10 protein-coding genes (1 of these 10 cut by a window edge) are annotated in these 57,671 nt (G+C 70.5%); 2 read left to right on the top strand and 8 right to left on the bottom strand.

Annotated features, from left to right (window positions below; translation table 11 throughout):
- Window positions 1-361 precede the first annotated feature (361 nt).
- A complete protein-coding gene (locus OHS70_RS08885; RefSeq protein WP_328395455.1) occupies window positions 362-1,117 on the top strand; it encodes a thioesterase II family protein in 756 nt (251 codons plus the stop codon).
- Between the two features lie 194 nt (window positions 1,118-1,311).
- Here OHS70_RS08885 and OHS70_RS08880 read toward each other — a convergent pair whose 3' ends face one another.
- From OHS70_RS08880 to OHS70_RS08845, 8 genes are all read right to left on the bottom strand, one after another.
- Window positions 1,312-9,549, bottom strand: coding sequence for a type I polyketide synthase (locus OHS70_RS08880; protein ID WP_443062582.1), 8,238 nt, complete (start codon window positions 9,547-9,549; stop codon window positions 1,312-1,314).
- 249 nt (window positions 9,550-9,798) lie between these two features.
- Window positions 9,799-21,420, bottom strand: coding sequence for an SDR family NAD(P)-dependent oxidoreductase (locus tag OHS70_RS08875; RefSeq protein ID WP_443062581.1), 11,622 nt, complete (start codon window positions 21,418-21,420; stop codon window positions 9,799-9,801).
- Entirely contained in the window at window positions 21,417-32,075 is a 10,659-nt protein-coding gene (locus OHS70_RS08870; protein WP_328395451.1) for an SDR family NAD(P)-dependent oxidoreductase, read from the bottom strand. Before OHS70_RS08870 ends, OHS70_RS08875 begins: the two co-directional genes overlap by 4 nt.
- A complete protein-coding gene (locus OHS70_RS08865) occupies window positions 32,072-38,554 on the bottom strand; it encodes an SDR family NAD(P)-dependent oxidoreductase (RefSeq protein WP_328395449.1) in 6,483 nt (2,160 codons plus the stop codon). Before OHS70_RS08865 ends, OHS70_RS08870 begins: the two co-directional genes overlap by 4 nt.
- A gap of 55 nt (window positions 38,555-38,609) precedes the next feature.
- On the bottom strand, window positions 38,610-44,114 hold the full coding sequence (locus OHS70_RS08860; RefSeq protein WP_443062580.1) for a type I polyketide synthase: 5,505 nt from the start codon (window positions 44,112-44,114) through the stop codon (window positions 38,610-38,612).
- 777 nt (window positions 44,115-44,891) lie between these two features.
- A complete protein-coding gene (locus OHS70_RS08855) occupies window positions 44,892-46,106 on the bottom strand; it encodes an aminotransferase class I/II-fold pyridoxal phosphate-dependent enzyme (protein WP_328395445.1) in 1,215 nt (404 codons plus the stop codon).
- A 143-nt stretch (window positions 46,107-46,249) separates the two neighbouring features.
- Entirely contained in the window at window positions 46,250-52,612 is a 6,363-nt protein-coding gene (locus tag OHS70_RS08850) for a type I polyketide synthase (protein ID WP_328395443.1), read from the bottom strand.
- A 75-nt stretch (window positions 52,613-52,687) separates the two neighbouring features.
- Window positions 52,688-54,913, bottom strand: coding sequence for an MMPL family transporter (locus OHS70_RS08845; RefSeq protein ID WP_328395441.1), 2,226 nt, complete (start codon window positions 54,911-54,913; stop codon window positions 52,688-52,690).
- 2,360 nt (window positions 54,914-57,273) lie between these two features.
- On the opposite strand from OHS70_RS08845, the gene OHS70_RS08840 reads away from it, so the two are divergent.
- Window positions 57,274-57,671 carry the 5' end (the start) of a cytochrome P450 gene (locus OHS70_RS08840; protein ID WP_328395439.1) on the top strand. It continues 904 nt past the right edge of the window, so only the first 398 of its 1,302 coding nucleotides appear in the window; it begins with the start codon at window positions 57,274-57,276; the stop codon falls past the right edge of the window.

The following is a 57,671-nucleotide window of genomic DNA, read 5'->3' as shown; positions in this document are numbered from 1 at the left end:
GTTGGACACTTGGTCACTTTGTTTCGCGGTGGCGCGTCTTGTCGGTCTTGTTGACTTCAGGCCGCTGAGCAGGTCGCTGAGCAGGTCGGTGATGGCGGCGGCGGACGAGCGTCCTCGCGGGTCGCTCTTCGGGCCCAACCCGGTCTGCCGCAGGCTCCTTCTCGCGTCGCCGGGCCGCAGCTCCTGCGCGAGCTGCGGTCGGGGAGTCGGCGGACGGCCGCCTCGTACGCGCGCAGAGCTGGGCGCCGTTCCGGGCCGGTGGAGTCGGGGCGGTCGGACTTTGATGATCGTCGATCGTCAAAGTCCGTTTACTGTGTGGTTTTTCATAATTTGTCAGCAATCTATGGGGGAGAAGGAGAACATGAGCGAATCGATCACGAAGACCGGCGACTGGCTGCGGCGTTACCACCCGGCTGACGCGGCCCCGACGCGGCTGGTGTGCTTTCCGCACGCGGGCGGGTCGGCCACGTACTACTTTCCGGTGGCCCAGGCGCTGTCGCCCGCCGTCGACGTACTGGCCGTGCAGTACCCGGGACGGCAGGACCGGCGTACCGAGGCGCCGATTGACGACCTCTTCAAGCTCGCCGACATCCTGGCCGATGAGCTGCAGCCCTGGACGGACCGTCCGCTCGCGCTCTTCGGACACAGCCTCGGCGCGACCCTTGCCTATGAGGTCGCGCTGCGGCTCGAGGCGGGGGGCTTCGATCCGATGATGCTGTTCGCCTCCGGCCGGCGGGCGCCGTCCTGCCACCGTGAGAACAGCACGGTGTATCTGAGTGACGACGAAACGCTGCTCGGTACCATCAAGGCGCTCAGCGGCACCAGCCCCGAGTTGCTGGAGGACGACGAGCTGCTGCGCAGTCTGCTGCCGGCGATCCGGGCCGACTACAAGGCTGCCGAGACCTATCGCAGGCATCCCGGTACGCCGCTGCTGCGCTGCCCGGTGGTCACGCTGACGGGCGACGTCGACCCGGAGGTCACCCGCGCCGAGGCCGAGGCGTGGGAAGGCCACACGGCGGGCGACTTCACGCTGCACGAGTACGCCGGTGGCCACTTCTACCTCAACGAGCACGCGCCGTCCGTGATCGCCCGCATCCGTGAGGTGCTCGTCCGCTGATGCGTCGCCCGGCAGGGGGCGACCAGGGTTCCGGAGACTCCCGGGCCCTGGTCGCCCCCTTCGTCGTTGTTACTTCCTGCCGGGTACGCGGATCACGGAGCGGCTGAAGACCGGCTCACGCCTGGCCTCCCCGCCGCCCCCGACGACGGGGAACAGCGTGAACGCCACACCCTGCCTGGTCATCGTCCCGTCCTTCACTCGGAGAAGGCTCGCTGCACGAGCTCGGCGATGTCCATGGCGTCGATCTCCTCGTCCAACTCGTCCAGCTCGTCCATTGCCTCGGCCTCGTCGTCCTGCAGCTCCGGGGCGGGGCCGTCATCGGGGAACATCCGGTCCCGCAGGTGGACCGCCAGCGCCGCCGGGGTCGGGTAGTTGAAGATCACCGTCGCCGGGATCTCCACGCCCGTGTCCTTCCTGACGTGGTTGCGGAACTCCACCCCGCTCAGGGAGTCGAACCCGATCTCCTTGAACGACATCTCTGCGTCGATGTCTTCGGTGGACGCATAGCCCAGTACCAGGGCCGAGGTGGACAACAGCAGTGCCATCAGTTCGTCGGACCGCTCCTCGGGTGTCAGGTCCACCAGCCGCCCCACGACCGGCGGTTCGCTCGGCGCACCGCTCGCCGGCGTCTGCCCGCGCCGCGGTGTGACCATGCCGCGGAACAGGGCGGGCAGGTTCGTGTGCTGTCGCAGTGCCGCCTTGTCGAGTACGGCGGGTACGACCAGTGCCGTGTCGAGCGCGAGCGCGGTGTCGAACAGCACGGTTCCCTCCGCGGCCTCCAGGGGCACCATCCCGTTGCGCCGGAACCGCGCCAGGTCGACCTCGCTGAGCGTGCCCGCCATACCGAGCGCCCAAGGACCCCAAGCCAGGGAGACCGCGGGCAGGCCCGCCGCCCTGCGGTAGGCCGCCAGGGCGTCCAGGAAGGTGTTGGCCGCGGCGTAGTTCGCCTGTCCGGGAGTACCGACCGCACCAGCGACGGACGAGTACAGCACGAACGCCGAGAGCGGGTGGTCCTTCGTCAGTTCGTGCAGGTGCCACGCGGCGTCGGCCTTCGGCCGGAACACCCGGTCGACCTGCTCCGGTGTCATGGACTCCACACTGGCGTCATCCAGCACACCCGCCATGTGAACGACCGCGGTCAGCGGCGAGTCCGCCGGGAGCTGGGCGATCTGCTCGGCCAGCATGTCCCGGTCGGACACGTCGCAGGCGGACAGCGTGACCTCCGCGCCGAGCGCGGTCAGCTCCTCGGCCAGCTCTGCGGCGCCCGGGGCCGCCGGTCCGCGGCTGCTGAGCATCAGCAGCCGCCGTGCCCCGCGCTCGGCCACCAAGTGCCGGGCGAACAGCGCGCCGAGCCCGCCTGTCGCGCCGGTGAGCAGCACCGTGCCCTGGTCCCAGGCCGGGCCGCCGTCCGCCGGGGCCGGGGGCTGAGCCTGAGCCAGCCGTGGCACGTGAACCACGCCGCGGCGCACCGCCATCTGGGGTTCGCCGGACAGTTCCAGCGACTGCAGGGCACGCAGCGAATCCTCGTGTCCGTCGGTGTCGACGAGGACGAACCGGTCCGGGTGCTCCGCCTGGACCGATCGCACCAGGCCCCAGACCGGGGCGCAGGCGAGATCGGGGGTGTCGTCCGCGGTGACCGCGACCGCGTTGCGCGTCACGATCACCCGCCGGTTCTCGTCGGAGCTGTCGTGCAACCAGCTCTGCACCAGGGCGAGTACGTCCTGTGCGGTCGCCCGTGCCGATTCGGGTACGTCCCCGTCCCCGCTCGCGGCCACGTGCGTGAACTCCCCGTGGGCAACCGGGCGGCCGGATTCGGTCGCGCCGGGCAGCGGCGTCCACTCGACGGTGGACAGGGACTCGGCCGTCGCCTGGCGGGCCAGCTGTTCCATGGAGGCGGGCATGAACGTCAGAGACTCGACGGACAGCACCGGTGCCCCGTCCGTGCCCGTGAGCATCAGCGACACCTCGTGGGCGCTGACCCGTACTGCCCGGACGCGCAGGTCCGCTTCCCCGGTCGCGTGGATCGACACACCGGCGAAGGAGTAGGGCAGGAGCACCTGGCCGGGGTCCGCGCCGAGCAGCGACAGCACCGGGTGCAGCGCCGCGTCCAGCAGGGCCGGGTGTACGGCGAAACCCGCCGAAGCGTGCGGCACGCCGTCGGGAAGCCGGATCTCTCCGTACACCTCGTCGCCCGCGTGCCACAGGCCGCGCAGGCCCTGGAAGGCCGGGCCGTAGACGTAACCGCGGTCGACGAGGGCGGGGTAGAGGTCGGCCGGCTCGACCGGCTTCGCCCCGGGCGGCGGCCACGCCTCCGGCGTGGGCTCCGGTGCGGGCGCCGGGGTCGTGGACAGCACACCGGTGGCATGCTGGGTCCATGACCTCGCCCCTGCCGCCCGGGAGTGGAAGGCGATCTCGCTGCGGCCCCTGTCGTCGACAGCGCCGACGGTGACCTGGAACCGGACCTCGTCGTCGCCGAGGGCCAGTGGTGCCTGCAGCGTCAGTTCCTCGATACGGCGGCACGCGGCCACGTCCAGGGCCTGGAGCGCCATCTCCACGTAGGCCGCCCCCGGGAGTACGGCACCGCGGACGATGCCGTGGTCGGCCAGCCAGGGGTCGTCGGCGGGCGAGATCCGGCCGCTGAGGACCGTCTGGTCGCCGATCGCGAGGTCGGTGGCCGCGGCCAGGAACGGGTGGTCGATCATGTCGAGCCCCGAGCCCGCGAGGTCACCCTTCGGCGCTTCGGCGGGCACCCAGTAGCGCTGCCGGTCGAAGGCGTAGGTGGGCAGGTCGGCCCGCCGGCCCGCTGCACCGGCGACAGCGAGATAGGCCTCCCAGTCCACCGGCACCCCGATGACGTGCAGCCGGGCCAGCGCCTCGGTGGCCGAGCGGGACTCGGACCGCGCCTTGCGCGCCACCGGGATCGCGGGCGTGTCCGGCGCGGCCTGGGCCAGGGTCTCCTGGGCCATGGCGGACAGCACCCCGTCCGGGCCGACCTCGACGAAGACCTCGGCCCCTGCGGCCACCGCCGCCCGTACGCCGTCGGCGAACCGTACGGCCTCGCGCACATGGCTCACCCAGTACTCGGGCCGCTCGAGCCGGCCGCTCTCAGCCGGTCCACCGGTCACGTTCGAGATCACCGCGACGCGCGGCGCCGCGTACGACACCGAGCGTGCCACCTGCTCGAACTCCGCCAGCATGGGTTCCATCAGCGGCGAGTGGAAGGCGTGCGAGACGCGGAGCCGCTGTGTCTTGTACCCCGCGCCGGAGAGCATCGACCCGATGCCGAGGACCACGTCCTCCGTACCGGAGATGACGGTGGAGGTCGGACCGTTCACCGCGGCGACGGAGACGGAACCCTCCTGACCGTCCAGCACCTCGCGGATCTCGTCCTCGCCTGCTTGGACTGCCACCATGGCGCCGCCCCTGGGCAGGGCCTGCATCAGCCGGCCGCGCGCGGCGACCAGGCGCGCCGCGTCGGCGAGCGAGAACACGCCCGCCACGTGCGCGGCGGCGAGCTCCCCTATCGAGTGGCCGACCAGGACCGACGGCTCGACGCCGAACGATTCCAGCAGCCGGTACGCCGCCACCTCGAAGGCGAACAGCGCGGGCTGCGTCATGGCCGTCTCGTCGAGCAGCGCGGCCTGTTCGGAGCCGGGCTCGGCGGCCACCACGTCGTCGATCGCGTGGTCGAGCAGCGGGGCGAACGCCTCGCCGACAGCGTTCCACGCCTCGGCGAACACCGGGAAGTCCCGCACCAGTTCCCGGCTCATGCCGAGCCGCTGGCTGCCCTGCCCGGAGAACAGGACCGCGACGCTCGGCGCGGCACCCGCGGCGCCGACGGTCAGGCCCGGTGCGCGTTCACCCCTGGCCAGCGCGTCCAGTCCGGACAGCAGTTCCGTGCGCCCGGAGCCGAGCACCACCGCGCGGTGGTCGAGCGCGGCCCGGCCCTTCGCGAGGGTGCACGCCACATCGGCGGCCGTGGGCGCCGATGTGGCGGACACCGCCGCGGACAGACGTTCGGCCTGTGCGGTCAGCGCCGACGCGGTTCGCGCGGACACCAGCCACGGGACCAGGACGGTCCGCGCTTCGGTGCCGGCCGGCTCATCGGCATCGGGCACCTCGTCCGGATCGCCCTGTTCGATGACCACGTGCGCGTTGGTCCCGCTGATGCCGAACGAGGAGACACCTGCGCGGCGCGGCCGGCCGGCATCCGGCCAGGCCTGCTGCTCGGTCAGCAACTCCACGCCGCCCGCCGACCAGTCGACGTGCGCGGTCGGCTCATCGGCGTGCAGTGTCCTCGGCAGGACACCGTGGCGCATGGCCATGACCATCTTGATCACGCCCGCGACCCCCGCGGCAGCCTGCGTGTGTCCGATGTTCGACTTGAGCGACCCCAGCCACAGCGGCTCGGTCCGGTCCTCGCCGTACGTGGCCAGCAGCGCCTGTGCCTCGATCGGGTCACCGAGCTGGGTGCCCGTGCCATGGGCCTCGACCGCGTCGACGTCCGCCGCCGACAGGCCCGCTCCGGCCAGGGCCTGGCGGATCACCCGCTCCTGGGACGGGCCGTTCGGGGCGGTCAGTCCGTTGCTCTCGCCGTCCTGGTTGATTGCGCTCCCGCGCAACACCCCCAGTACGCGACGGCCATTGCGCCGGGCGTCGGACAGGCGCTCCAGCACCAGTACGCCGACGCCCTCGGACCATCCGGTGCCGTCGGCCGAGCTGGAGAACGCCTTGCACCGGCCGTCGGCGGCGAGCCCGCCCTGTCGGGAGAACTCGACGAACATGCCGGGCGTGGACATGACCGTCACACCGCCGGCGAGCGCCATCGAGCACTCACCCGAGCGCAGGGACTGCGCCGCCATGTGCAGCGCCACCAGGGACGACGAGCAGGCGGTGTCGACGGTCACCGCCGGGCCCTCGAAGCCGAGGGCGTAGGCGATCCGGCCGGACACCACGCTGGACGCGCCCCCGGTCAGGGCGTGGCCGGCCAGGTTCTCCGGCACCTCGGACAGGCGGGGCAGATAGTCCTGGCTCATAGCCCCCATGAACACCGCGGTCGGGGTCCGGCGCAGCGCCTCGGGGTCCTGGCCGGCACGCTCCAGTGCCTCCCAGGCCACTTCCAGCACCAAGCGCTGCTGCGGGTCCATCGACGTCGCCTCGCGCGGGCTGATCCGGAAGAAGCCCGCGTCGAAGTCCCCCGCGTCAGGCAGGAATCCGCCCATGCGGGCGTAGTCCCCGCCGGTCGCCGCGGGCCACCCGCGGTCCTGCGGGAACGGCGTGATCGCGTCGGTGCCGTCGGCGACCAGCCGCCACAGGTCCTCCGGCGAGGACACACCGCCGGGGTACCGGCAGCCCATGCCGACGATCGCGATCGGGTCGTCGTGGGAGAAGGCGGTGCCGCCCGTGTCCGGCCGTGCTTGCGGCAGTTCGTGTCCGGACAGCTCGCCGCGCATGTGCCGCACCACCGCCTTGGGTGTCGGGTGGTCGTACAGCAGTGAGGTCGGCATGCGCAGACCGGCCGCTTCGTTGAGGCGGTCGCGCAGTTCCACCGCGGTCACCGAGTCGAAGCCGAGTTCCTTGAACGTGCTCTCCGACTCGACGAGCGCCGCGTCGGTGTGCCCGAGCACGGCGGCCGCATGGGACCGGACCAGCCGCCACAGCTCCTGGTCGGTCAGCCGGGCGGCCGACCGGGCGGCGTCGGCCGTTACCGGCTGCTCGGCCTCAGCGGCGAGCGCCGGCGCGGCCCCGGCCGGCCTGACCGGTTCGGCGTACCCGCCGGTGACCCAGTAGCGCTCGCGCTGGAACGCGTAGGTGGGCAACTCGATCCGCTGTGCGCCGCTGCCGGCGAAGTATGCGGACCAGTTCACGTTGACGCCGGCGAGGTGGGCCTGTCCCAGGAAGGCGGCGAACGTGGTCGTCTCGGACTGCTTGGCCCGCAGTGCCGGTACGAGGACGGTGTCCTGCGTTCCGGTCTCGTCCAGCTCCTCCAGGGTTTGGCGTGCCATCGCGGTGAGTACGCCGTCGGGGCCGAGTTCGAGGAAGCGGCGTACTCCTGCTTGGTGCAGGGTGCGCACGCCGTCGGCGAACCGGACTGCCTGGCGCACATGCCGTACCCAGTACGAGGGGTCTGTGAGCTCGTCGGAGACCGGAGCGCCGGTCACGTTCGATACGACGGCGATGCGGGGGTTGGAGTACGACAGGCCTTGGGCGATCTGTTCGAAGTCGGCCAGCATGGGTTCCATGCGCGGTGAGTGGAAGGCGTGGCTGACCCGCAGCCGTGTGGTCTTGCGTCCGTGCCAGGCGGGGAGCCATTCGTCCACCGCGTCGGCGTCGCCGGAGACGACGACCGCGCGCGGTCCGTTGACCGCGGCGATCTCCAGCCGGCCCACAAAGCCCGTCAGTGACTGGGCGACTTCGGTCTCGTCGGCCTGTACGGCGACCATCGCACCACCGGCCGGCAGGGCACCCATCAGCCGTCCACGCGCCGCCACCAGGGTGCACGCGTCCGCCAGCGACATCACACCTGCCACGTGGGCGGCCGCGATCTCCCCGACCGAGTGCCCGATCAGGTAGTCCGCACGCATGCCCAGTGACTCGACCAGGCGGAACAGTGCCACCTCGACGGCGAACAACGCCGCCTGCGTGTACTGGGTCGCATCCAGCAACCCAGCCTCATCCGAACCGGACTCCGCCTCCAGCAGGTCGCGCAGCGACCGGCCCAGCAGCGGATCCAGCCCGGCACACACCTCGTCCAGAGCGGCGGCAAACACCGGGAACTCCCCGGCCAGCTCCACACCCATACGAGCCCGCTGCGAACCCTGACCCGTGAACAAGAACGCCGTCCTACCACCCACCGGACAACCCTCGACCACACCAGCCACCGGATCACCCGCAACCAGACCGGCCAACCGGGTCAGCAGTTCATCCCGACCCGCCGCAACCACCACACCCCGGTGCTTCAGCGCCGACCGGGTCGTGACGGTGGACCAGCCGACGTCCAGCGGCCGCAGGCCCGGCTCGGACTCGACCCGCTGCCGCAGTCGCTCGGCCTGGGCGCGCAGTGCCGCAGGGGAGGCGGCGGACACCAGGACGGGCACCGGGGGTGCGCTGTAGGGCGGCTCCGTCGGGGTGGGGAGGCCGGATGCCGGTGCGTCGGACGCTGGGGCGTCGGACATCGTGTGGTCGGCCACCACGAGGTGGCAGTTCGTTCCCCCGATGCCGAACGAGCTGACCCCGGCGATCCGTTCGCCGTCCGGCCACGGCACGGCGGCCGTGTTCACCCGGAGCTTCCACGCATCCATGGGTATCGCCGGGTGCGGCTGGGAGAAGTTGAGGCTCGCCGGGAGAGCGCCGTGCCTCATCGACAGCGCCACCTTGATCAGGCCGACGACCCCCGCGGCCGCGTCGAGGTGCCCGATGTTGGTCTTCACCGACCCGACGAGCAGCGGCTGCCCGGGGTCGCGGCCGTCACCGAACACCGCGCCGAGCGCGCCCGCCTCGACCGGGTCGCCCGCCCTCGTGCCGGTGCCGTGCAGCTCGACGTACCGCGCCCGCGCGGGCGCCACACCCGCTGCGGCGTACGCCTCCCGCAGGAGGGCTTGCTGCGCCTCACCGTCCGGAACGGTCAGCGCCTGGCCGGCGCCGTCGTGGTTCACCGCGCCGCCGAGCAGGACGCAGTGGATCGGGTCGCCGTCGGCGACCGCGTCCGCCAGCCGTTTGAGGACGACCACGCCCGCGCCCTCGCCCCGGACGAATCCGTTGGCGCGGGCGTCGAAGGTAAAGCTGCGGCCGTCCGGGGAGAGCGCGCCCGCGCGGGCGAAGGCAAGCGTGCCCTCCGGCACCATGTTCAGGTGGACGCCGCCGGCCAGCGCCAGCCGGGCCTGCCCCGATCGCAGGCTCTCGGCGGCCAGGTGCACGGCGACGAGGGAAGAGGACTGCGCAGTGTCCACGGCGAGGCTCGGCCCGTGAAAGCCGAACCAGTGGGAGATCCGGTTGGCGATCAGCCCACGGCTCAGCCCGGCCAGCGAGTGGTGGGACACCGCGTCCGGACCGTGCCGGTGCACCAGCGACATGTAGTCGTCGCCGGTGGCGCCGAGGAACACCGCCGTGGCGCTGCCCCGCAGACTGTCCGGCGTCGTACCGGCGTCCTCCAGCGCCACCCAACTCAGTTCGAGAGCCAGACGCTGGCGCGGATCCATCGCCTCGGCCTCACGCGGTGAGATCCCGAAGAACCCGGCGTCGAAGTCGGCGACACCGTCCACGAATCCGCCCCGCCGATAGCCGGCCAGCTCCGGCAGCTCGTACCAGCGCTCCGCCGGCGCCTCCGCGATCGCGTCGACGCCGCCCTGCAGCATCCGCCAGAAGGCGGGGATGTCGTCGGCTCCCGGGACCCGGCACGACATCCCTACCACGGCAACGGCTTGCTGATTCAATTCAGTCCTCTTCCCCGATTTGCTTGAGCTGACGCCACTTGGCGGCGAGCCGACGTCACTTGGCGGTGCAGGTCCTCCACCGGCTGCCGATCGACCGCAGCGGTGACGAGTGCAGGAGCGTGCACCGCAAGGGCACGATCCCCTTTACGCGGACCTTCCCCGTGCCGCCGTGCGGCGTTGAGCCTGCGGACCACGGTCGGTTTCCTCGAGTGACGTTCGGAGGAACGTTCATGAGGTCGCTTCCTTCGGTCATGCGATGTCCTCCTGAGCCATCCGGATCAGGGCTGCGGCGTCCATGTCGTCGATCGATGCGGGCGCGGCGTCCTCAGGCGCACCGCCGGTCAGATCCGTCGGGTCGTTGCTTGCCAGTTCCCGCAGGGTGTCGATCAGGCCGGCCTTGCGGAGACGGCCGATCGGGATCGACGCCAGCACGGCGCGGATCTCGTCGTCTTCGGACCGGGGCGCGGTGGTCGCGCCGTCCAGCGCGGCCTCCGAGAGGAGGAACCGCGCGATCGCCACGGGTGTCGGGTGGTCGAAGACCAGTGTCGCGGGCAGCCGCACACCGGTGTCCTGCGTCAGCCGGTTGCGCAGTTCGACCGCGCTCAGCGAATCGAAGCCGAGCTCCTTGAACGCCCGATTCGGGGTGATCGCCGCAGCAGACGCATGCCCCAGTACGGCGGCGACCTGCGACTGCACCAGGTCCAGCACCACCTGCTCGCGGTCGGCCTCCGCCACACCGGCGAGCCGCTGCGCCAGCGAGCCACCCGCTCCGGCGCGGCGGGCCGGCATCCGGACCAGTCCGCGCAGCAGGGCCGGCAGCAGGCCCGCCCGGGCCTGCACCCGGAGCGCGGCCGTGTCGAGCTTCATCGGCACGAGCAGCGCCGTGTCCAGGGCGAGTGCCTGGTCGAACAGCGCAAGCCCGAGCTCGGCGGATATGACGCCGATGCCCGTACGCGCCAGTCGGGTTCGGTCGGCCTCCGCCAGCTGTCCGGTCATGCCGCCGGCGTCGGACCAGAGGCCCCAGGCCAGCGAGGTCGCGGGCAGACCTTCGGCGCGGCGCTTCGCGGCGAGTGCGTCCAAAGAGGCGTTGGCCGCGGCGTAGTTGGCCTGGCCGGGGCTGCCGATCAGGGCCGCGGCGGAGGAGAAGAGGACGAACGCCGACAGGTCCATGTCCGCAGTGAGTTCGTGCAGGTGGCAGGCTGCGTCGAGCTTCGGGCGCATGACCCGCTGGACCTGTTCCGGTGTCATCGCGTCGATGACACCGTCGTCCAGGACGCCCGCCGCATGCACGACCGCCGACAGCGGCTGCTCCAACGTACCGAGCAGACGGGCCAGTTGTTCCCGGTCGGTTACGTCACACGCCTCGACGCGTGCCGTGGCGCCGAGCCCGTCCAGTTCGGCGACGAGCTCCGCGACACCCTCGGCCGCCGCACCGCGACGACTCACCAACAGCAGCTGCGTAATACCGTGACGCTCCGCCAAGTGCCTGGCGAACAGCGCACCCAGACCACTGGTACCACCAGTGATCAGCACCGTCCCGTCCAGCGCCGGCGCAGCGCTCGGCACGGCAGATGCCCGTGCCAGGCGCGGCGCGAGCAGCCGATCGCCGCGTACGGCGAGCTGCGGCTCGTCGGAGCTGAGCACCGCATTCCAATCCGGAGCGGCGTCGTCCTCGAGGTCCACGAGCCCGAACCGGTCCGGGTGTTCGGCCTGGGCACTGTGCACCAGGCCCCACACCGAGGCCTGTGCCACATCCGGCGTTCCGCCGTCGGCGGCGGCACCGTTGCGGGTGGCCACGACCAGCCGCGCCTCACTCAGCCGCTCACTCTCCAGCCACCGCTGCACCAGCGCCAAGGCGTCGGCCACGGCTGTCCGCGTTACCTCGGCCACGTCAGTGGCAACGGCCGGGGACTCAACGGTGGTGACGACGGCCTGCGGGGCCTCGGCGCCGTCGGCGAGCGCCTTCTCCAGCGCGTCCAGGTCCGCGTAGTCCTCACCGAGGACAGCCACCCGCGCCGACGCCGGCGACAAGGCCGTGACCTCGCTCCAGTCGAGCTGGAAAAGGGAGTTCCGCTTGGCGCGCTGTCCGCTCTCCAGCTGTGCCTGTTCCACCGGCCGCATGTCGAGACGCGCCATGCTGAGTACCGGCTCGCCTTGTTCGCCGGCGATGTCGACCCTCAGCGCACTGCCGTCCGCCGGGCTGATCCGCGCCCGGACTCGGGACTGCCCGAGCTTGCCGAGCTGTACGCCCGACCAGGAGAACGGCAGCACGGCGGACACGCCCTCGCCCTGCTTCAGCAGGCCGCCGTGCATGGCGGCGTCGAAGAGGGCCGGATGGATGCCGAAGCCTTCACCACCGGTGTCACCGGGCAGCGCGACCTCGGCATACACCTCGTCTCCGGAGCGCCACACCGCGCGAACGCCCTGGAACATCGGTCCGTAGTCGTAGCCGAGGTCGGTCATGCCTGCGTAGAGCGCGTCGACCGATGCCTCCTCGGCCTGTGCGGGTGGCCATTCGGTGGGCCAGTCCGCGAGGGGTTCGGCCTCGGGGGCGAGCAGGCCGCGGGCGTGGCAGGTGGTCTCTGCCTGCTCGTCGTCCTCGCCGTTCTCGGGACGGGTGTAGATCGCCACCTCACGGCGCCCGTCCTCACCCGCCCGGCCGACGGTCACCTGAACCTGCCGTGTGACGCCCTCGTCCAGGAGCAGTGGCGCCTCCAGGACGAGTTCGTCGACGACGGGAGTGTCGGCCTGGCGGCCGGCGGTGAGAGCGAGTTCGACCAGTGCGGTCCCGGGCACGATCACCGTGCCCAGTACGACGTGGTCGCGGGTCCAGGGCTGGGTGTCGGTGGACAGTCGTCCGGTCAGGACCCATTCGTCACGGTCGCCGACCTGGACCGCGGCCGACAGGATCGGGTGCCCGATCCGGCTCTGCCCGGCTGCCGCCACGTCACCGTTGCCGGTACTCGGGGCCAGCCAGTACCGCTCACGCTGGAACGCATACGTCGGAAGCTTGACCTGCTGCGCACCAGTACCCGCGAAGTACGCGGACCAGTTCACGTCGACGCCGGCGAGGTGGGCCTGTCCCAGGAAGGCGGCGAACGTGGTCGCCTCGGACTGCTTGGCCCGCAGTGCGGGCACGAGGACCGCGTCAGCGGTCTTGTCCAGCTCCTCCAGGGTCTGGCGTGCCATCGCGGTGAGTACGCCGTCGGGGCCGAGTTCGAGGAAGCGGCGTACTCCTGCTTGGTGCAGGGTGCGCACGCCGTCGGCGAACCGGACTGCCTGGCGCACATGCCGTACCCAGTACGAGGGGTCTGTGAGCTCGTCGGAGACCGGAGCGCCGGTCACGTTCGATACGACGGCGATGCGGGGGTTGGAGTACGACAGGCCTTGGGCGATCTGTTCGAAGTCGGCCAGCATGGGTTCCATGCGCGGTGAGTGGAAGGCGTGGCTGACCCGCAGCCGTGTGGTCTTGCGTCCGTGCCAGGCGGGGAGCCATTCGTCCACCGCGTCGGCGTCGCCGGAGACGACGACCGCGCGCGGTCCGTTGACCGCGGCGATCTCCAGCCGGCCCACAAAGCCCGTGAGCGACTGGGCGACTTCGGTCTCGTCGGCCTGTACGGCGACCATGGCGCCGCCTTCGGGCAGGGCACCCATCAGCCGGCCACGCGCCGCCACCAGGGTGCACGCGTCCGCGAGCGACATCACACCTGCCACGTGGGCGGCCGCGATTTCTCCGACCGAGTGCCCGATCAGGTAGTCCGCACGCATGCCCAGTGACTCGACCAGGCGGAACAGTGCCACCTCGACGGCGAACAACGCGGCCTGCGTGTACTGGGTCGCATCCAGCAACCCAGCCTCCGTCGAACCGGACTCCGCCTCCAGCAGGTCGCGCAGCGACCGGCCCAGCAGCGGATCCAGCCCGGCACACACCTCGTCCAGAGCGGCGGCAAACACCGGGAACTCCCCGGCCAGCTCCACACCCATACGAGCCCGCTGCGAACCCTGACCCGTGAACAAGAACGCCGTCCTGCCACCCACCACACGGCCCTCGACCACACCAGCCACCGGATCACCCGCAACCAGCGCACCGAGACCGGCCAGCAGCTCGTCACGGTCAGCCGCAACCACCACACCCCGGTACTCGTGCTGCGCACGCGACACCACCGACGAGAACGCCGTGTCCGCGAGTGACACCTCCGGCTCGGCGATGAGATGGGCGCGCAGGCGGTCCGCCTGCTCCCGCAGCGCCACCGCAGACTTCGCGGACACCACGACCGGCACCACCGGCAACTCGCGGCCCTCGACCGGCTCCGATTCCTCCGTCGGGGCTTCTTCGAGAATCACGTGGGCGTTGGTGCCGCTCACACCGAACGACGAGATGCCCGCGCGGCGGGGGCGGTCCGACTCAGGCCACTCCCGCGCCTCCGTCAGCAGTTCGACCGCTCCGGACTCCCAGTCCACGTGTGGGGAGGGCTCGTCCACGTGCAGGGTCCGGGGGAGCACTCCGTGCTGCATCGCCATGACCATCTTGATGACGCCGGCGACACCCGCGGCCGTGGAGCTGTGTCCGATGTTGGACTTGATCGATCCCAGCCACAGTGGATCGGCGGTCCGCTCACGGCCGTAGGTCGCCAGCAGTGCCTGGGCCTCGATCGGGTCGCCCAGCTTGGTGCCCGTGCCATGACCCTCGACCGCGTCGATCTCGGAAGGCTGCAGTCCGGCGTTGGCCAGCGCCTGACGGATGACCCGCTCCTGCGAGGGGCCGTTCGGCGCGGTCAGACCGTTGCTCGCACCGTCCTGATTCACCGCGCTGCCCCGCAGCACCGCGAGCACGTTGTGGCCCTTGCGGCGCGCGTCCGAGAGCCGCTCCACCACCACGAGGCCCAGACCGTCCGAGAAGCCGGTCCCGTCCGCCGCGCCCGCGTACGCCTTGCAACGCCCATCCGGCGCAAGCCCGCGTTGCCGGCTGAAGTCGATCAGCAGGTGAGGTCCGGTCATCACGGAGACACCGCCGACGAGTGCCATCGAGCACTCGCCCGAGCGCAGGGACTGCGCCGCCATGTGCAGCGCCACCAGCGACGACGAGCACGCCGTGTCCACCGTGACGGCCGGGCCCTCCAGGCCGAGGCTGTAGGAGACGCGACCGGACACCACGCTCGTGGTCGTGCCGGTCAGGCGGTAGCCCTCCATCTCCGGTGGCATCGAGCCGCCGTAGTCCGAGGTGACCGCGCCGCAGAAGACGCCGGTGTCACTGCCGCGCAGCGAGGTCGGGTCGATGCCCGCGTCCTCGAACGCCTCCCACGCTCCCTCCAGCAGCAGTCGCTGCTGCGGGTCCATGGACAGCGCCTCACGCGGACTGATCCCGAAGAACCCCGCGTCGAAGTCGGCGATACCGTCGACGAAGCCGCCACTGCGCGTGTACGAGGTGCCCAGGTGATCCGGGTCGGGGTCGTAGAGCCGCTCCAGGTCCCAGCCACGGTCGGTCGGCAGGCCCGATATCGCGTCCCGGCCGGACGCCACCAGCTCCCACAGCTCCTCGGGCGATGTCGCCCCGCCCGGGTAACGGCAGCTCATACCGACGATCGCCAACGGCTCGTCGGTCTCCGTCTGCTGCGCCCGCGCCGGCACCACCGGACGGGACACCTCCACGGTCCCGATCGAGGCGAGCAGCATGCGTGCGGCGGCAATCGGGGTCGGGTGGTCGAAGACCAGTGTCGCGGGCAGTCGCAGGCCGGTGGCCTGGGCCAGCCGGTTGCGCAGTTCGACCGCGCTCAGCGAGTCGAAGCCGAGCTCCTTGAACGCCCGATCGGGGTCGATCGCCGCGCCGGAGTCGTGCCCCAGAACCGACGCGACCTGCGTCTGGACCAGCTCCAGCACCACCTGTTCGCGGTCGGCCTCCGCCACACCGGCGAGCCGCTGCGTCAGCGAGCCGCCCGTCCCGGCTGCTCGGCGGGCCGGCATCCGGACCAGGCCGCGCAGCAGCGGCGGCAGCATTCCTGCACGCGCGCGGGACCGGAGCACGGCCGTGTCGAGCTTCACCGGCGCAAGCAGCGCCGCGTCGGCCGTGAGGCTCTGGTCGAACAGGTCAAGTCCCAGCTCCGCGGAGAGGGCGCTGACGCCCATCCGCTCCAGCCTTGCGACCTCGTCTTCGCCGAGCTGTCCGGTCATGCCGCCGGCGTCGGACCAGAGGCCCCAGGCCAGCGAGGTCGCGGGCAGACCTTCGGCGCGGCGCTTCGCGGCGAGTGCGTCCAAAGAGGCGTTGGCCGCGGCGTAGTTGGCCTGCCCCGGGCTGCCGATCAGGGCCGCGACCGAGGAGAAGAGGACGAACGCCGACAGGTCCATGTCCGCGGTGAGTTCGTGCAGGTGCCAGGCCGCATCGAGCTTCGGGCGCATGACGCGCTCGATCTGCTCAGGTGTCATCGCGTCGATGACACCGTCGTCCAGGACACCCGCCGCATGCACGACCGCCGACAGCGGCTGCTCCAACGTACCGAGCAGACGGGCCAGTTGTTCCCGGTCCGATACGTCACACGCCTCGACGCGTGCCGTGGCGCCGAGCCCGTCCAGTTCGGCGACGAGCTCCGCGACACCCTCGGCCGCCGCACCACGACGACTCACCAGCAACAGCTGCGTAATACCGTGACGCTCCGCCAAGTGCCTGGCGAACAGCGCACCCAGACCACTGGTACCACCAGTGATCAGCACCGTCCCGGACGGGTCGAGCGCCTGTGGAACGGTGAGTACGACCTTGCCGATGTTGCGGCCCTCGCGCAGGAACCGGAACGCCTCAGGTCCTCGGCGCACATCCCACGCACGGACCGGTGCGTGCAACAGCGCACCCTGCTCGAACAGTGCGGAGATCTCGACCAGCATCTCCTGAAGGCGGTCGATCCCCGCCCCGTCGAACATGTCGAACGACTCGTACCGCACACCGGGATGCGTACCGGCCACGGCCTGGGGCTCACGGACATCGGTCTTGCCCATCTCGATGAACCGGCCGCCACGAGGCAGCAGATCCAGGGAGGCGTCGACGAACTCGCCCGCGAGCGCGTTCAGGACCACATCCACGCCCGCGCCGCCGGTCGCCTCCAGGAACGTCTCCCGGAAGGTGAGGGCGCGCGACGAGGCGATCCGCCCGTCCGCGACACCCAGCGCCCGCACCGCATCCCACTTGTGCGCACTCGCGGTGGCGAACACCTCCGCACCCAGGTGGTGGGCCAGCTGCACCGCGGCCATGCCCACACCACCCGCCGCGGCGTGCACCAGCACCCGATCACCCGGACGCACACCCGCCAGTTCCACCAGACCGTAGTACGCCGTCAGATGCACCACCGGCACCGCCGCCGCCTGCACAAACGACCAGCCCGGCGGCATCGGCACAACCATCCGCCGGTCCGCCACCGCCATCGGCCCGAACCCCTCGGGCACGAACCCGAACACCCTGTCGCCCGGCTTCAGGTCCGTGACGGCCTCACCGACTTCCCGCACCACACCGGCGGCCTCGCTGCCGAGCGGTGCCTCGCCCGGGTACATCCCCAGCGCGATCAGCACGTCCCGGAAGTTCACGCCCGCCGCCCGGACGTCGACCCGGATCTCACCGGCACCCAGCGGACGTCCGCCGTCGGACGGGACGAGTGCCAGGCCCTCCAGCGAACCGGCCCGGCCGACCGCCAGCCGCCACGCCTCACCCGCCGGCAGCGACGCACCCGCACGGCCCAGCCGGGGCGCCAGCAGCCGGCCACCACGCACCGTCAGCTGCGGCTCGTCCAGGTCGAGGAACGAACCCCACTCCGGAGTCTCGTCGCTGTCCAAGTCGATCAGCAGGAACCGGCCAGGGTGTTCCGACTGGGCACTGCGCACCAGGCCCCATACGGGAGCCAGTGCCACATCCGGCACCTCGTCACCAACGCCTATGCCGTTACGGGTCGCCAGGACCAGCCGCGTCTCACCCAGCCACTTGCTCGCCAGCCAACGCTGCACCAGGGCCATGGCGTTCACCGCCACTGCTGACGCCGCCTCGGCCACGTCAGTGGCACCGGCCGGGGACTCGACGGTGGTGACGACGGCCTGCGGGGCCTCGGCGCCGTCGGCGAGCGCCTGCTCCAGCGCGTCGAGGTCCGCGTAGTCCTCACCGAGGACGGCCACCCGCACCGCTGCGGACGAACCGGCCACAACCTCGGCCCAGTCCACCTGGAACAACGAGTTCTTCGTGCCCTGCGCACGCTCGAGCTGCGAGGCATCCACCGGACGGAAGAAGAGCTTGTCCACGTGCAGCACGGGCTCGCCCAGCTCGCCGACCACATCGACACGGAGTGCGGAGTCGCCCGCCGGGGCGATCCGCACCCGGGCCCGGGTCGGGCCGCCCTCGCCGAGGCGGACCCCGGACCAGGAGAACGGCAGGACGACCCCGTCGTCCGACTTCTTCCCCAGCAGACCACCGTGCATGGCGGCGTCGAGCAGTCCAGGGTGCACGTCGAACCCGCCGTTGTCGGCCCCGTCGGGCAGCGCAATCTCGGCGAAGACCTCCGCGCCCCGGCGCCACGCGGCGCGGACGCACGCAAACATCGGTCCGTAGTCGTAGCCGAGGTCCGCCATGCCCGCGTAGAGAGCGTCCACCGACGCGGTCTCGGCACCCTCCGGCGGCCACACCTCACGCCACTCGGCGGGCTCGGTCTCGGGGGCGAGCCAGCCGCGCCCGTGGCAGGTCACTTCCCGCGGCTCGTCTTCGGTGAGGCCCTCGGGGCGGGTGTAGATCGCCACTTCGCGGCGGCCGTCCTCGCCTGCCTGGCCGACGGTGACCTGGACCTGGAGCGCGGCGTCGTCCTCCAGGACGAGCGGCGCCTCCAGCACCAACTCGTCCGCCACCGCGCAACCCGCCAGGCGGCCGGCGGCGATCGCCATCTCCACCACCGCAATGCCCGGCACGATCACAGTGCCCAGCACCATGTGGTCGCGGGTCCAGGGCTGGGTTTCCTGGGATATCCGACCGGCAAACACCCACTCATCCCGGTCACCGACCCGAAGCGCAGCACCCAGGACCGGGTGTTCCACCCTGGTCAGGCCGGCTGCGGTGACGTCACCTGAGCCTGTGCCCGGGGTCAGCCAGTAGCGCTCGCGCTGGAAGGCGTAGGTCGGCAGTTCGACCCGTTTGGTGGCGCTGCCTTGGAACAGGGCGGTCCAGCCGATGTGAACACCGGCCACGTGCGCCTGTGACAGCGACAGGAGGAAGCGTCGCAGGCCGCCCTCGTCGCGGCGCAGCGAACCGACGACGGACACGCGGTCCTGCGCGTCGTGGGCGCTGAGGGTTTCCTCGACGGCCATGGCCAGTACGGGGTGGGGTGACATTTCCAGGAAGCAGCCGGTGCCGTTGTCGGCGAGGGCGCGTACGGCGGGTTCGAAGCCGACGCGGCCGCGCAGGTTTCCGTACCAGTACGTGGCGTCGAGCGTCTTGGTGTCGATGAACTCGCCCAGGACGGTGGAGTAGAAGGGGACACGTCCCGATACCGGAGTGATGGGTGCCAGGACCTGTGCCAGCTCCGTCTCGATGGCCTGGACCTGGGCGGAGTGTGAGGCGTAGTCCACTGCGACGCGGCGGGCGCGGATGCCGTCGCGGTCGCAGCCGGCCACGATGTCGTCCAGGGCCTGGGGTTCGCCCGCGATCACGACCGAGGCGGGGCCGTTCACGGCGGCGACGGAGACGCGTCCGTCGAACGGGGCCAGGAGTTCCTCGACCTGCTCGACCGGCAGGGCGATCGACACCATGCCGCCCCGGCCCGCGAGACGTTCACGTACCAATCGGCTGCGCAGTGCCACGACGCGGGCGCCGTCGTCGAGTGACAGACCACCCGCAACACAAGCGGCGGCGATCTCGCCCTGGGAGTGACCCACCACCGCCGAGGGCTCCACGCCGTATGCACGCCAGAGGCCGGCGAGGGAGACCATGACCGCCCACAGCACCGGCTGGACCACGTCCACCCGCTCGAGCGACGGCGCTCCGTCGATCTCGCGCAGGACGTCGACCACGCGCCAGTCCACGAACGCGGACAGTGCCTGGTCACATGCCGCGATCTGGTCGGCGAACACCGGCGAAGAGTCCAGCAGTTCCACCGCCATCCCGGCCCACTGCGCTCCCTGGCCCGGGAACACGAACACCGCACTGCCACTGCCGGCCGCACGACCCTCGACCACATGATCAGCCGGATCACCGGCAGCCAGCGCACCGAGACCGGCCAGCAGCTCGTCACGGTCAGCCGCAACCACCGCACCCCGGTGCTCCAACTGGGCCCGCGTGGTCATCGAGGAGAACGCCGTGTCCGCGAGTGACACCTCCGGCTCGGCGATGAGATGGGCGCGCAGGCGGTCCGCCTGCTCCCGCAGCGCCACCGCAGACTTCGCGGACACCACGACCGGCACCACCGGCAACTCGCGGCCCTCGACCGGCTCCGATTCCTCCGTCGGGGCTTCTTCGAGAATCACGTGGGCGTTGGTGCCGCTCACACCGAACGACGAGATGCCTGCGCGGCGGGGGCGGTCCGACTCAGGCCACTCCCGCGCCTCCGTCAGCAGTTCGACCGCTCCGGACTCCCAGTCCACGTGTGGGGAGGGCTCGTCCACGTGCAGGGTCCGGGGGAGCACTCCGTGCTGCATCGCCATGACCATCTTGATGACGCCGGCGACACCCGCGGCCGTGGAGCTGTGTCCGATGTTGGACTTGATCGATCCCAGCCACAGTGGATCGGCGGTCCGCTCACGGCCGTAGGTCGCCAGCAGTGCCTGGGCCTCGATCGGGTCGCCCAGCTTGGTGCCCGTGCCATGACCCTCGACCGCGTCGATCTCGGAAGGCTGCAGGCCGGCGTTGGCCAGCGCCTGACGGATGACCCGCTCCTGCGAGGGGCCGTTCGGCGCGGTCAGGCCGTTGCTCGCACCGTCCTGATTGATCGCGCTGCCGCGCAGCACCGCGAGCACGTTGTGGCCCTTGCGGCGCGCGTCGGAGAGCCGCTCCACCACCACGAGGCCCAGACCGTCCGAGAAGCCGGTCCCGTCCGCCGCGCCCGCGTACGCCTTGCAACGCCCGTCCGGCGACAGCGCCCGCTGACGGCTGAACTCCACGAACAGGAACGGGCCGGACAGCACGGTGACGCCGCCGACGAGTGCCATCGAGCACTCGCCCGAGCGCAGGGACTGTGCCGCCATGTGCAGCGCGACCAGCGACGACGAGCACGCCGTGTCCACCGACACCGACGGCCCCTCCAGGCCCAGGATGTAGGAGACGCGACCGGACACCACGCTCGTCGTGGACCCGGTCAGGCGGAGCCCCTCGACCTGGGGCAGGCTGCCCGCCGGGCCGACGGCGTAGTCCGACGCGCCGACACCGCAGAAGACACCCGTGTCGCTGCCGCGCAGCGAGGTCGGGTCGATGCCCGCGTTCTCGAACGCCTCCCACGCGGCCTCCAGCAGCAGTCGCTGCTGCGGGTCCATGGACAGCGCCTCACGCGGACTGATTCCGAAGAACTCCGCGTCGAAGTCGCTGACTCCGTCTATGAAGCCACCCACGCGCGAGTAGGAAGTGCCAGGCTGGTCGGGGTCCGGGTCGTAGAGGCGCTCCAGGTCCCAACCGCGGTCGGACGGCATCGGCGACATGCCGTCGCGACCGGAGGCCACCAGTTCCCACAGTTCCTCGGGCGAGGTCACCCCGCCCGGGTAACGGCAGCTCATACCGACGATCGCCAACGGCTCGTTGGCCCGATCCTCGTACTCGCGCAGCCGGGCCTTGGCTTCGTTGAGGTCGACGGCCGTCCGCTTGAGGTACCGGAGAAGCTTCTCTTGCTCGGATTCGGTGCTGCCAGCGCTCATGTCCATAGTCCTTGTCATGCCTCGCCGAACTCGGCGTCGATCAGCTTGAAGACCTCGTCCGCGGTTGCGGCGGCCTCGATCTGCCCGCTGGTGTTCTGTCCGCTGTCGGAGATGTCGGCCAGCAGGGCGCGAAGGCGACCCGCCACGCGCTGCTTCTCGGAGTCCTCGACCCCGGCGAGCATGTCCTCGAGCTTCTTCAGTTCCACGTCGATCGGCGGTTCCGCGGCGACGCCGCCGATCTCGGAGAGGAGCAGGTGGGCGACCGCCCTCGATGTCGGGTGGTCGAAGACCAGCGTCGCGGGTAGCCGTACGCCGGCAGCCTGCGTCAGACGGTTACGGAGTCCGACCGCGCCCAGCGAGTCGAAGCCGAGCTCCTGGAACGCACGGTCCGGGTCGATCGCCGCTCCAGATGCGTAGCCGATGACCGCCGCCGCCTGTGCCCGTACGACGTCGAGTACGACCTGCTCCCGGTCGGCCTCCGCCACATCGGCGAGCCGCTGCGCCAGCGAGCCCCCCGAGGGTTCGACCGATCGCTCCGGCATCCGGACCAGGCCGCGCAGCAGCGCGGGCAGCATCCCGTCCCGTGCCTGGACCCGCAGTGCGGCCAGGTCGAGCCGCACCGGCGCCACTAGGGCTGCGTCGGCCGTGAGGCTCTGGTCGAACAGGTCAAGTCCCACCTCGGCCGACAGAGCGATGGTGCCCATCTGCTCAAGCCGCGCGATCTCGTCTTCGCCGAGCTGTCCGGTCATGCCGCCGGCGTCGGACCAGAGGCCCCAGGCCAGCGAGGTCGCGGGCAGACCTTCGGCGCGGCGCTTCGCGGCGAGTGCGTCCAAAGAGGCGTTGGCTGCGGCGTAGTTGGCCTGCCCCGGGCTGCCGATCAGGGCCGCGACCGAGGAGAAGAGGACGAACGCCGACAGGTCCATGTCCGCGGTGAGTTCGTGCAGGTGCCACGCCGCGTCGACCTTCGGGCGCATGACGCGCTCGATCTGCTCAGGTGTCATCGCGTCGATGACACCGTCGTCCAGGACACCCGCCGCATGCACGACCGCCGACAGCGGCTGCTCCAACGTACCGAGCAGACGGGCCAGTTGTTCCCGGTCCGATACGTCACACGCCTCGACGCGTGCCGTGGCGCCGAGCCCGTCCAGTTCGGCGACGAGCTCCGCGACACCCTCGGCCGCCGCACCACGACGACTCACCAGCAACAGCTGCGTAATACCGTGACGCTCCGCCAGATGCCTGGCGAACAGCGCACCCAGACCACTGGTACCACCAGTGATCAGCACCGTCCCGGACGGATCCAGCACCGTACCCTCGGCCGCCGCACCCGCGCGGCCCAGCCGCGGCGCCAGCAGCCGGCCGGCCCGCACGGCGAGCTGCGGCTCGTCGGAGCCGAGCACCTTGGCCCAGTCCGGCTGCTCACCGTCGACGTCCACGAGCACGAACCGGCCCGGATGTTCCGACTGGGCACTGCGCACCAGACCCCACACCGGAGCCAGCGCCACGTTCACCGTCTCGGCACCTACGGCGACCGCCTTACGGGTCACCAGTGCGAGGCGAGCCTCCTTCAGTGAATCGCCGGCCAGCCAACGCTGCACCAGGGCCAGCGCATCCGTCGCAGCCGTACGTGCCGCCTGGTGCGCGTCGCCCGTGGGCGGCTCCATCGTGGCGACGATCACCTCCGGCGCCTCCGCGCCGTCGGCGAGCGCCTTCTCCAGCGCGTCCAGGTCCGCGAAACGCTCTCCCGGCGCATCGACGTCGCCGAGCACCGCGACCCGAGCCGACGACGACGGGGTTGCCGGGACCGCCACCCAATCGAGCTGGTACAGCGACCGCTGCCCGCCCCGTCGCGCGGCTTCGAGCTGTGCCTGCTCGACCGGACGGACGTCAAGACGCCCCACGCCGGCGATCATCGTGCCGTCATCGGCCGCGATGTCGAGCCGCAGCGCGGCCTCACCCGCCAGGCCGACGCGTACCCGCAGGCGGGTCTGTCCGATGCGGTCCAGCCGCACGCCCGACCAGGAGAACGGCAGACCGCCCGGGTTGTCACCGCCACGGTCGAGCATGCCGAGCCCGCCGTGCAGGGCGGAGTCAAGCAGGGCCGGGTGGACCCCGAATCCCTGGGCGGAACCCGCGACCTCGGGCAGTTCGAGTTCGGTGTAGACGTCGTCACCGACTCGCCATGCCGCTCGCACGGCCCGGAATGCGGGGCCGTAGTCGAAGCCGATGTCGGTCAGGCGCGCGTGGTCGTTCACACGGGAGTAGAGGGTGTCGACGGCGATGGGTTCGGCGCCGGCGGGCGGCCACTGGAGCGGGAAGGCCCCGGCCGGTTCCGCGTCCGCGGTCAGCCAGCCGCGCCCGTGGCAAGTGGTCTCCGCCTGCTCGTCCTCACCGGTCTCCGGGCGGGTGTAGACAGCGACCTCGCGGCGGCCGTCCTCGCCTGCCTGGCCGACGGTGACCTGGACCTGGAGCGCGACGTCGTCCTCCAGGAGCAACGGCGCCTCCAGCACCAGTTCGCCGAGGACGGGGCAGCCCACCTGGCGGCCGGCGGTCAACGCCATCTCCACCAGTGCGGCGCCGGGCACCAGGACCATCCCGAAGACCATGTGGTCGCGGGTCCAGGGCTGGGTGTCCTGCGAGATCCGGCCGGTGAACACCCACTCGTCGCGGTCGCCCACCTGCACCGCCGCCGCCAGGACCGGGTGCTCCATCCGACTCTGACCAGCCGCCGCTGCGTCGCCGGCCCCTGTGCCCGGGGTCAGCCAGTAGTGCTCGCGCTGGAACGCATATGTCGGAAGGCTGACCCGCTGCGCACCACTGCCTTCGAAGAAGGCGGTCCAGTCGACGTGAACACCCGCAGCATGAGCTTCCGAAAGCGACAGCAGGAACCGCCGCAGACCACCCTCGTCACGGCGCAGCGAACCCACCACACCTACACGGTCCTGCACACCATGCGCGGCCAGAGTCCCCTCGACGGCCATGGCCAGTACGGGGTGGGGTGACATTTCCAGGAAGCAGCCGGTGCCGTTGTCGGCGAGGGCGCGTACGGCGGGTTCGAAGCCGACGCGGCCGCGCAGGTTTCCGTACCAGTACGTGGCGTCGAGCGTCTTGGTGTCGATGAACTCGCCCAGGACGGTGGAGTAGAAGGGGACACGTCCGGAGAGGGGAGTGATGGGTGCCAGGACCTGTGCCAGCTCCGTCTCGATGGCCTGGACCTGGGCGGAGTGTGAGGCGTAGTCCACTGCGACGCGGCGGGCGCGGATGCCGTCGCGGTCGCAGCCGGCCACGATGTCGTCCAGGGCCTGGGGTTCGCCCGCGATCACGACCGAGGCGGGGCCGTTCACGGCGGCGACGGAGACGCGTCCGTCGAACGGGGCCAGGAGTTCCTCGACCTGCTCGACCGGCAGGGCGATCGACACCATGCCGCCCCGGCCCGCGAGACGTTCACGTACCAATCGGCTGCGCAGTGCCACGACGCGGGCGCCGTCGTCGAGTGACAGGCCACCGGCAACACAAGCGGCGGCGATCTCGCCCTGGGAGTGACCCACCACCGCCGAGGGCTCCACGCCGTATGCACGCCAGAGGCCGGCGAGGGAGACCATGACCGCCCACAGCACCGGCTGGACCACGTCCACCCGCTCGAGCGACGGCGCACCGTCGACCTCGCGCAGGACGTCGACCACGCGCCAGTCCACGAATGCGGACAGTGCCTGGTCACATGCCGCGATCTGGTCGGCGAACACCGGCGAAGAGTCCAGCAGTTCCACCGCCATCCCGGCCCACTGCGCTCCCTGGCCCGGGAACACGAACACCGCACTGCCACTGCCGGCCGCACGACCCTCGACCACATGATCAGCCGGATCACCGGCAGCCAGCGCACCGAGACCGGCCAGCAGCTCGTCACGGTCAGCCGCAACCACCGCACCCCGGTGCTCCAACCGCGCCCGCGTCGTCACCGACGAGAACGCCGCATCTGCGAGCGACACATCCGGCTCGGCGATGAGATGGGCGCGCAGGCGGTCCGCCTGCTCCCGCAGCGCCACCGCAGACTTCGCGGACACCACGACCGGCACCACCGGCAACTCGCGGCCCTCGACCGGCTCCGATTCCTCCGTCGGGGCTTCTTCGAGAATCACGTGGGCGTTGGTGCCGCTCACACCGAACGACGACACACCGACACGCCGCGGACGCTCCGAGGAGGGCCACTCCCGCGCCTCCGTCAGCAGCTCGACCTCGCCCGCCGACCAGTCCACATGCGGGGACGGCTCGTCCACGTGCAGCGTGGCCGGCAGCACTCCGTGCCGCATCGCCATGACCATCTTGATCACACCGGCCACACCCGCCGCTGCGGAGCTGTGACCGATGTTCGACTTGACCGAGCCGAGCAGCAGCGGGCCGCTCCTCCGCTCACGGCCGTAGGTCGCCAGCAGCGCCTGCGCCTCGATCGGGTCACCCAGCTTCGTACCCGTGCCATGACCCTCGACCGCGTCGATCTCGGAAGGCTGCAGTCCGGCGTTGGCCAGCGCCTGACGGATGACCCGCTCCTGCGAGGGGCCGTTCGGCGCGGTCAGACCGTTGCTCGCACCGTCCTGATTCACCGCGCTGCCCCGCAGCACCGCGAGCACGTTGTGGCCCTTGCGGCGCGCGTCCGACAACCGCTCCACGACCAGCAGGCCGAGACCGTCGGAGAACCCGGTGCCGTCCGCCGCGCCCGCGTACGCCTTGCAACGCCCGTCCGGCGACAGCGCCCGCTGTCGGCTGAACTCCGTCAGCAGGTACGGGCCGGCCATCAGGGTCACGCCGCCCGCCAGGGCCATCGAGCACTCGCCCGACCGTACGGCCTGTGCGGCCAGGTGCAGCGCCACGGCCGACGACGAGCAGGCCGTGTCGACCGTCACGGACGGTCCCTCCAGGCCGAGCGTGTAGGAGACGCGACCGGAGAGCACGCTCGTGGTGGTGCCGGTCAGGCGATAGCCCTCCAGCTCCGAGGTCGTGGCGCCGCCGTAGTCCGAGGTGACCGCGCCGCAGAAGACGCCGGTGTCGGTGCCGCGCAGCGAGGTCGGGTCGATGCCCGCGTTCTCGAACGCCTCCCACGCGGCCTCCAGGATCAGCCGCTGCTGCGGGTCCATCGCCATGGCCTCACGCGGGCTGATCCCGAAGAACTCCGCGTCGAACTCGCCCGGCCGCTCCACGAAGCCGCCGCCACGCGTGGACACCTTGCCGGGCTGGTCCGGGTCGGGGTCGTAGAGGCGCTCCAGGTCCCAGCCACGGTCGGTGGGCAGGCCCGATATCGCGTCCCGCCGGGAAGCGATCAGCTCCCACAGCTCGTCCGGCGAGGTCACCCCACCCGGGTAGCGGCAGCTCATGCCGACGATCGCCAACGGCTCGTCCACGGATGCGCGTCGCGTCCGGGCCACGGCGCGCGGCTCGTCCGCGACTCCGCCGACCTCGGAGAGGAGCAGCCGTGCGACCGCGACCGGCGTCGGGTGGTCGAACACGAGGGTCGCCGGCAGCCGTACCCCGCCGGCCTGGGTGAGCCGGTTGCGGAGCTCGACCGCGCTGAGCGAGTCGAAACCGAGCTCCTTGAACGCCTTCGCCGGGTCGACCGCCCCGGCAGAGGCGTGACCCAGCACCGACGCGACCTGCGCCTGCACCAGTTCCAACACCACCCGCTCGCGGTCGGCCTCGGCCACACCCGCCAGCCGCTGCGCCAGCGAACCGCCCGCGCCTGCCCCACGAGCAGGCATCCGGACCAGCCCGCGGTACACGGCGGGCAGCATCCCGGCCCGCGCCTGCACCCGCAGCGCGCCCAGGTCGAGCCGCACCGGCGCCAGCAGCGCCGAGTCCACAGCGAGCGCCTGGTCGAACAGCCCGAGCCCGAGCTCCGTCGAGAGCGCAGCGATACCGGTCCGGTCCAGCCGGGCGAGGTCGGCCTCGGCCAGCTCGCCGGACATGCCGCCGGCTTCCGCCCACAGGCCCCAGGCCAGCGACGTCGCCGACAGGCCCTCGGCGCGACGCAGGTGCGCGAGGGCGTCCAACGCCGCGTTCGCAGCCGAGTAGTTGCCCTGACCCGGGCTGCCGATCAGCGCCGCGACGGACGAGAACAGCACGAACGCCTTCAGGTCCATGTCCCTGGTGAGCTCGTGCAGATGCCACGCCGCGTCCACCTTCGGACGCATGACCCGCTCGACCTGCTCCGGCGTCATCCCCTCGATCACACCGTCGTCCAGGACACCCGCCGCATGCACGACCGCCGCCAGCGGCTGCTCCAACGTACCTATCAGTGTTGCCAGTTGTTCCCGGTCCGACACGTCACACGCCTCGACGCGTGCCGTTGCGCCGGCGGACTCGAGCTCCGCCACCAGCTCCGCCACACCATCGGCGGCGGCGCCGCGACGGCTCACCAGCAGCAGGTGCTTCACCTCGTGGCGTTCAGCCAGGTGCTTCGCGAAGAGCTCGCCCAGACCACTGGTACCACCGGTGATCAGCACTGTGCCGTCCAGCGCGGGCATCGCCCGCGTCACCGCCGACACCCGCGCCAGGCGCGGAGCCAACAGCCGGCCGCCTCGTACCGCGAGCTGCGGCTCATCGGCGCCGAGGACAGTGCCCCACTCCGGCTGATCGCCTTCGTCGAGGTCCACGAGCACGAACCGGTTCGGGTGCTCGGCCTGCGCGCTGTGCACCAGACCCCACACCGCGGCCTGCGCCACATCCGGCGTCCCGCCGTCGACAGCGACGGCGCCCAGGGTGGCCACGACCAGCCGGGCCTCGCCCAGCCACTCGCTCGCCAGCCACCGCTGCACCAACGCCAAAGCGTCGGCTGTGAGTTCGCGTGCGGCCTGCGCGGGGTCACCCGCCGGGGTCTCGAACGCGGCGACGACCACCTCCGGCGCCTGCGCGCCCTCGGCCAGCGCCTGCTCCAGCGCGTTCAGATCGGCGAACTCGTCACCCAGGAGCGCGACCCGCGCCGGCCGGGTGACATCGTCGGCCGGGACGGCGGTCCAGTCCACCTGATAGAGCGGGGTCCGCTGTCCGCGCTGTGCGTCGTCCAGCCGGGCCTGCTCGACCGGGCGTACGACGATGGACCGCACCGACACGACTGCGGCGCCGGAGTCGTCGACCGCGTCGAGGCGCACCGAGGAGTCGCCGGTCGCGACGGCGCGCACGCGCAGCCGCGTGACGCCCTCTTGCTCCAGTCGGACGCCGGTCCAGCTGAAGGGCATGCGATGCCCGCTGCCGTCCCGGTCGGTCAGCATGATGACGCCGCTCTGGAGTGCAGCGTCGAAGAGGGCCGGGTGGATACCGAAGCCTTCACCGCCCGAGTCACCGGGCAGTTCCACCTCGGCGTAGGTCCGGTCGCCGTCGCGCCAGGCCGCGCGCACGCCCTGGAACGCAGGGCCGTAGTCGTAGCCGAGGTCGGCCAGGCCTGCGTAGAGAGCGTCCACGGGAAGCTGTTCGGCGTCCGCGGGTGGCCATTCGGTGGGCCAGTCCGCGAGGGGTTCGGCCTCGGGGGCGAGCAGGCCGCGGGCGTGACAGGTCGCGTCCCGCTCGTCGTCCTCGCCGTTCTCGGGACGGGTGTAGAGGGCGATGTCGCGTCGGCCGTCCTCGGCGGCCGCGCCCACGGTGACCTGCACCTGGAGCGCGACGTCGTCCTCCAGGACCAGCGGCGCCTCCAGCACCAGTTCGTCGACCACGGGAGCGCCGACCTGGCGACCGGCGGCGAGCGCCAGCTCCACCAGGCCCGTGCCCGGCACCACGATGGTTCCCAGGAGCAGGTGCTCGGCGGCCCACGGTTGGGTGTCGGTGGACAGTCGTCCGGTCAGGACCCATTCGTCACGGTCGCCGACCTGGACCGCGGCCGACAGGATCGGGTGCCCGATCCGGCTCTGCCCGGCTGCCGCCGCGTCACCGTTGCCGGTGCTCGGGGCCAGCCAGTAGCGCTCGCGCTGGAACGCATACGTCGGAAGCTTGACCTGCTGCGCACCAGTACCCGCGAAGTACGCGGACCAGTTCACGTCGACGCCGGCGAGGTGGGCCTGTCCCAGGAAGGCGGCGAACGTGGTCGCCTCCGCCTGCTTGGCCCGCAGCGCGGGCACGAGGACCGCGTCAGCGGTCTTGTCCAGCTCCTCCAGGGTCTGGCGTGCCATCGCGGTGAGTACGCCGTCGGGGCCGAGTTCGAGGAAGCGGCGAACACCCAGCTTCCACAACGACGTCACGCCGTCGGCGAACCGGACTGCCTGGCGCACATGCCGTACCCAGTACGAGGGGTCTGTGAGCTCGTCGGAGACCGGAGCGCCGGTCACGTTCGATACGACGGCGATGCGGGGGCTGGAGTACGACAGGCCTTGGGCGATCTGTTCGAAGTCGGCCAGCATGGGTTCCATGCGCGGTGAGTGGAAGGCGTGGCTGACCCGCAGCCGTGTGGTCTTGCGTCCGTGCCAGGCGGGGAGCCATTCGTCCACCGCGTCGGCGTCGCCGGAGACGACGACCGCGCGCGGTCCGTTGACCGCGGCGATCTCCAGCCGGCCCACAAAGCCCGTGAGCGACTGGGCGACTTCGGTCTCGTCGGCCTGTACGGCGACCATGGCGCCGCCTTCGGGCAGGGCACCCATCAGCCGGCCACGCGCCGCCACCAGGGCACACGCGTCCGCGAGCGACATCACACCCGCCACGTGGGCGGCCGCGATCTCTCCGACCGAGTGCCCGATCAGGTAGTCCGCACGCATGCCCAGTGACTCGACCAGGCGGAACAGTGCCACCTCGACGGCGAACAACGCGGCCTGCGTGTACTGGGTCGCATCCAGCAACCCAGCCTCATCCGAACCGGACTCCGCCTCCAGCAGGTCGCGCAGCGACCGGCCCAGCAGCGGATCCAGCCCGGCACACACCTCGTCCAGAGCGGCGGCAAACACCGGGAACTCCCCGGCCAGCTCCACACCCATACGAGCCCGCTGCGAACCCTGACCCGTGAACAGGAACGCCGTCCTGCCCCCCACCGGACAACCCTCGACCACACCAGCCCCGGGCTCACCGGCAGCCAGCGCACCGAGACCGGCCAGCAGCTCGTCACGGTCAGCCGCAACCACCGCACCCCGGTGCTCCAACTGGGCCCGCGTGGTCATCGAGGAGAACGCCGTGTCCGCGACCGACACCTCCGGCTCCGCCAGAAGGTGTGCCCGCAGACGCCCCGCCTGCTCCCGCAGCCCGGACGCGGACTTCGCCGAGACGACCACCGGCACCGCACCCAGCGGCCGGGACGGCTCATCCGACTGCTCGGCCGGCTCCTCGGCGGGGGCCTCCTCCAGAATCACGTGCGCGTTCGTCCCACTGATCCCGAACGACGACACGGCCGCGCGGCGCGGACGCTCCGAGGAGGGCCACTCCCGCGCCTCCGTCAGCAGCTCCACCGCACCCGCCGACCAGTCCACATGCGGCGACGGCTCGTCCACATGCAGCGTCCGGGGCAGCACCCCGTTCCGCATCGCCATGACCATCTTGATCACACCGGCCACACCCGCGGCAGCCGACGTGTGTCCGATGTTCGACTTGATCGAGCCCAGCAGCAGCGGGTCCCCGGCGCGCTCCTGGCCGTAGGTCGCCAGCAGCGCCTGGGCCTCGATGGGGTCGCCCAGCTTCGTACCCGTGCCATGACCCTCGACCACGTCCACTTCTGCGGCGGACAGGCCGGCGTTGGCGAGCGCCTGACGGATCACCCGCTCCTGCGACGGACCGTTCGGCGCCGTCAGACCGTTGCTCGCACCGTCCTGGTTCACCGCGCTGCCCCGCAGCACGGCAAGCACACGGTGGCCCTTGCGGCGGGCGTCCGACAGCCGCTCCACGACCAGCAGGCCGAGACCGTCGGAGAACCCGGTGCCGTCGGCGGACGCGGAGTACGCCTTGCAGCGTCCGTCGGGCGCGAGACCGCGCTGACGGCTGAACTCGACGAACAGGAACGGCCCGGCGAGCACGGTGACACCGCCGACCAGCGCCAGCGAGCACTCGCCCGAGCGCAGGGCCTGCGCCGCAGTGTGCAGCGCCACCAGCGACGACGAGCACGCCGTGTCCAGCGTGACGGCCGGTCCCTCCAGGCCGAGGCTGTAGGCGATGCGGCCGGAGACGATGCTGCCCTGCGTTCCGGTCAGGCGGAATCCCTCGAGTTCCGGCAGCATCGAGCCGCCGTAGTCCGAGGTGACCGCGCCGCAGAAGACGCCGGTGTCGGTGCCGCGCAGCGAGGTCGGGTCGATGCCCGCGTCCTCGAACGCCTCCCACGCTCCCTCCAGCACAAGCCGCTGGGCCGGGTCCATCGCGGTGGCCTCGCGCGGGCTGATCCCGAAGAACTCCGCGTCGAAGTCGCCGACGCCGTCGACGAATCCGCCCGCGGTCGTGGACAGCGTGCCGAGTCGGTCCGGGTCCGGGTCGTAGAGACGCTCCAGGTCCCAGCCACGGTCGGTGGGCAGGGCGGACATCGCGTCCCGGCCCGATGCCACCAGCTCCCACAGCCCCTCGGGCGAGATGACCCCGCCCGGGTAGCGGCAGCTCATGCCGACGATCGCCAACGGCTCGACGTCGCCCTGTTCCAGTTCGCGCAGGCGGCGGTTGGCCGTACGCAGCTCGACCGTGACCTTTCGCAGGTAGGTGCGCAGCTTCTGCTCGTCCGTGTTCCCCGTGGTCATGCGGCCCCGAGCTCCTTGTCGATCAGATCGAATATCTCGTCGTCGGACGCCACGTCGAGCTCGTCGTCCGTCCCCGTATCGGTGTCGTCGGTCCGGCTGTCGTCGTGTCCGCTGAGTACGGCGCGCATCCTGTTGCTCAGGTAGCGCAGGCGCGGCTCGATGTCGGCGAGCACGCGCTCGTCGCTCGCGACCGTGATCAGCAGCGCCTCGAGTCGCTTCAGCTCCTCGTCGAACGGCGACCCGGCTTCCTCGACGGCGCCGCCGCCTGCCTCCTTGAGGAGGATCTGGGCGACCTGGGCGGGGGTCGGGTGGTCGAACACGAGGGTGGCTGGCAGCCGCAGGCCGGTGATCCGGGTGAGCCGGTTGCGCAGTTCGACCGCGGCGAGCGAGTCGAAGCCGAGCTCCTTGAACGCCCGGTCCGGGGGGACCTCGGCGCCGGACGCGTTGCCGCGGACCGCCGCGACCTGTGCCTGCACCAGCTCCAGCACCGCCTGCTCCCGGTCGGCCTCCGAGAGGCCGGCGAGCCGCTGGGTGAGCGAACCGCCCGCCGACTCGGCGCGCCGGGCGGGCGCGCGGACCAGGCCGCGCAGCAGCGCGGGCAGCATCCCGTCCCGTGCCTGGACGCGCAGCGCGGCCAGGTCCAGCCGCACTGGCACCAGCAGCGCCGAGTCGGAGCCGATCGAGTTGTCGAAGAGCTCCAGCCCGAGTTCGGCGGGGAGCGCGCCGACACCGGTCCGCTGCATGCGTGCGAGGTCGGCCTCGTCCAGTTGTCCGGTCATGCCGGTGGCGTCGGCCCACAGGCCCCAGGCCAGCGAGGTCGCCGGCAGGCCCTCGGCGCGGCGCAGGTGCGCGAGCGCGTCCAGGGACGCGTTCGCTGCGGCGTAGTTCGCCTGTCCCGGGTTGCCCATCTGCGCCGCGGCGGAGGAGAACAGCACGAACGCCGACAGGTCCATGTCCGCGGTGAGCTCATGCAGGTTCCATGCCGCATCGATCTTCGGACCCATCACGCGTTCGATCTGCTCCGGCGTCATCGCTTCGATCACGCCGTCGTCCAGCAGCCCGGCGGCGTGCACGACGGCCGTGAGCGGGTGTGCCGACGAGGCCAGGAGTCCGGCCAGTTGCTTCCGGTCGGACACGTCGCAGGCCTCGACGCGCGCCGTGGCGCCGAGCGCCTCCAGCTCGGCGACGAGCTCCGCGACACCCTCGGCCGCCGCACCACGACGGCTCACCAGGAGCAGGTGCTTCACCCCGTGGCGTTCCGCCAGGTGCTTGGCGAAGAGTGCGCCCAGACCGCCCGTACCGCCGGTGATCAGCACCGTGCCGTCCGGGTCCAGCGCCTGCGGGACGGTGAGCACGACCTTGCCGATGTTGCGGCCCTCGCGCAGGAACCGGAACGCCTCCTGGCCCTGACGAACGTCCCACGCCCGGATCGGCGAGGGCGTGAGCACGCCCTGCTCGAAGAGGGCACTGATCTCGACCAGCATCTCCTGGATGCGCGCCGGGCCCGCCTCGAGCAGGTCGTACGAGCGGTACCGGACGCCGGGGTGCGCACCGCCGATGACCTCGGGGTCGCGGATATCGGTCTTGCCCATCTCGATGAACCGGCCGCCACGAGGCAGCAGGTCGAGCGTGACGTCGACGAACTCGCCCGCGAGGGCGTTCAGGACCACGTCCACGCCCGCGCCGCCGGTCGCTTCCAGGAACGTGTCCCGGAAGGTGAGGGCGCGCGAGGAGGCGATCCGCCCGTCCGGGACGCCCAGCGCCCGCACCGCGTCCCACTTGTGCGCGCTCGCGGTGGCGAACACCTCCGCGCCCAGGTGGTGGGCCAGCTGCACGGCGGCCATGCCCACACCACCCGCCGCGGCGTGCACCAGCGTGCGCTCACCGGCACGCAGACCCGCCAGGTCCACGAGGCCGTAGTACGCGGTCAGGTAGACCACCGGCACCGCCGCCGCCTGCGCGAACGTCAGGCAGGACGGCATCGGCACGATCGTCCGCCGGTCCGCGACGGCCACCGGCCCGAACGCGTCCGTGATCAGGCCGAACACCCGGTCGCCCGGCTTCAGGTCCGTGATCCCGGCGCCGACCTCCAGCACCACACCGGCGGCCTCGCTGCCGAGCGGTGCCTCGCCCGGGTACATCCCCAGCGCGATCAGAACATCGCGGAAGTTGAGACCCGCTGCCCGGACGTCGACCCGGACCTCGCCGACGCCCAGCGGACGTCCGCCGTCGGACGGGACGAGTGCCAGGTCCTCCAGCGAACCTGCCCGGCCGACCGCCAGCCGCCACGCCTCACCCGCCGGCAGCGACGCACCCGCGCGGCCCAGCCGGGGCGCCAGCAGCCGGCCGCCGCGCACCGCGAGCTGCGGCTCGTCCAGGTCGAGGAGCGAGCCCCACGCGGGAGCGTCGCTTTCGTCGAGGTCGACGAGCAGGAACCGGCCCGGGTGCTCGGACTGGGCACTGCGCACCAGACCCCACACGGGAGCCAGCGCCACATCGGGCACCTCGTCACCGACGGCGATGCCATTGCGGGTCGCCACGACCAGCCGTGCCTCGCCCAGCCACTCGCTGACCAGCCAACGCTGCACCAGAGCCAAGGCGTTCTCCGCGACCGTACATGCGGCCCGGGGCACGTCGCCCGTGGGCGTCTCCACCGTGGCGACGACCACCTCCGGCGCCTCGGCGCCGTCGGCGAGCGCCTGCTCCAGCGCGTCGAGGTCCGCGTAGTCCTCACCGAGGACGGCCACCCGCACCGCTGCGGACGAACCGGCCACAACCTCGGCCCAGTCCACCTGGAACAACGAGTTCTTCGTGCCCTGCGCACGGTCGAGCTGCGTGCTCTCCAGCGGGCGGAGGCCGAGGGCGTCGACGGCGAGGACGGTCGCCCCGGCCTCGTCGACCACGTCGATCCGCAGCGTGGATCCGCCCGCCGGGGCGATCCGCACCCGGGCCCGGGTCGCACCGGCCTCGCCGAGGCGGACCCCGGACCACGAGAACGGCAGGTCCACCGACGATCCGGCCTCTTTGGAGAGCATGCCGCCGTGCAGCGCGGCGTCGAAAAGGGCCGGGTGACAGCCGAAACCGGCGCTGTCGGTGTCGTCGGGGAGCGCGACCTCGGTGTAGACCTCGTCACCGGCGCGCCACGCGGCCCGCACCCCCTGGAACAGCGGCCCGTAGTCGAGGCCGATGTCGGCCAGCCGCGGGTACAGGGTGTCGACGGCGACGGGAAGGGCGCCGGCGGGCGGCCACTGGAGCGGGAAGGCCACGGCCGGTTCCGCGTCCGCGGTCAGCCAGCCGCGCCCGTGGCAGGTCACTTCCCGCGGCTCGTCTTCGGTGAGGCCCTCGGGGCGGGTGTAGATCGCCACTTCGCGGCGGCCGTCCTCGCCTGCCTGGCCGACGGTGACCTGGACCTGGAGCGCGGCGTCGTCCTCCAGGACGAGCGGCGCCTCCAGCACCAGTTCGCCGAGGACGGGGCAGTCCACCTGGCGGCCGGCGGCGATCGCCATCTTCACCAGTGCGGCGCCGGGCACCATGACCGCCCCGAAGACCATGTGGTCGCGGGTCCAGGGCTGGGTTTCCTGGGATATCCGGCCGGTGAACACCCACTCGTCGCGGTCGCCCACCTGCACGGCCGCCGCCAGGACCGGGTGTTCCACCCTGGTCAGGCCGGCTGCGGTGACGTCACCTGAGCCTGTGCCCGGGGTCAGCCAGTAGCGCTCGCGCTGGAAGGCGTAGGTCGGCAGTTCGACCCGTTTGGTGGCGCTGCCTTGGAACAGGGCGGGCCAGTCGATGTGAACACCGGCCACGTGCGCCTGTGACAGCGACAGGAGGAAGCGTCGCAGGCCGCCCTCGTCGCGGCGCAGCGAACCGACGACGGACACGCGGTCCTGCGCGTCGTGGGCGCTGAGGGTTTCCTCGACGGCCATGGCCAGTACGGGGTGGGGTGACATTTCCAGGAAGCAGCCGGTGCCGTTGTCGGCGAGGGCGCGTACGGCGGGTTCGAAGCCGACGCGGCCGCGCAGGTTTCCGTACCAGTAACCCGAATCCAGGGACGCGGTGTCGATGAACTCGCCCAGGACGGTGGAGTAGAAGGGGACACGTCCGGAGAGGGGAGTGATGGGTGCCAGGACCTGTGCCAGCTCCGTCTCGATGGCCTGGACCTGGGCGGAGTGTGAGGCGTAGTCCACTGCGACGCGGCGGGCGCGGATGCCGTCGCGGTCGCAGCCGGCCACGATGTCGTCCAGGGCCTGGGGTTCGCCCGCGATCACGACCGAGGCGGGGCCGTTCACGGCGGCGACGGAGACGCGTCCGTCGAACGGGGCCAGGAGTTCCTCGACCTGCTCGACCGGCAGGGCGATCGACACCATGCCGCCCCGGCCCGCGAGACGGTCACGTACCAATCGGCTGCGCAGTGCCACGACGCGGGCGCCGTCGTCGAGTGACAGGCCACCGGCAACACAAGCGGCGGCGATCTCGCCCTGGGAGTGACCCACCACCGCCGAGGGCTCCACGCCGTATGCACGCCAGAGGCCGGCGAGGGAGACCATGACCGCCCACAGCACCGGCTGGACCACGTCCACCCGCTCGAGCGACGGCGCACCGTCGATCTCGCGCAGGACGTCGACCACGCGCCAGTCCACGAACGCGGACAGTGCCTGGTCACATGCCGCGATCTGGTCGGCGAACACCGGCGAAGAGTCCAGCAGTTCCACCGCCATCCCGGCCCACTGCGCTCCCTGGCCCGGGAACACGAACACCGCACTGCCACTGCCGGCCGCACGACCCTCGACCACATGATCAGCCGGATCACCCGACGACAAAGCCCCCAGACCGCTCAGCAGCGCCCCCCGGTCCGTGGCCACGACCACGGCACGGTGCTCCAACCGCGCCCGCGTCGTCACCGACGAGAACGCCGCATCTGCGAGCGACACATCCGGCTCGGCGATCAGATGGGCGCGCAGGCGGTCCGCCTGCTCCCGCAGCGCCACCGCAGACTTCGCGGACACCACGACCGGCACCGCGCCCAGCGGTCGGGACGGCTCGACCGGCTCCGGCTCCTCGGCCGGCTCCTCGGCGGGGGCCTCCTCCAGGATCACGTGGGCGTTCGTGCCGCTCACACCGAACGACGAGATGCCCGCGCGGCGCGGACGCTCCGAGGAGGGCCACTCCCGCGCCTCCGTCAGCAGCTCGACCTCGCCCGCCGACCAGTCCACGTGCGGGGACGGCTCGTCCACGTGCAGGGTCCGGGGGAGCACCCCGTGACGCATCGCCATGACCATCTTGATCACACCGGCCACACCTGCCGCGGCCTGGGTGTGCCCGATGTTCGACTTGATCGACCCCAGCCACAGCGGGCCGCTCTTCCGCTCACGGCCGTAGGTCGCCAGCAGCGCCTGCGCCTCGATCGGATCGCCCAGCTTCGTACCCGTGCCGTGGCCCTCGACCGCGTCCACGTCGGCCGCGTTCACACCGGCGTTGGCCAGCGCCTGACGGATCACCCGCTCCTGCGACGGACCGTTCGGCGCCGTCAGGCCATTGCTCGCACCATCCTGGTTCACCGCACTGCCCCGCAGCAGGCCAAGGACCTGGTGGCCGTTGCGGCGCGCGTCCGACAGCCGCTCCAGCAGGATCAGGCCCACGCCCTCCGCCCAGCCCGTGCCGTTGGCGGCCGCTGCATACGCCCTGCAGCGTCCGTCCGGCGAGATTCCGCGCTGACGGCTGAACTCGACGAAGACGTTCGGCCGAGCGAGCACGGTCACGCCGCCCACCAGTGCCATCGAGCACTCGCCCGACCGCAGGGCCTTCGACGCCCCGTCCATCGCGACGAGTGAGGACGAACAGGCGGTGTCGACGGTCACGGCCGGGCCCTCGAACCCGAACGTGTAGGAGATGCGGCCGGACGCGACGCTGCCCGCTGAGGAGATCGTCAGGTAGCCCTCGATCTGGTCCCGCCGGTCGCTGGTGCCCGCGACGAACCCGTAGTCCTGGTACATCACTCCGCAGAACACGCCGGTGTCACTGCCCCGCAGCGACGTCGGGTCGATGCCCGCGTTCTCGAACGCCTCCCACGCGGCCTCCAGCAGCAGCCGCTGCTGCGGGTCCATCGCCATCGCCTCACGGGGGCTCAGCCCGAAGAACTCCGCGTCGAAGTCGCCGGCAGCGTCGACGAACCCGCCCTCCCGGGTGTACGCGGTACCCGGGTTGTCAGGGTCCGGGTCGTAGAGGCGCTCCAGGTCCCAACCGCGGTCGGCAGGGAACTCCGATGTTCCGATGCGCCCCTCCGCCACCATCGACCACAACTCGTCCGGCGAGGTCACGCCACCCGGATAACGGCAGCTCATCCCCACGATGGCCAACGGCTCGTTGGCCCGGTCCTCGTACTCGCGCAGCCGGGCCTTGGTCTCGTTGAGGTCGACTGCGACCCGCCTCAGCGATTCGACGAGCTTGGTCTGGTGGAGGGCGTTGCTGTCACCACTCATGGCCACGTTCTTTCTGAGGTAGTTCTGAAGTAATCCGGTCTCGTCCGAGCACTCGTCACACCTCGTCGAACTCGGCGTCGATCATTTGCAGGATTTCCATCGCGGAGGTGGCCGCCTCGATCTGGGCCAGGTCGTTGTCGAGCTGCTCGTTGTCGGTGAGCGTGGTCAGCAACGTGCGCAGGCGACCAGCCACGCGCTGTTTCTCACCGTCCGCGATCCCGGCGAGCATGTCCTCGAGCTTGTTCAGCTCCTGGTCGATCGGTGCTTCGGCGACGGTTCCGGCCACCTTGGTCAGCAAGAGCTTGGTGATCGCCGCCGAGCTCGGGTGATCGAAGACCATCGTCGAAGGCAGTCGCAGGCCGGTGGCCCGGGTGAGCCGGTTGCGCAGCTCGACCGCGCTCAGGGAGTCGAAGCCGAGCTCCTGGAACGCGCGTACGGGGTCGATGGCCCCGGGCGACGCGTGTCCGAGAACCCCCGCGACCTGGGCCTGGACGAGCTGGAGCACGATGCCTTCCCGGTCGGCGTCCGCCACACCGGCCAGCCGCTGCGCCAGCGATTCGTTCGTTTCCGTACGACTTGCCGACGTACGCACCAGTCCGCGCATCAACGCGGGCAGCACACCCGCCCGCGCCTGCGCCCGCAGCGCGGCCAGGTCGAGCCGCACCGGCGCCAGCAGCGCCGCATCGATCCCAAGGGCCTGGTCGAACAGCTTCAGCCCGAGGTCGGCGGGGATCGCGCCGACTCCCATGCGCTCAAGCCGCGCGATCTCGGCTTCGGCCAGTTCACCGGACATGCCGCCGGCGTCGGACCAGAGGCCCCAGGCCAGCGAGGTCGCGGGCAGACCTTCGGCGCGGCGCTTCGCGGCGAGTGCGTCCAAAGAGGCGTTGGCCGCGGCGTAGTTGGCCTGCCCCGGCGTGCCGATCAGGGCCGCGACCGAGGAGAAGAGGACGAACGCCGACAGGTCCATGTCCGCGGTCAGCTCGTGCAGGTGCCACGCCGCGTCGACCTTCGGGCGCATGACGCGCTCGATCTGCTCAGGTGTCATCGCGTCGATGACACCGTCGTCCAGCACACCCGCCGCATGCACGACCGCCGACAGCGGCTGCTCCAACGTACCGAGCAGACGGGCCAGTTGTTCCCGGTCCGATACGTCACACGCCTCGACGCGTGCCGTGGCGCCGAGCCCCTCCAGTTCGGCGACGAGCTCCGCGACACCCCCGGCCGCCGCACCACGACGACTCACCAGCATGAGGTCACGGACACCGTGGCGCTCCGCCAGATGCCGGGCGAACAGTGCACCCAGACCACTGGTACCACCAGTGATCAGCACCGTCCCGGACGGATCCAGCACCGTGCCCTCGGCCGCCGCACCCGCGCGGCCCAGCCGCGGCGCCAGCAGCCGGCCGGCCCGCACGGCGAGCTGCGGCTCGTCGGAGCCGAGCACCTTGGCCCAGTCCGGCTGCTCACCGTCGACGTCCACGAGCACGAACCGGCCCGGATGTTCCGACTGGGCACTGCGCACCAGACCCCACACCGGAGCCAGCGCCACGTTCACTGTCTCGGCACCTACGGCGACCGCCTTACGGGTCACCAGTGCGAGGCGAGCCTCACTCAGCCGCTCACTCTCCAGCCAACGCTGCACCAGAGCCAAGGTGTTCACCGCCACCGTTGACGCCGCCTCGGCCACATTGGCGGCGCCACCCGGGGACTCGACCGTGACGAGCACCATCTCGGGTGTGCCCATGCCGTCGGCCAGGGCCTTCTCCAGCGCGTCCAGGTCTTCGAACCGCTCGCCGGGCGCCACCAGGTCACCGAGTACGGCCACCCGAACCGATGCGGACGGCGCGGCCGTGACCTCTGCCCAGTTGAGCTGGAACAGGGAGTTGCGGTGGGCGCGCTGCCCGCTCTCCAGCTGCGCCTGCTCCACGGGGCGCAGGTCGAGTCGCGCCATGTGCAGTACCGGTTCGCCGTGCTCGCCTGTGATGTCGATGCGGAACGCGGACTCATTCGTCGGAGCGATCCGCACCCGCGCCCTCGAGGGGCGGGTCTGCCCGAGCCTTACGCCCGACCAGGAGAACGGCAGGTCGACCGCGGATCCCGCTTCCTTGCCGAGCAGCACACCGTGGAGTGCAGCGTCGAAGAGGGCCGGGTGGATGCCGAAGCCTTCACCACCGGTGTCACCGGGCAGTTCCACCTCGACGTAGATCTGATCGCCGTCGCGCCAGGCCGCGCGCACGCCCTGGAACATCGGTCCGTAGTCGTAGCCGAGGTCGGCCAGGCCTGCGTAGAGATCGTCCACGGGAAGCCGCTCAGCTTGTGCGGGTGGCCATTCGGTGGGCCAGTCCGCGAGGGGTTCGGCCTCGGGGGCGAGCAGGCCGCGGGCGTGGCAGGTGGTCTCTGCCTGCTCGTCGTCCTCGCCGTTCTCCTGGCGGGTGTAGATCGCCACCTCACGGCGCCCGTCCTCAGCAGCCGAACCAAGCGTGACCTGGACCTGAACCGCGACGCCCTCCTCGAGCAGCAGCGGCGCCTCCATCACCAATTCATCCAGCACCGGAGCCTCGGCCTGGCGGCCGGCGGTGAGAGCGAGTTCGACCAGTGCGGTCCCGGGCACGATCACCGTGCCCAGTACGACGTGGTCGCGTGTCCAGGGCTGGGTGTCGGTGGACAGTCGTCCGGTCAGGACCCATTCGTCACGGTCGCCGACCTGGACCGCGGCCGACAGGATCGGGTGCCCGATCCGGCTCTGCCCGGCTGCCGCCACGTCACCGTTGCCGGTGCCCGGAGTCAGCCAGTACCGCTCACGCTGGAACGCGTAGGTCGGCAGGGCGGTGTGTGCGGCTCCCGTGTCCTTGTAGTACGCCGTCCAGTCCATGTCGACGCCGGCGAGGTGGGCCTGTCCCAGGAATCCGGCAAAGGTCTGCGTCTCGGACTGCTTGGCCCGCAGTGCGGGCACGAGGACCGCGTCAGCGGTCTTGTCCAGCTCGTCGAGGGTTTGGCGTGCCATCGCGGTGAGTACGCCGTCGGGGCCGAGTTCGAGGAAGCGGCGAACACCCAGGTTCCACAACGACGTCACGCCGTCGGCGAACCGGACTGCCTGGCGCACATGCCGTACCCAGTACGAGGGGTCTGTGAGCTCGTCGGAGACCGGAGCGCCGGTCACGTTCGATACGACGGCGATGCGGGGGTTGGAGTACGACAGGCCTTGGGCGATCTGTTCGAAGTCGGCCAGCATGGGTTCCATGCGCGGTGAGTGGAAGGCGTGGCTGACCCGCAGCCGGGTGGTCTTGCGTCCGTGCCAGGCGGGGAGCCATTCGTCCACTGCGTCGGCGTCGCCGGAGACGACGACCGCGCGCGGTCCGTTGACCGCGGCGATCTCCAGCCGGCCCACAAAGCCCGTCAGTGACTGGGCGACTTCGGTCTCGTCGGCCTGTACGGCGACCATGGCGCCGCCTTCGGGCAGGGCACCCATCAGCCGGCCACGCGCCGCCACCAGGGCACACGCGTCCGCGAGCGACATCACACCCGCCACGTGGGCGGCCGCGATCTCTCCGACCGAGTGCCCGATCAGGTAGTCCGCACGGATGCCCAGTGACTCGACCAGGCGGAACAGTGCCACCTCGACGGCGAACAACGCGGCCTGCGTGTACTGGGTCGCATCCAGCAGCGCAGCCTCATCCGAACCCTCCTCGGCCTCCAGCAGGTCGCGCAGCGACCGGCCCAGCAGCGGATCCAGCCCGGCACACACCTCGTCCAGAGCGGCGGCGAACACCGGGAACTCCCCGGCCAGCTCCACACCCATACGAGCCCGCTGCGAACCCTGACCCGTGAACAGGAACGCCGTCCTACCGCCCACCACACGGCCCTCGACCACACCAGCCACCGGATCACCCGCAACCAGACCGGCCAACCGGGTCAGCAGTTCATCCCGATCCGAAGCCACCACAAGCGCCCGGTACTCGTGCTGCGCACGCGACACCACCGACGAGAACGCCGTGTCCGCGACCGACACCTCCGGCTCCGCCAGAAGGTGTGCCCGCAGACGCTCGGCCTGCTCCCGCAGCGCCGCCCCACTGCGCGCCGACAGCAGCACCGGCACCGCACCCAGCGGCCGGGACGGCTGATCCGACTGCTCGGCCGGCTCCTGGGCCGGTGCTTCCTCCAGAATCACGTGCGCGTTCGTCCCACTGATCCCGAACGACGACACGGCCGCGCGGCGCGGACGCTCCGAGGAGGGCCACTCCCGCGCCTCCGTCAGCAGCTCCACCGCACCCGCCGACCAGTCCACGTGCGGCGACGGTTCGTCCACATGCAGCGTCCGGGGCAGCACCCCGTTCCGCATCGCCATGACCATCTTGATCACACCGCCCACACCAGCCGCGGCCTGGGTGTGTCCGATGTTCGACTTGATCGAGCCCAGCCACAGCGGACCGTTCTCGCGCTCCCGGCCATACGTCGCCAGCAGCGCCTCGGCCTCGATCGGGTCACCCAACGTCGTACCCGTGCCGTGGCCCTCGACCGCGTCGATCTCGGAAGGCCGCAGGCCGGCGTTGGCCAGCGCCTGGCGGATGACCCGCTCCTGCGAGGGACCGTTCGGCGCCGTCAGGCCGTTGCTCGCACCGTCCTGGTTCACCGCGCTGCCCCGCACCAGGCCCAGAATCCTGTGCCCCTTGCGGCGCGCGTCCGACAGCCGCTCCAGCAGGAGCAGGCCCGCGCCCTCGGCCCAGCCCGTGCCGTCGGCAGCCGCCGCATACGACTTGCAGCGGCCGTCCGCCGAGATCGCGCGCTGCCGGCTGAACTCGACAAAGATGCTCGGCCGGGCAAGGACCGTGACACCACCTGCGAGCGCCAGCGAACACTCTCCCGAGCGCAGGGACTTGGCGGCCAATGCGATCGAGACAAGGGATGACGAGCATGCCGTGTCCACTGTGACGGCCGGGCCCTCGAAGCCGAACGTGTAGCTGATCCGGCCGGACGCGACACTGGCCGCGGAGGCGATCGTCAGGTAGCCCTCGATCTCGGGCCGCCGGTCGCTCGTCCCGGCGACGTACTGGTAGTCCGAGTACATCAGGCCGCAGAAGACACCAGTGTCACTGCCCCGCAGCGACGTCGGGTCGATGCCCGCGTCCTCGAACGCCTCCCACGCCCCCTCCAGCAGCAGCCGCTGCTGCGGGTCCGTCACCATGGCCTCACGAGGGCTCAGCCCGAAGAACTCCGCGTCGAACTCGTCCGCACCTTCGACGAACCCGCCCTCCCGGGTGTATGCGGTACCCGGGTTGTCGGGGTCCGGGTCGTAGAGCCGTCCAAGTTCCCAGCCGCGGCCTTCCGGGAACTGGGAAACTGCGTCCCGGCCCGATGCCACCAACTCCCACAGCTCCTCCGGCGAGGTCACCCCGCCGGGGTAGCGGCAGCTCATACCCACGATCGCCAACGGCTCGTTCGCCCGATCCATGAGCTGCTGGTTCTGTCGCCGGAGGCGTTCGGTCTCCTTGATCGACTTCCGGAGAGCCCCGACTATGTCGCTCTTGTCGGTGGACATTCCTACTCCTTCACGTCCGGGCACGAGACGACGGCCAAGTTCTGGACAGCTCTCATGACACGTTCTTCTTCCTCCTGACCGTCCGAATCAGGGATTCGGCAGGCCATGCCGCCAATCGGCACAGCAACCGCACCGTCACTGAGCCGTCCGTCAAAAAGGGTGTGCTCCACCGGGACAGCGGACCGCATCAGCGATCAGCCGCTCGACAAAAGCAGCCTTGTCAGAATGCCGCGACACGAAATAGTGCGACCCGATTCAAGACCAAATCGCTGTGCGGGCATTGAGGATTTGAGGGTGCCATTGGCGGCATGTCCACCGGCACCGATTTGCAGAGCGGCTCGGGCATCTGTCAGGCGGCTGTGTTTCTCCAAGTGCCGCATGACGCAGGTGCACGCCCGCTCTTCCCCGTTGTTCGTCTCATGCTCACGTCGCCTCGATCGCCGCCGTGGGAACCCAATCAACCACGGCGGAACAATCAGCAGCGATGGCTCCTCCGAACCACCGAACCCCCGTTCGTCCCCGTATTGGCGAGCTGGTCGCCGCTGAAAAGAGTATGTCCAACAGTCAGGCTCCAGTCAAAGATTGACCGGTCAAGTCCACCGAACACGTCGGTGAACTGTAGAACCTGCCTGCCGAGCAAGTGGAACTGACGCCGGCACACGCCAAATTCATGGCCTTGGCACTTCCCGACCCAGAACCCAGTACTGCCCGCCGCCGGCCTCGATCTCGCCAAGGCCCGTTGACGAACCGGAGGAGGAGTGGACCGCGGTACGGTCCACCTCCTCTGCAGCAACTCGCTGATCAGAAAAGGCCCTTGTCCCGAAGCTTCGTCGACACCTCGATGAAGTTGCTCAACTGCTCGTCGGTGTGCGCTGCGTTGATGATGATGCGCAGCACCGCTTGACCGCGCCGGGCCGCCGGATACAGGTACGGCGGAACCCGGATGCCCTCCTCGAGGTAGGCGTGGAAAAGCTCCACACACTTTCGCTCGTCACCGATCACGAGCGAGGAGAAACACGTCTCCGTGTCGGTGACCGGAAGTTCGGCGTCGAGGAGCATCTTGCGGAAATCGGCGACCTTCGCCAGATAGCCGTCGACGATCTCCGGCTCGTCGTACGCGAGCAGTTTGGTGATGTGGTCCGTACCGGCCGCAGCCGGCGCGGACATGCCCGCAGTGAACGATCCGGTGCCGGACAGCAGCTCGAAAGCAAGGATGGCGTCCTTGGGGCCGGCGATCAGTCCGCCCTCAAGGCCGACGGCCTTCTTCATCGACACCATGATGAAGTCGGCGCGCTGCATACCGGCGTACTCTTCGGCGAACTTGCGGTGCGGCGGGCCGTAGAGCAGGAACCCGTTGGCGTCGTCGACGAACGACACTGCACCGTAGCGCTGGCACACGTCGACCAGTTCGTGCATCGGCGCGACCGTTCCGTCGATGGAGAACACCGACTCCAGCACCACGACGACCCGCTTGCCCTGCAATCCCTTCAGAACCTCCTCGAGGCTCTCCACGGAATTGTGCTTGAACGAGAAGATCCGTTCACCGAATTTCAGGCCTTCCACCGACTTCCACAGCGACCAGTGCGCATCGCGGTCGAAGACGAAGACCACATCGCGGTTCACCATGGCCACGCCCGGCATGAACGAATGCGTCCCCGACATCGCGTTGATGAACCCGATGTTCGCGAGGGTGCCGGTCCCGAAGCTGATCGCCGCTTCCTTCTTCAGGTACGCGGCAATCGTGGCCTCCATCTCGATGTGCGCGGGAGAGACGCCCTGCACGGTACGGGACCCGCCGCTGGCCAGGCCGTACTTCTTGGTGGCGTCGAGCAGGCAGTTCATCACGTCGTCGCGGCGCTGGAGGTTCAGCATGTTCACCGACGCGAAGTTGGAGACCAACGTGTCGGTGCCGTGTATCGCGCCGGGAATGACGTCGGACACCGGCGGGCCGGTGATGCCGGCGGACCGGATGCCCTCGGAGAACTTGTCGAAATTCCAGCCAGGGAGGGTCGTCATCGTGAGCAGACCTCGCTTTCCTTCGTAAGCATGTGAATACCTGGGCCACACGTCCTGGAGCCGGACGTGGTGAATCCTCATCCGTGGACCTTCGCCCGCGGCCCCGCCGTCATGGCGGCGGGGCCGCGGGCTGCCCCGTTCGATCAGTTCAGGCCGGAGCCCGCGTACGTGGCCTCGGCGCTCGGGCCGCCGTTCGCCAGTTCGCGCAACCGGTCGAGCAGGCCCGCCTCGTGCAGGTCACCGATCGGGATCGAAGCCAGCATGGCGCGGATCTCGGCCTCCTCCGTCGGCTCGCTGCCGATCTCGGACGCCGGCTTCACCAAGGTGAGCAGGTGCTGCGTGATCGCCAGTGACGTCGGGTGGTCGAACACGAGGGTGGACGGCAGTTGCAGCGCGGTGAGCCGGGTGAGCCGGTTGCCGAGTTCGACCGCGCTGAGCGAGTCGAACCCGAGGGCCTGGAGCTCACGCTCCGGGTCGACCGTGTCCACTGCGTCGTGCCCCAACACCGCGGCGACCTGGGCGCGTACCAGATCCAGCACCACCCTTTCGCGGTCGGCCTCCGCCACACCGGCGAGCCGCTGGTCCAGCGACCGGCCGCCGTCCGGACCGCCGGCCGACGCACGCACCAGCCCACGCAGCAGTCCGGGCAGCATGCCTCCCGAGGCCTGACGGCGCAGGGCGGCGTTGTCGAGCCGTACCGGGGCCAGCAGCGCCGTATCCAGACCGAGCGCCTGGTCGAACAACTCCAGCCCGAGCGCGGCCGGGAGAGAGCGCACTCCCATCCGCTCAAGCCGTGCGATGTCGGCATCGTCCAGCTGAGCGGCCATACCTGCGTCGTTCGCCCACAGCCCCCACGCAAGCGAGGTGGCCGGGAGCCCGTCCGCGCGCCGTTGGGCGGCGAGCGCGTCGAGTGCCGCGTTGGCCGCCGCGTAGTTCGCCTGTCCCGGGCTGCCGATCAACGCCGCCACCGACGAGAACAGTACGAACGCCGACAGCCCCCGGTCCTTGGTGAGTTCGTGCAGATGCCAAGCCCCGTCGGCCTTCGGCGCCATGACCCGGTTCACCTGGTCCGGGGTCATCGACTCGACCACGCCGTCGTCCAGCAGACCAGCCGCGTGCACAACCGCGCTCACCGGCTCCTCCACCGAGTCCAGCACGCGCGCCACCTGGTCGCGGTCGGCCACATCGCATGCCTCGACCCGCACCTCGGCACCCGCGGACTCCAGCTCGGCCACCAGCTCAGCGGCGCCCTCGGCGTCCGGACCGCGCCGGCTCACCAGCACCAGTCGCCGAGCCTTGTGGCGTTCGACCAGGTGCCGGGCCAGCAGCGCACCCAGGCCACCCGTACCACCGGTGATCACAATGGTGCCGTCCAGATCCGGTGTCGTCGGGACGGTCAGCACCACCTTGCCGATGTTGCGGCCCTCGCGGAGGAAACGGAACGCCTCCTGGGCACTGCGCACATCCCAGGACCGAACCGGTCCGAGGTCGATCGCACCCTGCTCGAAGAGCGCGAGCAGTTCGCGCAGCATCTCCTGGATGCGGGCCGGTCCCGCCTCCATCAGGTCGAAGGCCCGGTACCGCACGCCCGGGTGCTCGCGCTCCACCGTGTCCGTGTCGCGGATGTCGGTCTTGCCGATCTCAAGGAACCGGCCGCCGCGCGGCAGCAGGTCCAAGGACGCGTCGACGTACTCACCGGCGAGCGAGTTCAGCACCACGTCGACGCCCTCGCCACCGGTCGCGTCCCGGAACGTCTCCCGGAACACCAGGTCGCGCGACGACGCGATCCGGTCGTCCGCGATGCCTCGGCTCAACAGGGCGTCCCACTTCGGCCGGCTCGCGGTCGTGAACACCTCGGCGCCGATGTGGCGGGCCAGTTGGACTGCCGCCGAGCCGACACCGCCGGCCGCGGCATGCACCAGCAGCCGTTCGCCGGCCTGCAGATCGGCGAGATCGAACAGACCGCGGTACGCGGTGAGGTACACGATGGGAACCGACGCCGCCTCGGCGAACGACCAGTCCGCCGGCATCGGGGCGAGCATCCGCCGGTCGGAGACCGCGACGGGCCCGAACGAGTCGGCGACCAGCCCGAACACCCGGTCACCCGGCGCCAGATCGGTGACCTCCGCACCGACTTCCAGTACGACGCCGGCAGCCTCGGTGCCCATGTCCGCCTCGCCGGGGTACATCCCGAGTGCGATCAGCACGTCACGGAAGTTCAGACCGGCGGCCCGCACCCCGATCCGCACGTCACCCGCGCCCAGCGGGCGGTCGCCGTCGGACGGGAGAATGGCCAGCCCGTCCAGCGATCCCTTGTTGGCTGCCGTCAGCCTCCACGCATCGTCCGGCAGCACTGCGGCCCTGGCCAGGCGCGGCACCGTCAACCGGCCCTCGCGCACGGCCAACTGCGGCTCGTCGTCGAGGGCGGCCACCGATCCCCACTCCGGTTCGTCACTGCCGTCGAGGTCGACGAGCACGAACCGGCCGGGGCGTTCGGACTGGGCACTGTGCACCATGCCCCACACGGCTGCCTGGGCGATGTCCGTACGTTCCGTACCGACCGCCACCGCACCACGGGTCACCACGACCAGCCGCGTATCCACCAGCCATTCGCTCACCAGCCACTGCTGAACCAACGTCAGAGCGTCCGCCGCGGCCTTGCGGGCAGCTGCGGCCGGGTCGCCGGCCGGGGTCTCGATCGAGGCCAGGACCAGCTCAGGCGCGGGCATACCCACGGCGACCTCGTCCTCCAGCGCGTACAGGTTGACGAACCGCTCTCCCGGGGCCTGAAGGTCGCCGAGTACCGCGAGGCGTACCTCTTGGGGTTCGGGGGCCGCGACCGTGGCCCAGTCGACCTGGTACAGGGACTGCTCGCTCTTGCGCGCCCGCCCGAGCTGCCCCGGCTCCACCGTGCGTACGGCGAGTTTGTCGACACTCACCACCAGCTCGCCGGTGTTGTCGATCATGACGATCCGCACCGCGGACTCACCGGCCGGGCTGACCCGCACCCGCACACTGGTCGCGCCGGTCCGGCCGAGCCGGATACCCGACCACGCGAACGGCAGCACCACCGGGTCACCGGGCCGGGTGTCGAGCATCCCGGTGTGGAGGGTGGCGTCGAACAGAGCAGGATGGATGCCGAATCCGGCACTCGGGGCGTTGTCGGGCAACGCCACCTCGGCGTATATGTCCTCGTCGGCCCGCCACACCGCACGCACATTCTGGAAGAGCGGCCCGTAGTCGAGGCCGTACTCGGTCAGCATCGGATACAGCCCGTCCACCGAGACCGCTTCGGCCCCGGCGGGGGGCCACTTGAGGTCCAGGTCCCTCTCAGGCTCCGATTCCCCGGTGAGCGCACCCCGAGCGTGGCAGATCAGCACCGAAGCGTCATCGTCGGCGGTCTCCGCACCGGACAGGACGGCGACCTCGCGGCGCCCGTCGGAGTCCGCCGGTCCGACCGTCACCTGGACCCGCCGTGCCGACCCCTCTTCCAGGATCAGCGGCGCCTGCAGGATCAGTTCCTCGAGCACCGGACTGCCGACTTGCCCACCGGCGGTCAGCGCCAGTTCGACCAGACCGGTGCCGGGGACGATGGTCACTCCGAGCACGACGTGGTCGCGTGTCCAGGGCTGGGTGTCGGTGGACAGCCGTCCGGTGAACACCCACTCGTCCCGGGTGCCGACCTGGACCGCCGCGGACAGGACCGGGTGTTCCAGCGGGGTCAGACCGAACGCCACCGCGTCGCCGGACTCACCGCCCGGAGCCTGCCAGTACCGCTCACGCTGGAACGCGTAGGTCGGCAGGGCGGTGTGTGCGGCTCCCGTGTCCTTGTAGTACGCCGTCCAGTCCATGTCGACGCCGGCGAGGTGGGCCTGTCCCAGGAAGGCGGCGAACGTGGTCGCCTCGGACTGCTTGGCCCGCAGTGCCGGTACGAGGACGGTGTCCTGCGTTCCGGTCTCGTCCAGCTCCTCCAGGGTTTGGCGTGCCATCGCGGTGAGTACGCCGTCGGGGCCGAGTTCGAGGAAGCGGCGAACACCCAGGTTCCACAACGACGTCACGCCGTCGGCGAACCGGACTGCCTGGCGCACATGCCGTACCCAGTACGAGGGGTCTGTGAGCTCGTCGGAGACCGGAGCGCCGGTCACGTTCGATACGACGGCGATGCGGGGGCTGGAGTACGAGAGTCCTTGGGCGACCTGTTCGAAGTCGGCCAGCATGGGTTCCATGCGCGGTGAGTGGAAGGCGTGGCTGACCCGCAGCCGGGTCGTCTTGCGTCCCTGCCAGGCGGGCAGCCATTCGTCCACTGCGTCGGCGTCGCCGGAGACGACGACCGCGCGCGGTCCGTTGACCGCGGCGATCTCCAGCCGGCCCACAAAGCCCGTGAGCGACTGGGCGACTTCGGTCTCGTCGGCCTGTACGGCGACCATGGCGCCGCCTTCGGGCAGGGCACCCATCAGCCGTCCACGCGCCACCACCAGGGCACACGCGTCCGCGAGCGACATCACACCTGCCACGTGGGCGGCCGCGATCTCTCCGACCGAGTGCCCGATCAGGTAGTCCGCACGGATGCCCAGTGACTCGACCAGGCGGAACAGTGCCACCTCGACGGCGAACAACGCGGCCTGCGTGTACTGGGTCGCATCCAGCAACCCAGCCTCATCCGAACCGGACTCCGCCTCCAGCAGGTCGCGCAGCGACCGGCCCAGCAGCGGATCCAGCCCGGCACACACCTCGTCCAGAGCGGCGGCAAACACCGGGAACTCCCCGGCCAGCTCCACACCCATACGAGCCCGCTGCGAACCCTGACCCGTGAACAGGAACGCCGTCCTACCGCCCACCACACGGCCCTCGACCACACCAGCCACCGGATCACCCGCAACCAGACCGGCCAACCGGGTCAGCAGTTCATCCCGATCCGAAGCCACCACAAGCGCCCGGTACTCGTGCTGCGCACGCGACACCACCGACGAGAACGCCGTGTCCGCGACCGACACCTCCGGCTCCGCCAGAAGGTGTGCCCGCAGACGCTCGGCCTGCTCCCGCAGCGCCGCCCCACTGCGCGCCGACAGCAGCACCGGCACCGCACCCAGCGGCCGGGACGGCTCATCCGACTGCTCGGCCGGCTCCTGGGCCGGTGCTTCCTCCAGAATCACGTGCGCGTTCGTCCCACTGATCCCGAACGACGACACGGCCGCGCGGCGCGGGCGGTCGGTGGCGGTCCAGTCCCGGGCCTCGGTCAGCAGCTCGACCGCACCGGACTGCCAGTCGATGTGTGGCGACGGTTCGTCCACATGCAGCGTCCGGGGCAGCACCCCGTTCCGCATCGCCATGACCATCTTGATCACACCGGCCACACCCGCGGCAGCGGACGTGTGCCCGATGTTGGACTTGATGGAGCCCAGCCACAGCGGATCGGCCGCCCGCTCCCGGCCATACGTCGCCAGCAGCGCCTGCGCTTCGATCGGGTCACCCAACGTGGTGCCGGTGCCGTGGCCCTCCACCGCGTCCACGTCCGCCGGAGTCAACCCCGCGTTTGCCAGCGCTGCCCGGATCACCCGCTCCTGCGACGGACCGTTCGGCGCCGTCAGACCGTTGCTCGCACCGTCCTGGTTCACCGCGGTGCCGCGGATCACGGCCAGCACGTTGTGACCCTTGCGCCGCGCGTCCGACAGCCGCTCCAGCACGACGAGACCGACGCCCTCGGAGAAGCCGGTACCGTCGGCGGCCGCCGCGTACGACTTGCAGCGGCCGTCGGCGGAGAGCCCGCGCTGCCGGCTGAACTCCACGAACAGGAAGGGCCCGGACAGCACGGTCGCACCGCCGACCAGGGCCATCGAGCACTCGCCGGAGCGCAGGGACTGCGCCGCCAGATGCAGTGCCACCGCCGACGAGGAGCACGCCGTGTCCACCGACACCGCCGGCCCTTCCAGGCCCAGGGCGTAGGAGATGCGGCCGGACGCCACACTCGAAGACTTGCCCGTCAGCCGGTACCCCTCCAGTTCCGGCGCCGGTCCGCTGCCGTAGTCGGAGCTGGTCACACCGCAGAAGACACCGGTGTCGCTACCGGACAGGGATGTCGGGTCGATCCCCGCGTTCTCCAGCGCCTCCCACACCACCGGCAGCATCAGGCGCTGCTGTGGATCCATCGCCAGGGCCTCGCGAGGACTCACGCCGAAGAACTCGGCGTCGAAGTCGGCCACCGAATCGAGGAAGCCGCCGCCCTGGTTGTAGAACTTCCCGGGCTGGTCCGGGTCCGGGTCGTAGAGCCGCTCCAGGTCCCAACCGCGGTCGGTCGGCAGCTCGGAGACCGCGTCACGCCCCGACGCCACCAGCTCCCACAGCTCCTCCGGGGAGGTGACTCCCCCCGGATAGCGGCAGCTCATTCCCACGATCGCCAGCGGTTCGCTCATCCGGTCCAGGATGCGGTGCTTGTCCTGGCGCAGCCGGTCGTTCTCCTTGAGCGATTTCCGGAGCGCCTCGACGAGTTCCTTCTCATCGATGGGCATGTTTCTGGGCTCCTCCAAGTCAGCGCCCCGGGGGGCGGATTGATCGTCACCCCGGGGAGGGGCGGACAGAACGCCTCAGCTGTGTGTGCCGGCCATGGCCGGCGTCTTCTCGTCGGTGGTGGTGTCCGATTCGCTGATGCCGAACCGGTCGTGGATCCGCTTCAGCGGAGCCGGGGCCCACCAGTTGGCGTTGCCCAGCAGCCGCATGAACGCGGGTACGAGCACACCGCGGACCAACGTCGCGTCGAGCAGGACCGCCAGGGGCAGGCCGATTCCCAGTCCCTTTACGTAGCTGATGCTCGAGAACGTGAGCCCGACGAATGCCAGGGCGAGCAACAGTGCCGCGTACGTCACGACCCGGCCGGTACGTTCCAGGCCGACCGCGACCGCCTCTTCGTTCCGGCCGGTCCTGCGGTACTCCTCCGTGATGCGCGACAGAATGAACACCGCGTAGTCGAGCGACAGCGCGAACGCGATCGCGATCACGACGATGGGCACGAGCCAGGTGAGCGCCCCGGTGACGACGAAGTCGCCCACGAGCCACTGCAGATGGCCCTCTTGGAGGATGTACACCAGCGCGCCGAAGGTCGCCGACAGGCTCAGCGCGCTCAGCAGGATCGCCTTTATCGGCAGCAGGATGCTTCCCGTCAGCAGGAACAGCAGGATGAAGCTGCCGATCCCCAGGATGGCCAGCGCAATCGGCAACCGGTCGCCCAGCACGTCGAAGGTGTCGACCGAGACAGCCGGCGTGCCGCCGACAATGATCTCGAACGGCGCTGAGGCGTCACGTACGGTGCGGACCAGCTGCGCGGCCTCGTCACCATAGGGGTCGACGTCGAGCACCAACGACAGATACGTGTCGCCGCTGGTGGCGAACCGCTTCGAGGTGGGATCCGGCTCCACCACCTTCCGCCCGTCGCTGTAGCCGCCGGTGAGTGCGTCCACCCTGGCGACCGCCTCGTACTGCGAGAGCCGCTTCGCGTACTCGTCGATGTCTGATGTACGAGTAGTGGGATTCCCGACCCCCGACGCCACCACCTGCAGCGTGTCCTGTTCGCGGTTGTCGAACTTGTCCCGGACGGCCGAGGCGACCTGCGCCGACTGCGCCGTGGGCGGCAGGATCTGCTCGTCGGGCAGCCGCACCTTCATGTCCAGCGCCGGAGAGGCGAGGAACGTCATGAAGGCCAGCACCGCCAGGAGGAGCGGCACCGGGCGGCGCATCACGAACATCGCGAGCTTGTGCCAGAAGCCCTCGCTGTCGGCACGGGCGGCGGTGCGCTTGCGGCCGCGACGCCCGAGGACCCGGTCCGGCCCCATCCAGACCAGCAGGGCGGGCACCAACAGCAGCGTGGCGGCGGCGGCGGTGAGACCAGTGAGTACGGAGCCGATCGCCAGCGAGTGGAAGACCGTGAACGGCAGCGCCAGCATGGAACCGAGGGCCACGGCCAGGGTGGTCGCGGAGAAGAGCACGGTACGTCCGACGGTCCGCATCGTCGTGCGGATGGCATCAGGCACCGCGGCGCCGTCGGTGAGTTCTTCTCGGTACCGGGTGATGAAGAGCAGGCTGTAGTCGATGGCCAGGCCCAGGCCGAGGAACGTGGCGACGATGGTCACCATGTCCGCCGTCTCGACGAAGAACGTGATGACGAACAGCAGTCCCGTCACCACGAGCGTCGTGGAAATCGCGACCGCCAGCGGCAGGAGCGCGGCAAGGAAGCTGCCGAATATCAGCACCAACAGCACGAGCACGACGGGAAGGAAGAAGGCCTCGGCCTTCAGCGAGTCGTCGGCCGCAGTCTCGAGGTTCTCCAGCCACATGAGGCCGGCGCCGCCGAGTTTGACCTTGAGTCCGTGTGACGTCCCCGAGTAGGTCTTCTTCAGCTCCTTGGCGCGGTCCTGCACCGTGTCGAAGTCGCCGGCGATGCGTCCGAGCACCAGCGCTTGCTTCTTGTCCTTGCCGCGCAGCGCGGAGGATTCCGTCGTCCAGTAGGAGACGACGTCGCTGACGCCCTCCTCGGCGGCGACCTGCTTGGTCAGTGCGGCACCGGCCGCGGCCACTTCGGCAGCGTCGACCCCGCGCGCATCCTCCACAAGGATCACGAGGTTCGGTGGTCCCTGCTCGAACCGGTCCTCGAGGGCCTCGGCGGCGCGCGCGGATTCGGTCGACGGGCTCTCGTAACCACCCAGGGTGAGCCGCGACGTGAGCCCTGCACCGAGAGCCGCGAAGGCGAGCGCCGCGATCAACGTGATCAGCAGGACCCGCTTGGGCCTGTTGATCGCGAGGTCGGCGATTCGGTTCAACAACTGACACTCCTCGGATCGCGGCGCGAGGAGCACTCACGCGAAACGTACGACATTCGGAACCCTGACCCTCTGTTGGTGGATGCACGGCAGCCTTCGGGCTGCCTCAGCCTCGCGAATCTCAAGTACAGAGCCCCCGGGCGCCCGACTGGATACACATCGGTTCCGAAACCGCCGGTCACCTGGGCGTGACCGCGCGCACCACATGGGGCGTCCTCGGTGTCGGTCACGACGTCGGTGGCAGTGGACGTTTTCCGGACGAGCTCGACCGCGGTGGTCGCAGCATCGACTCGGCGGCCGAAGAGTCGGTATACGATGCCGTCGAGCGAGGAGAGCCACACCGTCCGTGTGCTGTGGCGACAGAGCACAGGCAACTGCGCGCCAAGGGCCAGGCGTTGCTGGCGCTGCACCAGCACGTCGCGGATCCGGCGCGCAAGCACGGCCTCAAGCGCCGCTCGAGCAACGCCTGTTGGGCTGAGGACGAGACCCCGGGTGCTTCCAGAGTCTGGGTGATCACGTGTCGCCGGTCATGTATGCGGCGGCCGGGGCTGGTCGATCGCGACGTTGCGGCCGGCGCGGTCCTGGAGACGTCGTCGCGGAAGGTGACGTCCCGGACGAAGTGGAGCCGATCCTCGATGAGCCCCTACCAGACGCGCGGTCACAGCGCCCCTGCGCCGCGAGCCGCGGGCGTTCTGGTCATCCATCACCACGACGTCGGTACCGGCCGGGTCGCATCCCGGCGTATCGGCCAGAACGGTGGTCGCGCCGTGCTCCGTTGTCCGCGCGGCGGCCCGACAGGCCATCGTCACATTGCCGTGGCCACCACATCTATTCGGTCAGCAAAGCTCTGAAGCCGTGCTGGGCGAGGCCCTCGATCGGTTTCGCGGGTTCGCCGAAGGGTACGAATTGCTCGCCGCAGCGATCGCCTCACCCATGCGGCCCCTGTTCCCCTGAAACTGTGCGAACGCTGGACCCCCGTCTACCCACTGAACGTTATATTCGAGGGTTCAACCAACTGCACACCAACTCCTACGTCAGCGGAGAGATCAGTGAATGAGAGTGACGGCCACACGGAAGAAGCCTCCGATGAAGCAGTGCTCCGCAGGCTTGCGGATGCTATTGGGCCGTGCCCCGAGAGGGTGACGGAGAGCGTGAAGGCTTTATTTCAAGTTTTAAGCACTCAGCGAAAAGCAGATGGGCGCTCCATCGCGAAGGACCGCGGCCCTGTCTCCTTGAGCTGATCAAAGGGCGCACCGGATATTTCGGAGCGTTGGGCCTGACGCCGGCCGAGCCCGCTCCACATGCTTCAGGCGCCGCGCCCTGGCAGAGCCGACCAAGTCCGCGCGAACCCGGCGCGGCGCTGACTTCGTCGTACGGCTTCGGTTCTCCCGGCTTCCGCCAGGGCGGACCTCCATGAGCCGATGCTGCGGCGCATCGTTCAGCCGTTCCCGTTCCATGCATTCCCGAGGCTTGCGGCCGAGCGTTTCGAGTCGGCAGGAAGCTGCCGGCGCCCCTGGGCTGCCGCGAGCGACGGCTGTGGACGGAGGAGCCGACCGCAAGGAAATGACGGTCGCAGGGCCGTCGTCGACCGGGCATTGGTGCTGGACGTGACGGCTGAACAGGCAGCCGGTGCAATACCGATCTCTCCTCATTGACCGGCCCGTTGGTGCGACTTCCCAGCCGGCCGGGACTTCGGGGCTGTCCGCGTGGGGCCATTGGCCGAGCGGGCGGGTATGCGCTCCGGGCTGCCCCTCTGGGTCCTCGTGGAGGCATTCCAGGGACGTGACCCGCAGCTGCGGGGCCCTGTGGAGGGGTACGGACGGGACGCTGCCGATGGCTTCCGCACCGGCCGGCACTGCGTCGATCCCTGAACCCCGCCGGCGCGGCAGTGCACCGGGAGATCGGCTGCTCACCCGTCCACGTCTCCGCCGGCCCCCTTGGTGAATTGCATCCAAGTGACCTGTATCCCCAGCGGTGTTCGCGGGCTCTTCATGGTGTCCGGTCATCTCAGCCTCGACAGCACGAGAGTAGTTGAAAACGCGACCATGCCGCGCGTCCGGGAGGAGGGGGAGCAGGTTTGGCCAGAGAGAAGAACGGCGGCGCCGGTGTGGCACCTGGCCCCGGCCACCCGGGGCGAGGAGAAGGACGGGTCGCCCACTCCGGCTTGCTCGACCCACTGGGCGACCTGGCGCGTCACCCCCATCTGATGTCCGATCACCAGTGATCCACGAAATCCAGGGACGGAAATGAGCACTCTCAACACGACTCCCGCCGGCCGCTGCCCGATAGATCATTCTGCCAGGCGTCCTCCGATCACGATCCGAGCTGCTGATCTCCCGGCACCGAGCGCGCCGGGAGCCTTGCAGACGTACCTTTTCACGAAGTACCAGACGGATTGGCTCGAGAAGGTCCGGGACAAGCTCGGTCACCGGTTCAAGCTGCAGCTCAGGCCCGGTCCCGACATGTATGTCATTTCCGACCCGGTGGATGTCAGGGAAATGTTCCACGCGTCTCCCGACGTCCTGCACACCAGCAACGGCAACGATGTCTCCAGGAAGTTCTTCGGCAGGACCGGCCTAGCCTTCCTCGACGGGGACGAGCACAAGGTCAGGCGCAAGGAACTGCTGCCGAGCTTCAAGGGCACGGCGTATCAGCGAATCAAGGCCGCGATCGAGGAAATGGCCGAGCGGGACATCCCGAACTGGCCACAGAACAAGGTGATGCCGCTGCGGCCGGTCATCCATCGGTTCACCGTCGA

The sequence above is a fragment of the Streptomyces sp. NBC_00390 genome (genome assembly GCF_036057275.1).
GTDB lineage: Bacteria > Actinomycetota > Actinomycetes > Streptomycetales > Streptomycetaceae > Streptomyces.
Note: the sequence above shows the minus strand (reverse complement) of the source record. Positions and strands in the feature narration are given on the sequence as shown.

What these genes read in the sequence shown, in the direction of transcription:
- OHS70_RS08850 (WP_328395443.1), bottom strand. Translation starts at nt 52,612, where the DNA reads ATGCCCATCGATGAGAAGGAACTCGTCGAGGCGCTCCGGAAATCGCTC.
- OHS70_RS08885 (WP_328395455.1), top strand. Translation starts at nt 362, where the DNA reads ATGAGCGAATCGATCACGAAGACCGGCGACTGGCTGCGGCGTTACCAC.
- OHS70_RS08855 (WP_328395445.1), bottom strand. Translation starts at nt 46,106, where the DNA reads ATGACGACCCTCCCTGGCTGGAATTTCGACAAGTTCTCCGAGGGCATC.
- OHS70_RS08875 (WP_443062581.1), bottom strand. Translation starts at nt 21,420, where the DNA reads ATGACAAGGACTATGGACATGAGCGCTGGCAGCACCGAATCCGAGCAA.
- OHS70_RS08870 (WP_328395451.1), bottom strand. Translation starts at nt 32,075, where the DNA reads ATGACCACGGGGAACACGGACGAGCAGAAGCTGCGCACCTACCTGCGA.
- OHS70_RS08865 (WP_328395449.1), bottom strand. Translation starts at nt 38,554, where the DNA reads ATGAGTGGTGACAGCAACGCCCTCCACCAGACCAAGCTCGTCGAATCG.